The organism is Paenibacillus radicis (ex Gao et al. 2016) (genome assembly GCF_014641555.1).
Taxonomy (GTDB): Bacteria; Bacillota; Bacilli; order Paenibacillales; family Paenibacillaceae; genus Pristimantibacillus; species Pristimantibacillus radicis.
On the sequence record NZ_BMHY01000001.1, the window covers coordinates 115,344 to 173,014 of the forward strand.

46 protein-coding genes and 1 pseudogene (2 of these 47 cut by a window edge) are annotated in these 57,671 nt (G+C 48.4%); 35 read left to right on the forward strand and 12 right to left on the reverse strand.

Translation table 11 applies throughout. From position 1 onward, the window contains the following. The 6 genes in view from IEX98_RS00505 to IEX98_RS00530 are tightly spaced (at most 53 nt apart) and all read left to right on the forward strand, a layout consistent with a single transcriptional unit that may run on beyond the window. Positions 1-199 carry the end of a carbohydrate ABC transporter permease gene (locus tag IEX98_RS00505; RefSeq protein ID WP_188886998.1) on the forward strand. 668 nt of this gene lie to the left of the window's left edge, so only the last 199 of its 867 coding nucleotides appear in the window; its start codon lies off the left edge, out of view; the stop codon is at positions 197-199. A gap of 31 nt (positions 200-230) precedes the next feature. Continuing rightward, the gene (locus IEX98_RS00510; protein WP_188886999.1) at positions 231-1,088 is read left to right on the forward strand and encodes a carbohydrate ABC transporter permease; all 858 of its coding nucleotides are present in this window, start codon (positions 231-233) and stop codon (positions 1,086-1,088) included. A 19-nt stretch (positions 1,089-1,107) separates the two neighbouring features. Further along, on the forward strand, positions 1,108-2,250 hold the full coding sequence (locus IEX98_RS00515; protein ID WP_188887000.1) for an efflux RND transporter periplasmic adaptor subunit: 1,143 nt from the start codon (positions 1,108-1,110) through the stop codon (positions 2,248-2,250). Between the two features lie 13 nt (positions 2,251-2,263). Continuing rightward, positions 2,264-3,631 carry an ABC transporter substrate-binding protein gene (locus IEX98_RS00520; protein WP_188887001.1) on the forward strand — a complete coding sequence of 456 codons (1,368 nt, stop codon included), beginning with the start codon at positions 2,264-2,266 and terminating at the stop codon, positions 3,629-3,631. After that, on the forward strand, positions 3,624-4,157 hold the full coding sequence (locus tag IEX98_RS00525; RefSeq protein ID WP_188887002.1) for an RNA polymerase sigma factor: 534 nt from the start codon (positions 3,624-3,626) through the stop codon (positions 4,155-4,157). The genes IEX98_RS00520 and IEX98_RS00525 overlap by 8 nt, the downstream gene beginning before the upstream one ends. 53 nt (positions 4,158-4,210) lie before the next feature. Beyond that, entirely contained in the window at positions 4,211-6,811 is a 2,601-nt protein-coding gene (locus IEX98_RS00530; protein WP_188887003.1) for an Ig-like domain-containing protein, read from the forward strand. 627 nt (positions 6,812-7,438) lie between these two features. Here the strand turns inward: IEX98_RS00530 and IEX98_RS00535 are convergent. The 3 genes from IEX98_RS00535 to IEX98_RS00545 form a co-directional block, all read right to left on the reverse strand. Further along, positions 7,439-9,493, reverse strand: a complete 2,055-nt coding sequence (locus tag IEX98_RS00535; protein WP_188887004.1) for a M13-type metalloendopeptidase — start codon at positions 9,491-9,493, stop codon at positions 7,439-7,441. 46 nt (positions 9,494-9,539) lie between these two features. After that, positions 9,540-9,851, reverse strand: a complete 312-nt coding sequence (locus tag IEX98_RS00540; RefSeq protein WP_188887005.1) for a YbjQ family protein — start codon at positions 9,849-9,851, stop codon at positions 9,540-9,542. Positions 9,852-10,167: 316 nt separating this feature from the next. After that, positions 10,168-10,947, reverse strand: a complete 780-nt coding sequence (locus IEX98_RS00545; RefSeq protein WP_188887006.1) for a nuclear transport factor 2 family protein — start codon at positions 10,945-10,947, stop codon at positions 10,168-10,170. A gap of 194 nt (positions 10,948-11,141) precedes the next feature. On the opposite strand from IEX98_RS00545, the gene IEX98_RS00550 reads away from it, so the two are divergent. Further along, the gene (locus tag IEX98_RS00550) at positions 11,142-11,732 is read left to right on the forward strand and encodes a TetR/AcrR family transcriptional regulator (protein WP_188887007.1); all 591 of its coding nucleotides are present in this window, start codon (positions 11,142-11,144) and stop codon (positions 11,730-11,732) included. A gap of 111 nt (positions 11,733-11,843) precedes the next feature. Here IEX98_RS00550 and IEX98_RS00555 read toward each other — a convergent pair whose 3' ends face one another. Further along, on the reverse strand, positions 11,844-12,716 hold the full coding sequence (locus IEX98_RS00555) for a helix-turn-helix domain-containing protein (RefSeq protein ID WP_188887008.1): 873 nt from the start codon (positions 12,714-12,716) through the stop codon (positions 11,844-11,846). Between the two features lie 138 nt (positions 12,717-12,854). Between IEX98_RS00555 and IEX98_RS00560 the strand changes: the two genes are divergently transcribed. Next, a complete protein-coding gene (locus IEX98_RS00560; RefSeq protein ID WP_188887009.1) occupies positions 12,855-13,826 on the forward strand; it encodes an alpha-L-fucosidase in 972 nt (323 codons plus the stop codon). Between the two features lie 60 nt (positions 13,827-13,886). On the opposite strand, the gene IEX98_RS00565 is transcribed toward IEX98_RS00560, so the two are convergent. From IEX98_RS00565 to IEX98_RS00575, 3 genes are read right to left on the reverse strand one after another with little or no spacing between them, the layout of a single operon-like run. After that, positions 13,887-15,401 (reverse strand): extracellular solute-binding protein, encoded by a 1,515-nt coding sequence (locus IEX98_RS00565; RefSeq protein ID WP_188887010.1) that lies wholly within the window; start codon positions 15,399-15,401, stop codon positions 13,887-13,889. Positions 15,402-15,448: 47 nt separating this feature from the next. Next, the gene (locus tag IEX98_RS00570; RefSeq protein ID WP_188887011.1) at positions 15,449-16,312 is read right to left on the reverse strand and encodes a carbohydrate ABC transporter permease; all 864 of its coding nucleotides are present in this window, start codon (positions 16,310-16,312) and stop codon (positions 15,449-15,451) included. A 20-nt stretch (positions 16,313-16,332) separates the two neighbouring features. Then, the gene (locus IEX98_RS00575; RefSeq protein ID WP_188887012.1) at positions 16,333-17,259 is read right to left on the reverse strand and encodes an ABC transporter permease; all 927 of its coding nucleotides are present in this window, start codon (positions 17,257-17,259) and stop codon (positions 16,333-16,335) included. Between the two features lie 192 nt (positions 17,260-17,451). Between IEX98_RS00575 and IEX98_RS00580 the strand changes: the two genes are divergently transcribed. Together IEX98_RS00580 and IEX98_RS00585 are read left to right on the forward strand one after the other, a co-directional pair. Next, positions 17,452-19,272, forward strand: a complete 1,821-nt coding sequence (locus IEX98_RS00580; protein WP_188887013.1) for a cache domain-containing sensor histidine kinase — start codon at positions 17,452-17,454, stop codon at positions 19,270-19,272. Next, positions 19,250-20,458: a response regulator gene (locus IEX98_RS00585; RefSeq protein ID WP_188887014.1), complete on the forward strand. Its 1,209-nt coding sequence runs from the start codon at positions 19,250-19,252 to the stop codon at positions 20,456-20,458. Before IEX98_RS00580 ends, IEX98_RS00585 begins: the two co-directional genes overlap by 23 nt. A gap of 226 nt (positions 20,459-20,684) precedes the next feature. Here IEX98_RS00585 and IEX98_RS00590 read toward each other — a convergent pair whose 3' ends face one another. After that, on the reverse strand, positions 20,685-21,290 hold the full coding sequence (locus IEX98_RS00590) for an NAD(P)H oxidoreductase (protein ID WP_188887015.1): 606 nt from the start codon (positions 21,288-21,290) through the stop codon (positions 20,685-20,687). A gap of 214 nt (positions 21,291-21,504) precedes the next feature. Between IEX98_RS00590 and IEX98_RS00595 the strand changes: the two are divergent. Next, positions 21,505-21,862 (forward strand): annotated as a pseudogene (locus IEX98_RS00595) (winged helix-turn-helix transcriptional regulator). Positions 21,863-21,946: 84 nt separating this feature from the next. Here the strand turns inward: IEX98_RS00595 and IEX98_RS00600 are convergent. Beyond that, positions 21,947-23,347 (reverse strand): MFS transporter, encoded by a 1,401-nt coding sequence (locus IEX98_RS00600; protein ID WP_188887016.1) that lies wholly within the window; start codon positions 23,345-23,347, stop codon positions 21,947-21,949. Between the two features lie 114 nt (positions 23,348-23,461). On the opposite strand from IEX98_RS00600, the gene IEX98_RS00605 reads away from it, so the two are divergent. From IEX98_RS00605 to IEX98_RS00695, 19 genes are all read left to right on the forward strand, one after another. Then, complete coding sequence (locus IEX98_RS00605) at positions 23,462-24,349, forward strand: LysR family transcriptional regulator (RefSeq protein WP_188887017.1); 888 nt, start codon at positions 23,462-23,464, stop codon at positions 24,347-24,349. A 125-nt stretch (positions 24,350-24,474) separates the two neighbouring features. Continuing rightward, a complete protein-coding gene (locus IEX98_RS00610) occupies positions 24,475-26,085 on the forward strand; it encodes an SWIM zinc finger family protein (protein WP_188887018.1) in 1,611 nt (536 codons plus the stop codon). 71 nt (positions 26,086-26,156) lie between these two features. Next, the gene (locus IEX98_RS00615) at positions 26,157-28,994 is read left to right on the forward strand and encodes a DEAD/DEAH box helicase (RefSeq protein ID WP_445376011.1); all 2,838 of its coding nucleotides are present in this window, start codon (positions 26,157-26,159) and stop codon (positions 28,992-28,994) included. A gap of 7 nt (positions 28,995-29,001) precedes the next feature. Continuing rightward, complete coding sequence (locus IEX98_RS00620; protein ID WP_188887019.1) at positions 29,002-29,187, forward strand: hypothetical protein; 186 nt, start codon at positions 29,002-29,004, stop codon at positions 29,185-29,187. Positions 29,188-29,406: 219 nt separating this feature from the next. Beyond that, positions 29,407-30,774, forward strand: coding sequence for an extracellular solute-binding protein (locus IEX98_RS00625; RefSeq protein ID WP_188887020.1), 1,368 nt, complete (start codon positions 29,407-29,409; stop codon positions 30,772-30,774). A gap of 123 nt (positions 30,775-30,897) precedes the next feature. Further along, entirely contained in the window at positions 30,898-31,779 is an 882-nt protein-coding gene (locus IEX98_RS00630) for a carbohydrate ABC transporter permease (RefSeq protein ID WP_188887021.1), read from the forward strand. Next, positions 31,779-32,627 (forward strand): carbohydrate ABC transporter permease, encoded by an 849-nt coding sequence (locus IEX98_RS00635; RefSeq protein WP_188887022.1) that lies wholly within the window; start codon positions 31,779-31,781, stop codon positions 32,625-32,627. Before IEX98_RS00630 ends, IEX98_RS00635 begins: the two co-directional genes overlap by 1 nt. Positions 32,628-32,655: 28 nt before the next feature. Beyond that, on the forward strand, positions 32,656-34,467 hold the full coding sequence (locus IEX98_RS00640) for a cache domain-containing sensor histidine kinase (protein WP_188887023.1): 1,812 nt from the start codon (positions 32,656-32,658) through the stop codon (positions 34,465-34,467). Continuing rightward, positions 34,464-36,092 (forward strand): response regulator, encoded by a 1,629-nt coding sequence (locus IEX98_RS00645; protein WP_188887024.1) that lies wholly within the window; start codon positions 34,464-34,466, stop codon positions 36,090-36,092. Before IEX98_RS00640 ends, IEX98_RS00645 begins: the two co-directional genes overlap by 4 nt. Positions 36,093-36,133: 41 nt before the next feature. Beyond that, positions 36,134-37,750, forward strand: a complete 1,617-nt coding sequence (locus IEX98_RS00650) for a glycoside hydrolase family 3 protein (protein ID WP_188887025.1) — start codon at positions 36,134-36,136, stop codon at positions 37,748-37,750. A 328-nt stretch (positions 37,751-38,078) separates the two neighbouring features. Continuing rightward, positions 38,079-41,204: a hybrid sensor histidine kinase/response regulator gene (locus IEX98_RS00655; protein WP_188887026.1), complete on the forward strand. Its 3,126-nt coding sequence runs from the start codon at positions 38,079-38,081 to the stop codon at positions 41,202-41,204. Positions 41,205-41,206: 2 nt separating this feature from the next. Beyond that, positions 41,207-42,367, forward strand: a complete 1,161-nt coding sequence (locus IEX98_RS00660; RefSeq protein ID WP_188887027.1) for a response regulator — start codon at positions 41,207-41,209, stop codon at positions 42,365-42,367. Positions 42,368-42,532: 165 nt separating this feature from the next. Next, on the forward strand, positions 42,533-42,709 hold the full coding sequence (sda, locus tag IEX98_RS00665) for a sporulation histidine kinase inhibitor Sda (RefSeq protein WP_188887028.1): 177 nt from the start codon (positions 42,533-42,535) through the stop codon (positions 42,707-42,709). Between the two features lie 173 nt (positions 42,710-42,882). Next, entirely contained in the window at positions 42,883-43,305 is a 423-nt protein-coding gene (locus IEX98_RS00670; RefSeq protein ID WP_188887029.1) for a chemotaxis protein CheW, read from the forward strand. Between the two features lie 11 nt (positions 43,306-43,316). Next, complete coding sequence (locus IEX98_RS00675) at positions 43,317-43,913, forward strand: hypothetical protein (protein ID WP_188887030.1); 597 nt, start codon at positions 43,317-43,319, stop codon at positions 43,911-43,913. Positions 43,914-43,937: 24 nt separating this feature from the next. Continuing rightward, positions 43,938-45,530: a methyl-accepting chemotaxis protein gene (locus tag IEX98_RS00680; RefSeq protein WP_188887031.1), complete on the forward strand. Its 1,593-nt coding sequence runs from the start codon at positions 43,938-43,940 to the stop codon at positions 45,528-45,530. A gap of 202 nt (positions 45,531-45,732) precedes the next feature. Continuing rightward, the gene (locus IEX98_RS00685; protein WP_188887032.1) at positions 45,733-46,509 is read left to right on the forward strand and encodes an NUDIX hydrolase; all 777 of its coding nucleotides are present in this window, start codon (positions 45,733-45,735) and stop codon (positions 46,507-46,509) included. 119 nt (positions 46,510-46,628) lie between these two features. Continuing rightward, complete coding sequence (locus tag IEX98_RS00690) at positions 46,629-48,044, forward strand: nicotinamide phosphoribosyltransferase domain-containing protein (protein WP_229691917.1); 1,416 nt, start codon at positions 46,629-46,631, stop codon at positions 48,042-48,044. A gap of 30 nt (positions 48,045-48,074) precedes the next feature. Further along, complete coding sequence (locus IEX98_RS00695; protein ID WP_188887033.1) at positions 48,075-48,692, forward strand: adenylyltransferase/cytidyltransferase family protein; 618 nt, start codon at positions 48,075-48,077, stop codon at positions 48,690-48,692. A 768-nt stretch (positions 48,693-49,460) separates the two neighbouring features. Here IEX98_RS00695 and yfbR read toward each other — a convergent pair. After that, positions 49,461-50,105, reverse strand: a complete 645-nt coding sequence (yfbR, locus tag IEX98_RS00700) for a 5'-deoxynucleotidase (protein WP_188887034.1) — start codon at positions 50,103-50,105, stop codon at positions 49,461-49,463. A gap of 133 nt (positions 50,106-50,238) precedes the next feature. Here yfbR and IEX98_RS00705 point away from each other — a divergent pair, with 133 nt between their 5' ends. The 3 genes from IEX98_RS00705 to IEX98_RS00715 all read left to right on the forward strand — a co-directional run bounded on the left by IEX98_RS00705 (position 50,239) and on the right by IEX98_RS00715 (position 53,879). Beyond that, positions 50,239-51,201: a bile acid:sodium symporter family protein gene (locus IEX98_RS00705; RefSeq protein ID WP_308421727.1), complete on the forward strand. Its 963-nt coding sequence runs from the start codon at positions 50,239-50,241 to the stop codon at positions 51,199-51,201. Positions 51,202-51,258: 57 nt separating this feature from the next. Next, positions 51,259-53,034: a two-component system histidine kinase PnpS gene (pnpS, locus tag IEX98_RS00710; RefSeq protein ID WP_188887035.1), complete on the forward strand. Its 1,776-nt coding sequence runs from the start codon at positions 51,259-51,261 to the stop codon at positions 53,032-53,034. A 122-nt stretch (positions 53,035-53,156) separates the two neighbouring features. Continuing rightward, a complete protein-coding gene (locus IEX98_RS00715; RefSeq protein WP_188887036.1) occupies positions 53,157-53,879 on the forward strand; it encodes a response regulator transcription factor in 723 nt (240 codons plus the stop codon). 34 nt (positions 53,880-53,913) lie between these two features. Here IEX98_RS00715 and IEX98_RS00720 read toward each other — a convergent pair whose 3' ends face one another. Further along, positions 53,914-54,780, reverse strand: coding sequence for a helix-turn-helix domain-containing protein (locus tag IEX98_RS00720; protein ID WP_188887037.1), 867 nt, complete (start codon positions 54,778-54,780; stop codon positions 53,914-53,916). 149 nt (positions 54,781-54,929) lie between these two features. On the opposite strand from IEX98_RS00720, the gene IEX98_RS00725 reads away from it, so the two are divergent. Beyond that, the gene (locus IEX98_RS00725; RefSeq protein WP_188887038.1) at positions 54,930-55,901 is read left to right on the forward strand and encodes a 2-hydroxyacid dehydrogenase; all 972 of its coding nucleotides are present in this window, start codon (positions 54,930-54,932) and stop codon (positions 55,899-55,901) included. 31 nt (positions 55,902-55,932) lie between these two features. Here the strand turns inward: IEX98_RS00725 and IEX98_RS00730 are convergent, their stop codons facing one another. Next, positions 55,933-56,760: an AraC family transcriptional regulator gene (locus IEX98_RS00730; RefSeq protein ID WP_188887039.1), complete on the reverse strand. Its 828-nt coding sequence runs from the start codon at positions 56,758-56,760 to the stop codon at positions 55,933-55,935. A gap of 142 nt (positions 56,761-56,902) precedes the next feature. Between IEX98_RS00730 and IEX98_RS00735 the strand changes: the two genes are divergently transcribed. Beyond that, positions 56,903-57,671: the 5' portion of a beta-galactosidase gene (locus IEX98_RS00735; protein WP_188887040.1), read on the forward strand. It continues 1,298 nt past the right edge of the window; 769 of the gene's 2,067 nt are visible here — the first part of the coding sequence; the start codon lies at positions 56,903-56,905; its stop codon lies off the right edge, out of view.

Consider the following 57,671-nt stretch of genomic DNA (forward strand, 5'->3'; position numbering starts at 1 on the left):
TTTTCGTGAGACGTATCTCGTCGCAGGTGCTTATCCGCATGACCGGATCTATATGCTGCAGCATTATATGAACAATATGTTCCTGTCTCTCGACATTCAGAAAGTTTCGTCCGCGGCAGTGCTGATGGCGCTTTGTATGACGGGGCTTATGTTCGTGCTGTTCCGTACGGAGCGGATATTCCGCTCTTATATGGAGTAAGTGCAAGAAAGAGTGGAAAGAGGTGAATGACATGATGAAGCAATGGATACTGCCGCTCCTGCGCTCGCTGCTGCTGATCGCCATTGCCGTCCTGTTGCTCATGCCCGTCGTCTTGAGCGTCGTCAGCTCCTTCATGACGGAACGTGAAATCATGGCGAATTACAGTATGCTGGGCAAAACCGACACGAGCGTATTCGTCAATCTCAAGTGGATACCGGACTGGGTATCCTTCCAGCAGTACGACAAGGTATTGATCGCAACACCGAATTTTTTGTACTTGTTCTGGAATTCCGTCATGCTGGTGGCTCCTATTATCATTGGACAAGCAGCGGTGGCAACACTTGCCTCGTTCGCATTCGGAAAGCTGAATTTTCCGGGCAGGGACGGATTATTCTTCCTTTATTTGATGACGATGCTGATGCCGTTTCAGGTGACGCTCGTACCCAACTATTTGATGGCTGACCGGCTGGGTCTCCTGAATCATCCCAGCTCTATTATTTTGCCGGGTGTGTTCGGCGCCTTCGGCGTGTTTCTGCTGCGGCAGTTCATGCTCCATATCCATTCGGCCTATATCGAAGCGGCCAAAATGGACGGTGCGGGGTACTGGCGCATATTCATCTCAATTGCGCTGCCGATGGTGAAGCCGGGAATCGCTGCACTTATCGTGCTCCTGTTCGTCGATTATTGGAATATGGTCGAGCAGCCGCTTATTTTCCTGCAGGACGCTGCGATGCAGCCGCTGTCGGTGTTCTTATCCCGCATACAGGAAGATGCACTTGGCATCTCGTTTGCCGTCTCGGTTGTATACATGATGCCTATGGTGCTTCTGTTCTTGAGTGCCGAACGGTATTTTATTGAAGGAATCCAGCTTTCCGGCGTGAAAGGCTGAGTGAAGGGAGATTGGCAATATGGTATTGCGAAAACAACGGATTGCCGGCATTGCATTGGTGGCGTTCCTTCTCATATTGGCACTGCTGACGTTGTTCAGCCAAACGCTTCAAACCGCATTGCTGCCGAAAGTCGCGACGGAGAAGCCCACGCAGAAGACGCTCTCTCATCGCATTGAAGGAAGCGGCCTTATTACGCCGCGCAAGCAAAGCGAGATAAACAGCGATAACAGCTGGAAGATAGCGAAGGTGCATGTTAAGGATGAGGAAAAAGTCAAAAAAGGACAAATTCTGCTCACATACGACGGAACGGAGGTACAACAGCAGCTTCTCGATGCGGAGGACGAGATGAAGAAACGGAATTTAAACCGGGAGCTGCTCAAAGAACAATTCATGGCCGCTCAGCGATCAGAAGACGAGGACGCGATCCGTAAAGCGAAACGCGACTTGGAATTAGAGCAGCTGGACCGGGGCATTGCGGAGAGGAAAATCGAGGCGCTGCGCAAGGAGCTGGCACAAAACCGCGATTTGACTGCACCTGCGGACGGTAAAGTATTGAATCTTCAAGCGAAGGAAGGGATGAGCATTCCTCAAGGCCAGCCGGTGTTGACACTGTTGGAAACGGGTAAGGGATTCGAATTTACGTTCACAACAGATAAAGAATCGGCGGATTTGATGCAAAAGAACGAAAAAGTAACAGTCACCTTGGATGGAGATAAGCCGCGAAAAATTGAAGGAACGGTCGCTGAAATTAAGACGGCTTCTCCGGGAAACGGAGGCGGAGGAGCTAATCAGCCGGATGCTGAAAACGGCAGCTCGGGCGGAGGCGGCAAGAGTCAGAAAACAATCGTCGTTTACGTGCCGGGCGATGGTCTCCAAGGAGGTGAGTCGGCCAGTGTTAACTTGGAGAAGCCGTTTAAGGAGCAAGGGCTTGTCATCAGCCAAAAGTGGATCAAAAAAGACGGAACCGGAAGCTACGTATTTGTTATTCGCGAGAATCGAAGTTCACTCGGCAATACGTATACGGTCCAGAAGGCTTACGTGAAGACCGGCAAAGGGAACGGCGAGGAAATCGTCGTGCTCGGAGGCGTTTATATGGAAGAAGATATTGTGACGGAGTCGAGCCAGCCGCTGCAGGAAGGCAATCGAGTCCGATTAAATTGAGAGGATGATTCATTTGAAAAAAGTAGCGTTGTTAGTCATGCTGTCTGTCGTTCTGTTGTTGTCCGCTTGTTCAGGGAATGGAGGGGGAGGAGGCTCCAAGAATTTAGATACGGGGGGAGAAAAGCCGCCGCAGGACAAAGGCGGTCAAAAAACCGTCGTCATATCGGTCATGATGAAAGATCGTTTCTTGGAGGCTGCTGCGCGCAAATTTGAGGAGCAGCATAAGGATATCCATATTGAAATTAAGGAATATAGGGCGGCGCAGCCAGCCGGAGAAGGCAGTATGAGCATGGAGGCCATTTCGCTTGCAGACGTGGAAAAGTACGTGCAGTCGGTGACGACGCAAGTTATTTCCGGTAAAGGGTCTGATCTGATGCTGATGAGTGAATTGCCGCAAGACAAATTTGTCGCCAAAAAATTGCTGGTCAATTTGAATGATCTGATGGCAGGTGACAGCTCATTCGACCGGAATACGCTGTACAGCAACATTTTGAAGGCATCCCAAGATGGAGAGGGTCTTTACGCCATGCCGCTCTCGTTCTCACTCAGCCTGTTTCAAGGAAACACCGAACTGCTGAAGAAAGCGAATATTTCGGTTGGCGATAACGAGTCGTGGAACTGGAACCAGTTCAAGGAGATCGCCCAAAAGCTGAAGCAGCAAGGCGATTCCGATAAAGCGATTAACCTCGATCCAACGGGGCTGCTCTTTGATTTTGTTGAGGATAATTACGCTCAGCTCGCAGGTCAGGGACAGCCGAACTTTGACTCGGATTTATTCCGCAATTTAATAACAGAGATTAAATCAATGTTTGACGAAGGTCTGCTCAGTGAAGGATTCTCCTTCGACAGCAGTAAAGCAGCTTTTCAAATGGTCGACATCTACAGTCCTGAGCAAGCGCTGACGATGCCGCAGGGTATGGATTATTACGAGAAGCCAAGCGCGAGCGGACAAAAGGATGGCGCACCGTTCAAGCCTGCATACAGCTTAGGGATAAACAGCAAATCGGATGTTCAGCAGGAAGCATGGGCCTTTGTGAAGTTTTTGTTATCCGATGAAATGCAAGCTTCCCCGAATCTCATGGGATTGCCGATGAATAAAGGCGCCACTAGCAACAAATTGAAAGAGGTTTTGCAAAAAATCGAGACCGGAACGCTGGAAACGATGATACCTGCAAATATGCTGCCGGATGGTGAAACCGTGAAAAAACGGATTGAAGCGGTAGAGAAACAAATCTCGAAGGCCGATTATCGCAGAACTAGCGATATGAAGGTGCTTATGATTGCGATGGAGGAATTCAAAAGCTTTATGAGCGGGCAAAAATCCGCGGAAGAAGTCAGCAAATTGATCCAGAATCGGGTGAAAACATATTTGAATGAGTAGCAGCAAAGAACAGCAGGACAACTCGAATGTCGAAGCACTCCATCATTTATACGCCAGATATTTCAAGCAAGTCTATTATTATGCCTTCTCGATTGCCAAGGACCGTGAACTGGCACAGGATGCGGTTCAAGAAACGTTCTTGAAGGCTTATCGTCATATTGATCTGCTGGAGCAGCTTGATCAGAAGGAAGCATGGCTCAAGACGGTTTCCCGCAATGTCGTGATTGACATGTATCGCAAGCAGCGCCGGGAAATGTGTATCTATAGCGGGTCGCGGGATGTCTATATGGGCGATACCGACATTGAACGAACAATCGTCGATCAGCATTTTCTTCGTGAATTGCTCTCTTCGTTAAATCCGATTAATCGCCAGTCGCTGCTGCTCGTCTATGAATACGGATTGACGTATGAGCAGCTTGCGGAACGTCAGAAAACCTTGATCAGCGCCGTGAAGTCGAGAATCCATCGCGCCAAACAGAAGCTGCGCGGCGTGGCACTGCAAATGGAAAGCAATATGGGAATGTAAACAGACTAAAGCTGTTTTTCCAAAATTCACGTAATAAAAGGGGAAAATGAAGCATGTCGAGAAAATTTCACACGATTATTGCGGGATTGCTGGTGCTGCTGTTGCTTATTCAAGGCAGTACTGCAGCAGTGGCCGCGGAAGCAGAAATTTCACGGCTCGTCTTAAGCAAGAATGAAGCAGCGCTCGAAGTGGGCGGATCCGTCTCCCTGACTGCAACAGCCGTATCGGTTACAGGAAGTACCAGCGATGTGACGATCAAGACGGACTGGAGCAGCAGCAATTCCGAAATTGCCACCGTGTATGCCGGTACCATTACGGCGAAAAAGGAAGGGACGGCGGTCATTACCGCTACCTATCAGGGAAAGACAGTCATTGTCAATGTGTCGGTGAGCAAGAAGGTCAAGGCATTGACTATGGATATGAATGACTTCGATCTGCGCGTAGGGAAAGAACAGCAAATCGAGCTGACAGCTATTTATGAGGATGGATCAAGTGAGATTGTGACGAAAAAGGCAGCATGGTCCGTCGATAATTATAGTGTAGCGACTGTTGTGAATGGTCTCGTGACAGGCAAGAAATCTGGAACGGCTAAAGTCACTGCCAAGTACGGCAACCAAAGCCTCACAGTGAAAGCATCTGTGGAGCTGGCCAGACGAATCGATATGGAATATACGGATTTGAACCTATTAGTAAACGAAGAAAAGCAAATTGTCGTGACCGCTACTTATCCGGACGGCTCCATACAAAATGTATCCGATAAGGCAGAATGGGAAAGTGACAATGAGAAGGTAGCAGATGCCATTAAGGGTGTTATTAAGGCATACCGCGCAGGAACGGCGACGATTACTGCTACATACGGAACGAAAACAGCTTCTATAAATGTATACGTCGATGCTTCTCGCAAGCTGGAGGCGAGCAAGCAGGAGCTGTTCCTTCGTGTCGGCAAATCCGAGCAGCTTGAACTGAACTTGACTTATATGGATGGGAAAACAGCGCGTATTACAGATAAGGCAAAGTGGAGCTCCTCCGACGATTCCATTGCTTATGTGGTAAATGGCGAAGTGTTCGGCCAAAAGTCGGGATCAGCAGAAATCACAGCCGCTTACGGGGACAAAAGTGTGACCATTCATGTGGACGTAGAGGTGCCAAAGCGTCTGGATTTCGATATGGATTCCTTAGACCTGGACTTGAATAAGTCCCGTGACTTAAAGCTTTATGCTACATTTGCGGATGGAACGCAGGAATTGATTACAGACAAAGCGCAGTGGTCTTCCGATCATCCAAATGTGGCAGATGTGATTAAGGGCAAGGTGACAGGCTACAAGTCAGGGACAGCCATCATTAAAGCGTCCTATGGCGGTAAACAGGTTACTGCGACCGTTAGAGTAGACATTCCAAATCAGATTGTTCTGAGCAAAACAACGGTGGACATGCAAATTGGCGAGTCAGTGACCTTGGTTGCCAATGGCTATTACAGCGATAGCCGTGTGGTCGATGTTTCCGCTCTTTCACAGTGGAGCTCCTCGCATCCTGATGTTGTCGAGATTAATAAAGGAACGATAACTGCTTTGAAAAATGGAACGTCGACGATTACCGTGACCTATGGCGCACGGACCGCGACTGTAATTGTATCTGTTGGTGTCATCGAGAAGCTGACACCGAGCCAAAAGAAGCTGTCTCTTCGTAAGAATGGAACATCTGCGGTCACCCTAACGGCTGCCTATAAAGATGGCACGGTGAAGGATGTTACGACGATGGCGGAGTGGAGCTCGTCCAACCCGGATATTGCGTCAGTCTACAAGGGTCAAATTACGGCCAACAACTCGGGTACAGCAGTCATTAAGGCTGAATTCGGCGGAGAATCCGTAACGATTTCTGTGGATGTGGATGTAGCGGATAAGCTGACGGCAGATACCTATGCGATCACATTGGAAGTGAATGAAAATAAGCAGGTAAAGCTAACTTCGACGGATAGTCTTGGCAATAAGATCGATGTAACAGAAGCTGCAGAATGGTCTTCTTCTTCGAAGACGATTGTAGAAGTCAATGGCGGACTCATTCATGCGCTTGCAGCGGGCAAGACAAGCGTGACCGCCAAATATGGCGGCAAAACGGTGACCATTACGGTCGATATCGGTACGGTCCAGAAGCTGGAAGCGAGTACGGATGTGTTGACGATGCAGTCTGGTGGGACACATTCGATCAAATTGACTGCGACATTGCCGGATGGACGAACGAAAGATGTCACTGCACAGGCAGAATGGTCATCAGGCAATTCAAAGATCGCCTCTGTCTCCCAGGGTAAAATCACTGCAATTGGAGCCGGAAAAACGAAAGTAACTGCCAAATATAACGGCAAGACGGTTAGTATCAATGTGGATGTCGATCAACTGAAGTATTTGGATATCTATAGAAACGGCAAACCGGTAACACAGCTGACATTAAAAGGTGACCAAACGATTCAGCTAGAAGCGATCGCAACGTACCTAGACAACTCCGAACGGACGATTACGACCGATGGCATTTGGAGTTCTTCCAAAGTAACGGTTGCTCATGTGAAGCATGGTGTCGTTACCGCGCAAGGAAAAGGGAACGCAACCTTAACCGTAAAGTTTGGCAACAAATCGGCAAAGATTCGGATTGTAGTGGAATAGTGTGCATTTGAGCTAGCTTCGTACAGCTAGGCAATTCTGAGGTAAGGGTGCTCCTAAAGAGCATCCTTATTTCATTTTCTAAAAGAGAGAGCACTTTGGTTTTCATGGATATGAGAGTCTGCCCGTGATCATAGTGAACAAAATAGGAAACAAAATAGGAAACAAAATGCAAAAGTGCAGGCTGATCATCTTCAAATGGCTGTAATTGGCTTTCAAAATGCAAAAGTGCATTTGAAATCTCTGAAATCCCCTCTTTGGAGGCATATTGCACCGATCGAAATGCACATTTGCATTTTGATGCTGTAAATCGTCAAAAAAGCGGCCTGCAGCCTGCACTTTTACATTTTGATCCGCCGATATGGACTTGAAAGGCCCAACTGACGGACTGGTTTTGCGCCAATGGTAGACTGTGATTTGCTTATCGCTCCCCACTCCTTTCTAGCGACAGTATAGGTCATGACGTTACGTCAGGAGCAAGCATTCTTTTGACCTCATTAGCATAAAAAAGAGCCATAACCAAAATGCTGTAATCGAATGACTGCCTGAGCAGCATTCAACAGAGATTTTGGTATGGCTGCTTACATTAACGCAGATCAACGCCATGCTTCGAATGGGTTCGTTTCTATTTTACCAAAGCGTCAGTCTCTCCTCTGGGGCAATGTACATCGCGTCGCCTTTTTTAACATTAAATGTGGAGTAGAAATCATCGGTATTAGCTGATACGGCATTCACTCTAATTTTATTCGGCGCATGAGCATCGATGGTTAACAGTATTTGTTCAACTTCAGGACGAACCTTTTGTCTCCAAATGGTTGCATAGGATTTGTAGAACTCATTCAGATTGGCATCCGGCAATTGTTTTGCTGCCTCAAGTGCGGCCATCAATCCGCCAATATCAGCGATATTTTCGGATACAGTCATTTCGCCGTTGAGTTTTTGTCCCAGATAATCCATGTTGTTGTATTGATCAATAACAGCCTTTGCTTTTTCCTCGAATTTCTTGTAGTCCGCTTCTGTCCACCAGTTGGCCATATTGCCGATCTCATCATATTTTGCTCCGTTGGTATCAAAGGCGTGAGAGATTTCATGCGCAATAATGGTGCCGATGCCGCCGTAATTTTGGCTAGCGCTTTGGTTTTTATCATAAAATGGCGCCTGAAGAGCGGCAGCGGGAATCGTAATCGTGTTGGTCAGCGGTTGATAGGAGGCGTTTGCCGTATTGGCAGACATTCTCCATTCATCGCGATCCACGGGTTTATCCAATTTTGCAAAGTTGTTTTTCGTAATGATCGTTTGGATCGCGCGATTGTTCTCGAATAACGTTTTATTCCCATCAACCTTGAGCGATGCATATACATCTTCCAGATTGTCTGGATAGCCAATATGTGTTTTCAGATTATCGAGCTTTTTAATCGCTTCTTGCTTCGTTTCCTCCGACATCCAGTCATTGTTAAGCAGCTTATCTCTGTAAATGCCAATCATGTTTTCAACCATAGCGGTAACATCTTTCCGGCCTGCTGCTCCAAGATGTGTCTCCCCATAATAGTTGCCGACCACATACTTGAATGCTGAATTTACGATGTTATGAACCGTATCTTCCGTTGCCGTCATTTCTTGCTGACCGGACAGCGCTCTGCCCAATTGTGTTGACGTATTTACAAAATCATCAGACAGCATCGACGAAGATTTTAATACAAAGTTTGCGTACGTCCAGCTTTTAATTTTGTCCCAGTTTTTCTCGTTGAGGAACTTATCCAGATTTTCGAAATACTTAACGGACATGACCGAAATATGATCCGGTACTTTGCCCACAACATCAATCAAGAATTTCTCTAAATCAACGCTTTTGCTGTATGCCTTTAACTCACCAATGGTTTTGGGGTTGTAGAACGATTCGAAGTTGCTGGCTTCCGCTGCGCTTAGTGTATATTGAATGTACTCTTGTTCAAAATCGACGGCTTCACCCGCAATTCTCGCCGCTTCCGTGTCCGATTCGCCAACCATTACTAGCAGATCGGTCAGCATTTTTTTGTACAGCCCTAGGAACACTTCGCTTTGCGGATTTTCGGTTGCGTAGTAGCTCTTATCCGGCATTACAGGCGCAGGAGCCTCGATATACAGCGCGTTTTTCGTAGCGTCTTTCATATCAGACAGAAGATTCAGGCTGAATGGCAGAGCAAGTCCTTTGAAGTAAAGGTCCTTTTGGTTTTTTGCAAGTTCGGCTAAGCTTTTGGTCGATTTAATGATTTGGATATCCGCCTTGATGGCATCATAGCCTTGTTTGTTCAGTTTTTCCCGGTCAGCAGCCAGTTTATAAAATTTAACCATGTTGCCGATTTCATCATCGGATTTGTCACGGCCTTCAGCTGCCATTTTTGCTAAATCCCCGGATACCACCTTTTTTACATCCGTATCGAGGTCTGCCAAGCCGCCTATAATGACTTTATTCGCCGGCAATTCTGTAGATTGCAGCCATTTCGCATTTACAGCTTCATAAAAGTCGTCTTGCAGTCTGTTTTGTGCGACTTCATTGTTTGCAGGGGATGGGGCTGCTTTTTCGTTCACAGCCTTTGTGCTGTTATTGTTTTGTATATCGCCTGCGTTGTTAGCGGTACAAGCCGAAGCAGAGATCATTACAGCCGCGCCTAAAGTGATGAGGCCAAGCGTTTTTATTTTTTTCATAATGAGTTAACTCCTCCTGGTGAAATATCGATCCATTCCATTCTAATTAAATGATGACGGCCGTTCCGCTGACGGCAACCATCAGCATATCTTGACGGACAACTTCGTAATTAATTGCGACACCGATTACAGCAGTGGCTCCCATCTGCGAGGCTTGCTGTGTCATTTCTTTAAAGGCTTCACCTCTTGCTTCCCTTAGCTTGGTTTCATAGGCTTTCGAACGCCCGCCTACAAGATCTCTAAAGGAAGCAAGGATGTCGCGTCCGATATTAGCGCCCATAATGACTTCGCCGGTTGCAACGCCGATATATTGTCTGACTGGAGCTCCTTCAACGATAGCGGTTGTCGTAATAATCATGTTTTTCCCTCCTAGCCACAAATAGATTTGCTGTCTGTATTCTGATTAAAGGGAGTATGCTGCGGCAGCTTCCTTAGTTCCTATCCTACCAACCCATTTGAAACGGAGCCGAAACGATTTGATGAACCTCAGCTAAAGTTTGTTCCGGTTGTTTAGTTTCTGTTTAAAGTGACAAAATGTAAAGGTACATTTGATGGCCTGATATTTCATTAAATTAAAAAAGACTGCCGAAACTTTCTCGACAGTCTGAGCGGTGCTCTAGCAACGCTTATTTTATATCCAGTTAGAAAGTAAATTACGATACAGTTACACAACCTCAAAATCTACTGTTTGAATTTTTCCGCCTATCTAAAGGCAGTATAGGTTCGATTACGTCCCAATGCTCGGCGATCTTTCCATTCTCCACACGGAACAAATCGTAGAAGGCGTTAGGCTCTCCATTGATGAGCCCTTCACTTACCGTAAGCACAAAATCGCCCTGACCAATAACTTGATGAACATATGTGTATTGCATTTCAATATGTTGCTCTTCCATTACCTTAACTGCAGCAGCAAGACCGGAAAGACCATCTGCAATATGAGGATCATGCTGAATATAATTATCCCCATTGAAGTAAGTGGTAAGCAGGCTGCGATTCTTACCAATCATGATATCCTCAACAAAGTTTTTTACATATGCTTTATTCGCATCTGTCTTGCCAATATCCTTGATCATTACCGGTCCGTCAATCATCGAATGTTGACTTGGAGTTTTCTCCACCATCTCTTGCAAGTTGTCCCAATGCTCGACGATTAGTCCATTCTCAAAACGGAAAATATCAAACCCGATTTTTGGTCCGTGGAAATCATATATAGAATGAAGAACCACAAAATCTCCATCGACAAAAGTGCGTTTAATGCTAACCTTTGTACCGACTTCTTTTAGATGTTTAAGTGCACCAAGCATCGCCGCGCGGCCGTCGGGCAAAGCCTGATTGTGTTGAATATATTTATCTGGATGAATGTAATTCATAATCGCTTCGGGCTGGCCATTTGCTAAGCTTTCCAGCACTGCAATTGATTTAAATACAAGCTCATTCTGATTTTTTAGTGTCATAAGATTAACTCCTTTTGGTTTTATGGTCATAAGACAAATAATGAACAACATGTTGTTTATTTATCTTTCGCTCATTATAATAAGGAATCATACAACACTCAATATTCAATATTTTTGATTTTGAAGGATAAGATACAATTCAAATAAATTTGTCACATATCAATCAATATTTTTTCAAGGAGAGACAAAAAACATTGAAAAAGAAGGTCGATTTAAGAATTATTCGGACAAAGCAATCGATTCGAACAGCTTTTTTTGAGCTTATTCAAGAAAAAGGATACGAAGCGATTACGATTCAAGCTATTGCTGATCGGGCTATGATTAATCGGAATACTTTTTATCTTCACTACGAAAATAAGCCTGACTTATTAAATACATGTATGGATGAGTTGTTGAGTGAAGTGAAGCATGTAATTGTCCAATGTCCATTCACGATGAATCCCTTCAGTATTTCTAAACTTGAGACAGTCATGCAAGCTCTATTGGAACATATTTCACGAAACACATCATTTTACTCTGCAATGCTAATTGAAGAGAATAGAATTTCTCAGTTTCGAGAGAAGATGGAGAATATCCTAAAAGAGAAACTAAATGAGGGGATTATCCCTGAGGCAGAAAAGAAGCCTTTAGCACTATCTAAGGAATTGTTACTCATCTACCTTGTAGCATCATGTATGGGAGTTATCATGTGGTGGATTAAAAACAATCAGCCTCTTGCTGCGGAGGAAGTTTCATCGCAGTTTAGTAGACTGGTTGCCTACGGGCATCCTGTTTTGCATCAGTGACTCAGGGAACTATCGGGCAAAGTTATCTTCGGTTATAGTCGCCACAAGAAAATCAACAAAAATAAAAAGCAGCCGAGCGTGGCTGCTTTTTATTTGTTTCATTAATAAACCTTAAAGATATGCCTGATACCGTCTCCGGTACTCTCCGGGCGTGAACGACGTCTGGCGTTTGAACAGACGGATGAAATAGTTGTAGTCATTGAAGCCGCATTGTTCTCCGATTTTCACCAAAGGCAGCTCTGAATGGGTCAGCAGCCGTTTGGCGCGTTCAATCTGCAGTTGATGTCTGTACTGCAGAGGGCTCATCCCGGAATATTGCTTCAAGCATCTGGAAAGATAATCAAAATGGTAATGCAGCTCAAGCTCCATCTGTTCGGAATCGAAAGGAGATTCCAAACGGCTCGCCAGGTAAGAAGCGACCTTCTCGCCGATGAGATGGGAGCGGGCTTGCGAGCTGCCGGTTATCATTCCGTTTTGCAGCTGGACAAGAAGCTGACCGAATAAAATATGCAGGTCAAAAGAGCGGCTAGGTGTCAAAACGCTGTGTACTTTAAGCATCTCTGTCAGCATGGGAACGATAATTCGCAGATCGATAGCAGCAAATTTAGGAATGCTGATCATGGCGGGATGAGGCACCGTGTCCTGATTGGTCGTTTCAAGCAAAGGCTGCTGCCAGCTCTGCTTCTCGATCAATTTCGGCTGTGAGGACGACGGGTATTGAAAATGTATCCAGTAGACCTCGGTTTCGTTCTCGGTGGGACGATAGCCGGAATGTGTTTTTCCCGGTTCAAGAATGAGCATCATTCCCTGTTCAATCTTGTATTCAATATCGTTCTCGGCCATATATAAAGTGCCTTTGGTACAAATGATCAAATCAAAAACATCAAATTGCCGCTCAGCATGCGTGACGCCTGACGGCCATAATACATAGCCGACGGTAGTCAGCAGAGGAAAGGGAGGGACTTGTAATTCAATAGCAAGCATCGCATCACCTTTGAATAAATTTATGTAGAAATTGTACTATAGATAGTCGAGATTGTCAGCTGCAACAAGGACCGGGATTCTATACAGTAGTAGATATCATATGATTCTATTACATTGGATAACGGGGAGGCAATTTTTATGAGTAATCAAGAGCTTGTGCGGCAGCAGCAATGGTTCGTCAATCAAAGGTTGGGTATGTTCATTCATTTCAATAGTGCTACCTTTCAGTTTGCAGAAACGGAAATGGAGGACTGGGAGTATGGCCATGAAAATAACGATGAGCCCCGCAGATTCATATTTGATCCGAAGGAATGGAATCCGGCTCAGTTGGACTGCTCCCAGTGGGCGAAAGCCGCTAAATCGGCAGGGATGAAATTTGCTGCTATGACAGCTAAGCATCATGAGGGCTTCAGCTTGTGGCCGTCTGCCTACACCGATCATTCGGTCAAAAACGCCACACTCCAGACCGACGTAGTGAAGGAATATCTGGATGCATTCCGAAAAGAAGGAATCGAAGCAGGTCTTTATTTCTCTGCACTAGACTTGCATCACCAGATCGGCCGGAAGAAATGTACGCCTGAAGACAAGCAATTTATTAAAAATCAGATTGAGGAGCTGCTGACAGGCTACGGAGAAATTCCGTTCCTGATCATTGACGGCTGGAATGCCCCTTGGGGCGGCCCAAGCTATGAGAATCTGCCTTTCGAGGAAATCAATGCATGGGTCAAAGGGTTTCAGCCGCAATGTTTGTTGATGAATATTGGCTGTGAGTCGGGCGTACAGCAGACGGACATCGCCTTTTTCGAAAATGCTGCAGGGCAAGAAGTCGATAACTCGTTCAACGGTCCGGGAGCGAGCTGCAATATTTTAACGAAAACCTGGTTCTGGCGGGCAACAGATACAGCAATGGAACTTAGAACGGCGGACTGGGCGCTGGATAAAGTGAATGAATGCAATGCGCAAAATGTCTCGTTCCTGCTTAACGGCGCGCCGAATCAGCAAGGCTTACTGGATGAGAACATCCTGCAGCGCTTTAAGGAAATCGGCGAACGATACCGCCAGCCAGCGGATCTCGTCACGATTCCGGACAACTGGTGCTATAGAAAATAAAAAAAGGGGCTATCTCATAAGTCATTTCGATGACGAATGGGATAGCCCCTATTCTTTTAATCAGCTTTTGTTTTGTGCGGCGAGGAAGGCATCCAGCTGTTTCTGGTACTCTGCAAGCACTTTATTGATGCCAGCGGCATCCAGCCGGCTTAGAAATTGATCTTTCACGGTGGAGAAATCGACTTGTCCATTCATGAGCGGACCGTTTGCAGAGTACTCAGCAACAATTGCTGACAGCTTAGCGAGCTCTGCTTTCACAGGCTCATTGTCGGGAGCAAAGCCGATCAGCGGAGTTTGTATCGCGCCATTATCAAAGTTTTTAATGACATCCATTTGATCCGGCGTCATAAATTTACTGAATTTGTGATAGCGCATATCCGTCCAAGCCCAACTGATCGGAAAGTATTGCTTGTCGGCAGGGATACCGTCATAGGAAGCGCTATTCCCATCGACTTTATAGTTCACATCTTTAACGCCAAGCGTGAACAAGTCATAATTTTCTTGACTGCTGTGAAGCCAGTTGACGAAGGATACGGCCTCTTTAGGATGCTTGCTCGTAGCGAGAACTACTAACAAGTTGTCTGCACTGCTAAAAATGTATTTTGGATCATTTGGAGCGAACTGTACGAATTCAAGTTCAGCTTCAGGAAAATTTGTTTTCAAAGCATCGATAACCTCGGTAGGACGTAAAATGTTGGAAGGCATTGCCGCCATTTTACCTTGTGTGAAGCTTCCGTTGACGTCCTTAAATAAATTAGGATCCTTCGGCAGATAACCTTTCTTGTACCAGTCCCGGGTAATATTCACAAAGTCCTCGTAGAACTTAGAATTAAACATATTTTTGACCTTCAGCGGTTTTTCATTGACATCAATATAGAACAAGCTGTTCATATATTCGCCATTCATAAAGTTGCTAGGTCCGAGTTCTCTGATCATGCCGCTCGCTCCGCCTACAAGAGGGACCATTTGCGGATCATTCTGTTTGACGGCTTCCAGATACTTCTCGAAATCAGCGGAATTTTTAATTTCCGGCAAACCGTACTTTTTGCGAAGATCGCCTCGGATTTGGAAGCTGTCGCTTTGTGCAGAAGGGACGACTCTCGGTATCGCATACGTTTTACCGTTAACTTGGACGGCTTTCCATACAAAGTCCGATATATCTTTATTTAGTTCTGCGCCGTTCGTTTGCAAAATTTCATCCAGAGGCATCAATACGTTTTTGCTTACACTCTGGGACAGCTTGGACACATGGGACCAGGCCAGGTCATAGCTTTCGCCAGCGGCGACAACCAGACTCTGCTTATTAAAGTAAGAATCCCAAGGTACAAAGGTATAACTCAGCTTGATATTGAGTCCATCGGCCTTAAGCTTCTCGGAAATCGCAGCATTCACAGCATCCAAGTTGCGAGGGGGATCTCCAGGGAATAAAATTTTCAATGTAACGCTGTTGGACGCAGCTTCATTACCGGCTTTTCCGGGAGATGTTGAAACGGCAGAGCCGCAACCTGCGAGCATGGTAAAGGCTAAAATGACGGCAATTAGGATACTGCTCTTAAGCGGCTTCGTTTTTTTCATTGTAATCGCTCCTTGTTCATGTTTATGGTAACCTTGTTTGATTTGGATTAACCTTTCACAGAGCCAATCATAATTCCCTTAACGAAATATTTTTGGACATAGGGATATACAAGAATAATGGGGCCAATCGTAATGAGAAACATCGCGAATACGATAGTTTCGGATGGCAGCAGAACCGCTGACATATTGGCGTGCTGACTCATATAAGCAATCATAGAATTGATCCGGTACAGCAAGAACTGTACGGTGAACAGCTTACGGTCATCAATCAGCCATAGAGATGTCGTGAAATCATTCCAATAGCCGAGTGAAGCGAACAGACCTACGGTTGCAAGAATCGGTTTCGATAGTGGAATCATAATTTTATAAAACGTATACCACGGTCCAGCTCCATCAATTTCAGCCGACTCTGCGAGTGCAGGAGAGATCGACTTATAATAATTTCGCAGCAGGAACACATTGAAAGGGCTAATGGCCAGAGGCAGAATTAACGCCCAAACGGTATTTTTTAAATGAAGCACGTTGGATACGACGATGTACCAGGGTACAAGTCCCGCGGAAAAGACAATCGGAATAAAGATGAGAAAAGCGATAATATTGCGGTATTTTACTTTCTGAACAGACATCATGTAGCCAAGCAGCGATGAGAACAATAAGGAGACGAAGGTGCCGGCAACCGTTACGAAGATCGTCACTTTGTACGCATTAAATACCATGCTGTCCTGGAATATCATTTTATAGGCATCTAACGAGAACTGCTCGGGTATGAACTTATAGCCATGCATCGCAACCGAGCTTTCAGCTGAGAAAGAGACCATGATCGCCAGCGTAAAAGGCACCAGCGTCACGAGAGCAAAAACGATGAAGACGAGATAGATCAGCAGATCCAGCCAGCCAAATTTGATTTTCAATTTCGTTCACCTCGATGCTTTTAGAATAACGAATAGTCTTTATCGTACCGTTTGACCAGCCAGTTGCTGCCTAGAACAACAATGAATCCGAGAATAGATTGATACAAGCCAATGGCCGTAATCATGCCGTACTCTTGTCCTCCATTGATTAGGGCACGATAGATATAGGTTTCGATAACGTCGGTGGTCGGATAGAGCAGACCATTGTTCTCGACGATGGCATAGATGAGGGCAAAGTCGCCAAAAAATATTTTGCCAATCGCGAGCAGCGTCAATGTAATAATGGTAGGAATCAAGTTAGGAAGCATGATGTAACGTATCTTCTGAATGCGTGAAGCTCCGTCCAGCGATGCGGCCTCCATCATTTCATCATTAATGGACGTGATGGCGGCGAGATAGATAATGACGGAATAACCGACGTTTTTCCATACCCCTGCGGAGACAATGATCTTCACCCAATACTCCGGTACGGCGTACCACTCTTTAGGCATGCCATGGAAAATCTGGATCAGTCCGTTGGCAAGTCCATTCTCATTCGCGAATATAAGGAGAATCAATTTCCCTACAATGACGAAGGAGAAAAAGTAAGGCAGAAATAAAATGCTCTGAAACCACTTTTTCACCGCATTGTTCTTAATTTCATTCAATAAAATCGCGAACACAACAGCAAGAATCGTCCCCCATAAAATCTGGTTGGCATTAATCCAGAATGTATTAAAGGTAATTCGCAAAATATCGTCATTGCTGAATAAAAACTTGAAGTTGTCAAAGCCGCTCCACGGACTTCCGAAAATGCCTTGAATCGGATTGAAGTTTTTGAAAGCGATAAGCATCCCCGGATAGGGTAAATAGGCAAAGGCAATGAGAAGAAGAAGGCCCGGAAGTGCCATTAAATAATAAGCCCGGTTTGTCCATAATTCTTTTGCTATACTGGTTGTTAACTTCATGTCTGCACCTCCTGCTGCATTGTTTTGTAACCGCTTACCAAATCATACGGGAGGTCCGTCTATTTCTAAATAGTCAAATGTTTAGACAATGTTCTAATATTCAGCGGAGCATTTTGGGGAAGCTATAGGCTGTTGTTTTTCCTGAAAGCTGCTACTATACTGATACTTAAAAAAAGTCAGGGTGAGATGTGGTTGAAGCTAAAATCCTTTAAAACAAGTATCATCCTCTACTTCTCGCTGCTCATATGCGCGTCGCTTACCTTGCTCGGTACGATTAGCTATCAGACCTTCTCCAGCTTTACAGAGAAGGAGATGGTGAAGAACACGACCTCTATTACGGATCAAGTGAATCAGAGTCTGGATCTATACTTGAACGAAATTAAAGATTCCTTGCATTTCTTGGCCATTGACCAGAATCTGATCACGATGCTTCAGGATTCTGTCTCGGAGGAGGCGGGATTCGAATCCACACAGGATCGCACCCGGATATCGGTTCTGTTAAACAATATTTTCTCGGAGAAATCAGATATCCGCGGCTATTTTATTTATAATCAAGACTATTCCAAGCAGTATATTAACAGCGCGCGTTCCATTGACTTTCAATCTCCTTTTTTGAAGCAGGTATGGCAGGATTTCAAGGAAACTCCCTATGCCTTGCAGACTAAATTCTATGGTGCGCATAAGCCGGATTATTATGATAACTATGATAAGAAAGCGGATTCAAACAATGTGATTACGATAGCAGCCAACATCAAAGATGCCTATGACCCCTCTAATCCCAATCTGTATGGGGTGGCTGTATTTGATTACAACATTAACAAGCTGAATCATATTTTCGAATCCACTCAGACACAGCTTGGTATCGAATCCTTTATTCTAGACAAGGAGAAGCAGTTTGTATATCAGACTGATTCAGATCTTCGCCTTGATGAGGTGGAGCTGGATCAGCTATTCCATAATTCGGCGGGCTATTGGACACAGATGATAGAGGGGCAGAAGATGCTTGTCGTCTATTCAACCTCCGCGGTTACAGGCTGGAAAACCGTTAATTTATTGCCTTTTACCCATCTGGATAAAAATCTTTCAGTTATCCGCAATACGACGCTGCTTCTGCTCGCTATTATGATTGCTGTAACGATTGTGTTAGCTTCGGTCATTACCATTCGAGCCTCTCAGCCTATCCTGAAGCTGGTCAATTTCATGAAGAAGGTCGGAACAGGCAATCTGAACATTCGAGTAGAGCGGCAAACGGAATATGAGGAGATTATGGTATTGAACCGGGGGGTTAACGATATGCTTGATAAAATAAAAGAGCTTATCGACGACTCCATTAACCGTCAGCTGCTGCAAAAGGAAGCGGAATACAACGCCTTGCAGGCCAAGATGAATCCGCATTTTCTATACAATACTTTGCAATCGATTTCTTCCTTATCCATTCTGGGCCGAAATGAAGATATTGAATTAGTTACCCACTCATTGAGGGAACTGCTGCAGTACTCCCTGTATCATATGAATGAAATGGTGCAAATAAAGGACGAGCTTCATGCCGTCGAAAACTATTTGCATATTCAAAATATCCGTTACAACGGACGAATCCAATACGATATTCAGGCTGATGAGCATGTGCTTTCGTTCCCGGTCAATAAGTTTGTGCTTCAGCCGATTATAGAGAATTCTATCTATCATGGTTTGGAAAGCAAGGAAGGCGCATGGCTAATCAGCCTTGTAATCAAGGAGGAAGCGGATGACATCCACATTATGATTAGGGATAACGGGATCGGCATTAAGCCGGATAAGCTAGGTTCCATTCGTCAAGAACTGGCTTTAATGGGTGTCCGCAGCGGCCGGATCGGCTTATCAAGCATTGCAGACCGTTTGGCGCTCCGATTTACATCCAAAGCTCGGCTGACGGTTGAGAGCGAGCCGGGCAACGGGACAACGGTCCGTTTGATCATTCCTAAACCACAGCCAAAGGAGGGAATACAGGAGAATGCTATCGATCTTGCTGATTGACGATGAGCCTCTGACCACGTTGGCGCTTCGCAAAATTTTTGAGACTCATTTTCCAGCCTTGGAAATTTTGGGAGAAGCAACGAACGGGCAGCAGGCGTGGGAGCTTATACAAGTGAGAGTGCCGGACATGATTATCTCTGACATCCGTATGCCGCACTTGGATGGATTGGAGCTCTTGAATAAAGTACGCGAGGCTAATTTGCCGAGTAAAGTCGTATTGCTTACCGCTTACGGGGAGTTTGAATATGCACGGAAGGCGTTGAAGCTCCAGGCCTCGGGCTATTTGCTCAAGCCCTATATTCAAAGCGAAGTTATTAAGGAAATTTTCCGTGTGATCAAAGAAATCGAAGCGGAAAAAGGAGTAAAAGAGAGTTTCACCAAAGTCATTCCTTTGTTTGAAGAAAACGCCTTCAAAAAGCTGCTGGCAGGCAAACTGGATTCTAACGGACTGCATGATTTTCTGAAAATAACCAAAGATCGTTGGGAGAGCTGCATCATAAGCGTATTCCAACTGGGAGGAACAGCTTCCAAAGCCGTTGAAATCGAAGAAGTCATTAAAATTAGTCTCACTGAGGAAGTGAACGACTACTTCTCTCATTCGGAGCGTCATGGCATCAGTTTCTTTCACCGTTATAATGAACTGGTGGTTATTCATTCTGCTTCTTCTGCCTCTTCTTCTAATCCTGTGCCGGTACAAGACTGTATCCGGATATTGATGAATTATAGTGAACAGCCGTTGCTGGTCGGCACTTGCTCCAAGCCCTATCCATTACTGCAGTTGGCGGATGCTTATGGAGAGGCTTTAGTGCAAAGCAGTAAAGTGCAGGAAACCGGCCCCAATAGAGGAGCTTCTATCCGGCAAGGTGCTCTCATTGAAAGGGCGGTTGAGTACTGCAAGCAAAACTATATGACTGATATTAATTTGCAAAAAATTGCAGACTACTTGGATGTAAATAAAAATCATTTTTGCAATATATTTAAGGAGCAGCTTCAAGTCACCTTCTGGGACTATGTCACCGGTCTGCGTATCGCGCATGCGAAACAATTGCTGCAATCAAGCGATGAGCTCGTTGCCAACATTGCGGTTCAGAGCGGTTATATTAACACCAGCCATTTTGGCCGCGTGTTTAAGGAAATTGCAGGCGTTACGCCTGCTGAATACCGGAGAAAATCGAGAATTTCTTGATCAAAATGTAAAAGTGCAGGCTGTAAGCTGCTTTTTCGGCGATTTATATTATTAAAATGCAAATGTGCAGTTTGATTGGCCTAAAAAGCCCCTGTAAGGTGAGATGGGACGATTTCAAATGCACTTTTGCATGTTGAACGCCATTTTGGACCTTTTGAGTCTCATCAGCCTGCACATTTGCATTTTGTTTTGACTTTAGCGCGTGAAGGAAATGATTTGGCAGCTATTAGAATTGCAGCCCCAGACGATAAGCTTCTGCTAGCAGGGCGTCGTAATGATCTTTCTCTTTCTCGGGATCATCAGGGAATTTAGCAATGGTATCGTATAGGTAATGAACATCCGAATCTTTAACACCAACGTAGCCGGCCAAGTAATTCAAGTGCCGGGTTATCGTAACATCATGCTCGTGTTTCTCGAAATGCGGCTGTGTTCCTCCAACCAGCGAAACCCAACTTATTTTTTGTACAGGCAGCTTGAACCTTTCATCGGTAACTTCGTCTTTCCCATAGGCGAATCCATTATTCCATGTCCGGTCGATATAGCCTTTCAGCATGGCCGGTAAACCAAACCACCACAACGGGAATACAAAAATAATCGCATCATGGTTCCGGATCCGTTCCATTTCGCGCAAAGCTTCAGCTGTATACACTTTATTCGGATTGTCCCAATCCGGCTCATCCGGAGGGTATACCAGAGGATTAAAGCCTTCCGCATATAAATCAGCCACCTCATATTCATGTCCGGCTTCGGACAATCCTTGTGTCAATTGCTTCGTGATGCTCCCGGTTAATGAATCTTGTCTGGGATGTGTAACGACTACAAGTATTTTCATCGTATATTTCCTCCTTTTATAAATGAGTTGAGCTTGAAGGCTTTGGCTAATAACCGGCAGCCTTTGATTTTTTGCTTGAATGCTAGTATGTCGTATTGATGCTAAAATAGGAAGTAGGCACAATATTGTGCTATAGGAACATAGAAGTGCTGTATAGACGAAAAAGATCTCATACTTATTTAATAAATTTGAATCAAATGAGGAGGATGCTGCAATGAATATACAAAAGAAATATAAGATTGGCGTGGAGGTTACTTTGGATGTTATTGGCGGGAAATGGAAAAGTGTAATCCTCTATCATCTAACCTCCGGCAAGAAACGGACGAATGAATTACGAAGTCTCATGCCTGAAATTACGCAAAGAATGTTAACCAAGCAATTACGGGAATTGGAGCGGGATAAGGTCAATTAATCGTTATATGTACAATGAAATTCCTCTGCGGGTAGAATATGAGCTTACTGAATATGGCTGGAGCTTGAAGACGATTTTAGACAACATCTGTGATTGGGGTGAAAATCATCTGGAGCACATTCATGGCAATAAAGATCTGCTTGAGCCATTGGAAGCTTAATGCTTGAAAATAGAACAATCGCCCTCTACCTGACCGCTAAGGTCAAGAAGAGGGCGATCGTTATTTTCCAGCCATATTCGTCCCTTATTTGTCTACAGCAGGCGGCGGCTCCAATTGCCGAGACTCCTTACGACGCCAATTCAACAATACCAAAGACAGAGCAATCACTGTGAGGACCGCTCCAAGCCGTTGAAATCCCAAGGCGCTGAGCTTGTTTCCCATGATGAGGCCGAGCAGTAAGGAAGACAGAATCGTTCCGAGGTATCTCGATGTCATAAATACTCCGGAAGCTACACCGATCATTTCTTTAGGAGAGCTGTTGAACATGGCAGCTTGCATACCAACGCTGTTCAATCCGTTGCTAATGCCAAATGCAGCTAAAGCGAGAACGACGCTGATCACCGGAGACGATTGATCTAAAGTCATGATCCATATGGACCCCAGCGTCATCAGAATGCCGGCTGCGAGCAGCGCTGGCCGAGGGCCTGCTTTATCGATCCATCGTCCAGCTATAGGCGATGCGATAAGCGAGCATAAACCGAGACTAAGCATGAGCATCCCGGTATGAAACCCGCTGACCTGACGAACGGTCTGCAAGTAAGACGGCAGCCCGAAAAAGAGCGAGTAGTAAAGGATATTAACGAGAATGAATTCGATATTGACCCCAGTCATCGCAGGGTATTTGGCGAATGTATGCAGCGGGATGAACGGAGATTTCACTTTCAGCTCATGTCTTGCGAACGCCGCCAGAGATACGAGACCTAATAAACCAAGGGCAGCAAGCCCGGCTGAGACATGACCGGATGATTTGGCAGACAGCACGGCAATGAGTAAAGCAATCAGTCCTACAGTGAAGAGCAGTATACCAAACACATCAATTAATTGAAGCCAGCTGCGAATGGACATGTTGCGTGCTACAGATGCTGCAGGTTCGTCTTTAGGGATATTCCGCCATGCGAATAGAAAGCCTGCCGCCGTGAACGGTATATTGATGAGAAAGATCGCAGGCCAATCCCACCAGTGGAGCAGAACCCCGCCAATAAAAGGTCCAATGGCTGCTGCTCCGGATAGAAATATGGACAATATGGACAGCGCGGACGCTTGTTTCTCCGTCACGTGAATCCGCACAATAGCCATTCCTACGGCAACCATCATGCTCGTTCCGATAGACTGGACAATACGAAATACGATAAGCCATCCAAAGCTTGGCGACAGTGGGGCCAACATGGATGCGATGAAGGCGACGATCAGTCCCGCAAGGAATATGTTCCTGCGGCCGAATAGATCACTGGCTTTTCCCATGACCGGCTGGGCGATAGCGCTCGCAATATAGAACGAGAAAATAATCCAGGAAACAGCAGTAAAGTCTAGTTGATACACGGCCTGCAGTCTTGCTATGGCAACAGCAATCATCGAAGAATTTAAAGGGTTCAATAGAATTCCGAGTCCAACGGAAATGATCAGCCATCTGCTGCGAACACTCATTTGCGGTTCCTCCCATAACGTAGTAAAGTCATCTTAACTTGAAACCGATTATTCGTTCCAACGCATTTTGTGCTATGATTTCATTGATTTGAAGGAATGAGCGGAGGGTGCGGAATGGAGCTTCTTCAATTGCAATATTTTCTCACAGTTGCCAGGCTGGAACATGTGACGGAAGCAGCACGGAGTCTGCATGTTACGCAATCGTCATTAAGCAAAACGATTCAACGTCTGGAGGAGGATCTTGGGGTCCCGCTATTCGATCGAATTGGGAGAAAGCTGCGATTAAATGCGTACGGAAGCAGCTTTCTCCGCCGTACCGAGAGGGCTCTTTTTGAATTGGAGCAGGGGAAGCAAGAGCTTAACGACTTATCGAGCCCGGAGCATGGCACACTTGAATTGGCGGTTACCGCCGCAAGCACGCTGCCTCATATTCTTCGCGAGTTTCGGAAAAAACGGCCTTATATTCAATTTCATGTGCAAATGCTGACCACACAGGAAATGGTTACACTTCTTCATAGAGGAGAGGTTGATTTCTGCTTGTCCTCACCGGCTGTTCAAGGGGAAGATATTGAATGTCAAATTGTGTTCAACGATCCGATCATGGTCGCGGTTCCGATAGGTCATCCGCTGGCAGAACGAAACCGCGTATCTTTGACAGAACTTAAAGATGAATCGTTTGTTGGTGTGAAGAAAGGTTATGGTACACGTGACTTAGTGGATGCTGTATGCGAATCGGCTGGATTTACTCCGCACTATGTGTATGAGGGAGATGAGCCGGCAAGGCTCAGTACGCTTGTGGAAGCAGAAATCGGCATCGCCTTCATTCCTGGCACGGCGAGGAATCCACGCGAGCAAATTAAATATCTTCAAGTGGAAGATCATGAGCTGATCCGGGAGATCGCGTTATTGTCGCATAGGAGCCGGTACATTTCACGGGCTGCACTGGAATTCCGCGAGGTCGTTGTGGAATACTTCGCGGCGTTATCCAAATCGGCGACTTAGGAAATGTTTTTTTATTATGAAAACGCAATCAGTTAGACGGATGCGCCGACAGTCGCGACAAAGACGTTTCTGCATGTGATATAATAGAAAGAATGCAAGGTGTACGGAAGAAAGCAGGTGAACGTATGTCGAATTTCGGTCAAAAGCAGCAAGAAGCGATGGAGCAACACTTCAGCGAGCATTTGTCGGATACCATCATTACGCGAGGTTGGGATTATTACCGCAGCGGGCAAGTGAAAAATGTAAAGTTCGCTTCTGACGATACGCTATACGGCACCGTAATCGGATCCGACGTCTATGCGGTCGTTATCGATGCTGGAAAGTTTAGATACAGTACATGCACTTGTCCTTACGGCGATTATTGCAAACATATGGCGGCGGTTTTTTTCGCCTATTTAAATGAAGAAGATACAACCGGCTTTGCAGCCAAAGCGGCTTACCGCCGCTTGATGGGGCTGGACCCGCAAGCGGAGCTGACAACAGCCGCTGCCTTATTGAACAAGCCAAAGCCAGAGGCCGGACATAACAGCCAGCCGAACGAAGAAGCGAGCCCGGCGGCGTGGCAAAACTGGATGGAGTCGGAATACGGCGAGGTATGGCGCAATTGCCGTCACTCCCTGCATGCGCTCCAGCCGGTGTTGTCCGCTTTGAAGGGAACTTCAAAGCACTGGGATAAGCCGCAGCAAAGGCTGCATTGGATGAACGTCATTTTGTTCGTTCTGGAGCAAGGAGAGCGCGCGATCAAATCGGTTGACACGTTCAGCCGCTATTATCATGAAATGTCCTTTGCCCGCATGGCGGAGCCATGGATCGAGCATTACGGCCAGCTTGCGCTGGAGCTCCATCCCTCCGAGATGGGAGAGCAGGAGCGGAAGTGGGCCGACCATGTCGTTCGCTTCACTTACAATCGAGCGTTGAAGCTGGAGCAGCAGTTGTTCGACTGGTCCTTTCTCTATTTAACGATTTGCGAGAAGCTCTCGGAGAATCAGCTATGGAGAGAAGAGGAGTTATCCGCGCTGAACGCTTTCGCAAAGGACAGTAATGACGATTCTAACGAGCCGATTAACCGCTCGTTTATTCATACTGCCTCTGCGATGCTGCATTTTTTCAGCGGCAATGACGAAAGTGCGTTAGGCCATTTTGAACAAACTGATTTTCAGCGGTCGCAAAAGATGATCTATCCATGCGCAGCGCAGCGGCTGGGGGAGCAGCGCTGGGAGCTGTTCGACCGGTGGATGAACTTTTTACATGAGCGAATTTACCCGAACCGAAGCGGCAGAACGATTGGCCCGTTTGTCGCTTTGTGCAGGCGCGCTGACGAGGATCAGCCGGAGAACGAGAAATGGACGGCCTATATGACGGAGCTTCTCCCTTATTCCTACAGTGAACTGTCGGAACATTGGCTAGCAGTCCATAAGTATGAGGAGTGGGCGGATTTGCAGCTGCTGCTCGGAATGAAGCCCGACGAGTTGGGCATTCAGGATGTGAAGGAAGTGGCGAAGGCTGCGCCTGCCGTTATGCTTCCGCTCTATCATCAATCGATCGAGGATTGGATTAATACCCGCAACCGGCAAGGGTATCGGATGGCTGTGAAGCAGTTGAAGAAGCTGGAACGGCTATACAAAGCGGATAAAGACGCGGATACGTGGAATTTCTATATCACTGGAATTGCGAAAAAGCATCAACGGCTTAGAGCCTTTCAGGAGGAGCTGTGGAAAGGAAAGCTGGTGAAATGAAAGCATTCGTTGGAGGTATAATTGTTGACGGTTTTTGGTCGCAGCAAGAGGACGAATTAAAAGGCTCCATCATGCTGGCAACTGCTGAGCGGCAGGAAGTCGCGCTGCGGCTCCGCTCCGTACTATTCGCTTGGCATAAAGCTTCCTGGTACGGAACTGAAGTGGAAGAAATCGAGCATAACGGCCGGAAAATGCTTAAATTGTCGCCGTTAACCGCCGTTGACTATTTGTCTGCCCCACAGCATGCAAGATTGCTGCGGGTAGAGTGGAGCGATCGTCTTCAGGAACTGATGGCGATTGCGTCGCTAATTCGGGAAGCGCTGCTTGGCGGATGGTTTGAACCCGATTGGAGCCGGTGGTCGGAACAAAGCCGAGCTTGGCGGATCGCATGGCCGGAAACGGAAGCGGAACGGGAGTCGCAATGGGTGGAGCTCCTTGCATCGGCGGCCGGTTCAGGTGATAGCGGCATTGAGCAATGGCTCAGCGATGCGATCGAGCAAATGCTTGCGCAGGGCGGAGAAGTCAGCGAGGCATGGCGCCAAGTTGGGCTGGCGGCTGGCGGAGAGACCATTCTGGAGCGGAAGTCGGGCGATGAAGAGGATTGGTTGATTGCCATTGGTCTTCGGAAGGATTCGCTGCCGTTCAAGACCGCGCTGCAGCTTGTCGAGCCTGGAGAAACGTCATTCTGGCAGCTTCGTCCTGCGCTGCAGGATCGCAACGGCGGCCCGTGGATTCCCATTATCCGGCGCGGCGAGCAATGGCTGGCCGCGCCGGATGCGAATGCTGGTTATGAACCGCAGCCTTTACCGGAAGAATGGCAGCTGCTGCTTTCCCCGAAGCTGGAGAAAGAGCAAGCCAAATGGCTGGCTGCGCTGCCGGATTGGGCCGATGAAGAGAAGCCAGGCGATATCAAGCGGCTGCTCAATGACAACGAGGCTTGGGCGTTCATGGAAAAGGCGAGCATCACCTTGCTCGAAGCCGGTTGTCCCGTTCTGCTGCCAAGCTGGTGGGAAGCGGTTCGATCCCGCAAGCTAAGGCTGCGGGCGAAGATGAAATCATCCGTTGGATCGGAAGCGCAGCCGATGTTCGGGCTCGATCAGATCGTTCAATTCGATTGGCGAATGGCGCTTGGCAATGTGGATCTGTCCGAATCCGAATTCATGCGGCTGGCAGAGGAAAATCGCAGGCTGATGAACATCGGCGGTGAATGGGTGCATCTGGATCCGCATGATGTCGCGCAAATCCGCGATTGGATGAAGCGTGTTGGCAAACGCAAAGGACTCTCGTTCCGTGATGTGATGGAGATGCATCTGCTCGGAGGATCGCCGCTTGGCGATGATGAGTTGGATGACTCGGAAAGCATACGAGCTGAGGTCGAGCTGAATGAGCATTTGGGCAAATGGCTGGAGCAGCTTCAGCATACGACGGAAATTCCGCTCGTCGAGAAGCCAGACAGTTTCCTTGGCGAATTGCGGCCGTATCAGCAGCAAGGCGTGTCCTGGATGCTGTTCCTCCGCAGGTTTGGCCTTGGTGGCTGTCTAGCCGATGACATGGGTCTGGGAAAAACGATTCAATTTATGGCTTATTTAACATATATTAAAGAACAAAAAACGGGCAATGGCCATCCGTCGCTGCTCATTTGTCCCACTTCGGTTATCGGCAACTGGCAGAAGGAGCTGGAGAAATTCGCCCCTTCTCTTCGTGTCTATCTCCATTATGGGCCAAAGCGGGATAAAGGAGAGGCGTTCGAGTCTGCTGTTCATGAAGCCGATATCGTAATTACCTCTTATTCGCTGGCCCAGCTGGACGAAGAGGATTTGCGGCTGGTCGAATGGGATGCATTATGTCTGGACGAGGCGCAGAACATTAAAAACGTCTACACGAAGCAATCGACAGCTATCCGTAGTTTGCCGGCGTACCATCGTATTGCTTTGACCGGTACGCCGATGGAAAACCGGCTGACGGAGCTGTGGTCAATTTATGATTTCATTAACCCTGGGTACTTAGGCGGCATGGGCGAGTTTCGTAAAGCCGTCGTCGCGCCGATCGAACGCACGCGGGACGAGGCTGTCATTTCAGGCTTGCAGCGCTGGGTGAAGCCGTTTATGCTGCGCCGCGTGAAGAAGGACCCGGCGATTCAGCTGTCGCTGCCGGAGAAAAACGAGGCGAAAACCTATATTGCTTTAACGGCCGAACAGGGCGCCATTTACGAAAATATCGTATCAGATTTGCTTGAGAAGCTGGATACGCTCGATGCGATGCAGAGGCGCGGCTTAATTCTGGCTTCGCTGACTCGGCTCAAGCAGCTTTGCAACCATCCCTCGCTCTTGCAGGATGAAAGCTCGAAAAACTGGGATGAGGACCGTTCGAACAAGGTGACCCGGCTGCTCGAAATGGCGGAGGAGATCGCTTCGGAAGGCGAGCGCTGCCTGATTTTCACCCAGTTCGTCGAGATGGGCCATCAATTGAGCCGTCTGCTGGAAGAGCGGATCGGCATTCCGGTTCCTTACTTGCACGGCGGCGTGCCAAAGGCGAAGCGGGATGAAATGATCGATCGCTTCCAGAATCAAGACGTTCCCGGCTGCGCCTTCGTCTTGTCGCTGAAGGCGGGCGGGACCGGCCTGAATCTGACGGCAGCCAACCATGTCTTTCATTTCGACCGGTGGTGGAATCCGGCTGTCGAGAACCAAGCGACGGACCGCGCCTTCCGGATCGGCCAGACCCGGCAAGTTCAGGTTCATAAATTCATTACGCTCGGTACGCTGGAAGAGCGGATCGACGAAATGATTGAGCGGAAGCAAAACTTGAATGACCAGGTTGTCGGCCAGTCCGAGCAATGGGTGACAGAGCTGTCCACCGATGAGCTGAGAGAGCTGTTCGCGCTTCGGAAAAACTGGTTGAAGGGATGAAGCTGGCATGACGGAACCAAGCTTGAGGGATAAGTTGTCCAAGGTGATGGCGGAGCGCTCCGCGAATGCAGAGCCGCAGCCCGAACAATTGCCGGAGACGGAGAAGCCCCTCACCAAGCAAGAGGAAGCGAATGCGGAATGGAAAGCCTTTTACGCCGCAGTTCGAGCTCAAATGTTGAAAATGCGCGAATAATCGCCTATAAAGGAGACTATCGGAGGATATGCTCCATTCCAATGCAGCCTGCCCGGTAATTATTGCCCGGCAGGCTGTATGTTTTTATCCCCCTTTACAAAAATAATAGAATTGTATCCCTCACTTGTTTTTTTTTCGACCTCCTAGCCGCGAATCGGCAATTCTATAATAAAGGTGCAAGGCAAACAAGCAACATCATTATCGAGGAGGTCTTTACAAATGAAAAAGAGTTTTACAGCAATCGCCATGCTGCTCGTATCGCTCGTGCTTGTCATCTCCGCTTGTGGTTCGAACAACGGCGGGAACAATGCTCCGGCAGCGACCAACGAAAGCACGAAAGCACCGGAAGCAACGGCTGAGCCAACTCCGGCAGCGAAAGATGTAACGCTGTCCCTCCGCCATACACAAATTAAAGAAACAAGCAAAACGCGTCTGGGCATCCTGGAAGACGTTGTAAAGAAAACGCAAGATGAGAACCCGGGCCTGACCTTCAAGCTTGAAGGCATTGACGAAATCGTCAACCGCGATCAAAAGCTGAAAGCGGAAATGACTGCCGGCAATCCTCCTGATATCTTCGAAGTATTCGGCGGTTCTGACCTGAACCTCTATGTAAAAGCAGGCCGCATGCTCGACCTGACACCTATCCTTGATGAACTTGGCATTAAAGACAAATTCGCAAGCCTTGACGAATTTACAGTTGACGGCAAAGTATACGGCCTTCCTTTCGGCGGATACAGCGAAGCGATCTTCTACAACAAAAAAATCTTCTCCGATCTTGGCCTTCAAACGCCAACAACTTGGGAAGAATTGATTGCTGTAGCTGACAAAGTAAAAGCTGCAGGCATTACGCCATTCGCACTTGCTGCGAAAGACGGCTGGGTTAACGGCATGATGTGGAATACGGTTATGGAACGCAACGTAGGTATCGACGCGATCAACAAGCTCGTTACTGGCGAAGCGAAATGGACGGATGAGAACTTCGTTAAAGGTTTTGCATCTTATGCAGAACTGGTAAACAAAGACTACTTCACTAAAGGTGCACTGGGTCTTGCTTACGCGGATCAAGGCGCGCAATTCCTGTCCGGCAAAGCTGCAATGGTATTCACAGGCACTTGGGATGCTAACCGCTTCTCCGGTGAAGAAGCAGGCGACCTGAAAGGCCAAATCGGCTACTTCGGCTTCCCGTCCATCGCTGGCGGCGCAGGCGACCAAACTTCGATCAACGCATCGTACTCGAACGGCTTTGGTTTCTCCGCTAACCTTGACGCTGACAAAGTAGCGGCAGTTAAGAAATTTATTGCTAACTTCTACACAGAAGAAGTACAAAAACGTACGCTGGTTGAAGACAAATTGCTGCCTTCGATGAAATTGTCCGACCTGTCCGGCGTTGACCCGCTTACGACTGAAATCTTGACGGTAATGGCTAATGCATCTTCCTCTTGGAAAGCTTATGATGCAATCGTACAACCGGCTGTAGGCGCTGAAGTAAACGTAGGTATTCAAGAGCTGATCGGCAAAGTAACGACGCCAGAGAAAGTGGCGGCAAAAATTCAAGCGGCTCAAGAGAAAGCTAACGCTGCGCAATAATAAGCAATCATTGATAGCTTGGCATTGCAATCGATCCTGATGGACGAGAGGGTGTCCCACGGGGACACCCTCTTTTTCTTTCAAATCCCATTGCCTGCAGCAAGCAAGTATGAGGAGGAAATCATGAACAAGGCGCTCAGAAACCCTATTACTTATATAGCGTTCATATTGCCGACGCTCGCGCTTTATGCCCTGTTTTTCGTATACCCGGTTATCGTATCATTCATTTACGGCCTGTACCAATGGGATGGCATTACGGACAAAGTGTTCATTGGTCTGGACAACTTTATCCGCCTATGGACAGATAAGGTGTTTCTGAAATCGCTATTAAACAACTTCTATTTCCTGGTCTTTTCCTTAGTGGTGAATATTCCGCTCGTCTTCCTTATTTCAATTGTAATTAGTAAGGTAAGCCGTATGCGTGATTTCTACAAGTCGGCCGTGTTTGTTCCCGTCGTTATTTCTACAGCTACGGTCGCTATTTTGTTCGGCGTATTGTACAACTACGATTCCGGCTTGATCAACCAGTTTATTCGTCTGATCTTCCCGGAAAGCTGGGCTAGAGAATGGCTCTCGGATCCGAAACTTGCCATTCTGTCTATTCTGATTGCTAATGCATGGCAAAATGTCGGCTTCTTCATCGTACTTTGCTTAGCCGCAATTCTGAATATTCCGAAAGAAATTGTGGAAGCTGCCAAAATCGATGGCGTTAACGCTTGGAACGAGACGTGGACGATTACGCTTCCGCTTGTACGCCCGATCTTGTTCGTTATGCTTCTCTTGTCCGTGTCGGGGACGATGAAGGTGCTTGATATCGTTCAAATTATGACCAACGGCGGTCCTTTCCAGTCGACGGAGGTTATGTCCACCTACATGCTGAAAGTCGGCTTCCGCTCCATGGAGCTTGGCTACGGCAGTGCAATTGGTGTGGCAATGTTCTTGATCATTCTCGTGCTTACCTTCATCCTGAATCGAGTCACTAAGCATGAGGAGGTGCAATACTAATGTTGAAATTCCGCAAAGGGCAAGTTGCCAGCCATACCTTCCTATGGGCATATGTATTGTTCACCCTGTTCCCGCTCGTATGGCTCTTGATGACTTCCTTCAAGACGAACCGTGAAATTACAGTCAATACATGGGCGTTTCCGACGTCCTTCAATTTCGATAATTATAGAGCAGCATGGGAAACGGCCAAAATCGGATTTTATGCCTGGAACAGTCTTAAAGTAACAGTCATTGCATGTCTAGTTACCGTCCTGTTCGCAGCGATGACTTCCTTCGCGCTGTCGCGCATGAAGTTCGGCCGGGCCAATAAGCTGGTCTACAACTTCATTATGTTCGGCTTGCTCGTACCGTCTGGCGCTTTGTTCATTCCGCTCTATCGCTTGATTCAAACGCTGACGACGGAATACGGCATCAAACTTTATGATTCGCATCTTGGTCTGATTTTGGTATACTCCACTTATGCATTGCCGATTACCGTCTTTATTATTTATGCGTTTATGCTATCCATTCCGAACGAGCTGGAGGAAGCCGGCATTATGGACGGGCTAAGTGCTACGGGCATATTTGTCAGAGTCGTTCTCCCGATTTCGATGCCGGCGCTTGTTACGGTAACGATTCTAAGCTTCATCGGCAACTGGAACGAATATATATTATCTCAGCTATTCATCACGTCCGAGACGCTTCGTACGCTGCCAACGGGCATGGCCAGCTTTAACGACGGCTACCGCACGAACTTCGCTTCGTTGTCCGCGGCCGTCATTATAAGCATCATTCCGGTTCTGATCGTGTACTTCTTCTTGCAGCGCCAGATTATTGAAGGCATGACGGCAGGAAGCGTCAAGGGCTAACCGCAATTTCGGAAGGGGCCCCATCCAGATGAACTTGAGACCGAAGCTGATGCTTGCTTTTATCCTTCTCATTCTAGTTCCCATGATTGGTCTCGGCATCGTCTCCTTTCTCAACTCGGAGACACTGCTGGAGAAGAAATACAGCGAGCAGACGGAAATTTCGCTCAAGGCAGTAGGCGGGAACATCAAGTACTTCTTCAAGGAGCTCGAGCAGTTGTCGGACGGCAATCTGACGAGCTCCGAAGTACAGGATACGCTGCAGTACAGTACCCTTCCCCGTGACGATGCCAGTACGCAGATCGCCATCAACCAGGCGCAAAAGGAAATGAACCGCATCCTGTTCCAGCATCCAGCGGTCAGTTATGTGGTTCTCTATTCGAACGACGGCACGATGTTCCGTTCATACCGCAACGATCCGACGACTTTTCGACCTATTACATTCGAACAGCTGAAACAGCAGCCGCTTTATGTGGAGACGAAAAAGCTCGGCGGCCGCTCCAAATGGATCGGTCCTTATGAGGAGCGGCAATTGACGGGCGTTGAACCGCCATTATTTACGCAAATGAGGCTGGTGAAGGATTACCAGACGTTCTCCGACATCGGATTAATGATTACGCAGTACAAGACAGAAGAAGTTTATTCGATGCTCAACACCTTTCTTAATCCGCATGCGGAAGGCCGTGATTCGCGGTATGTGATCGTGAATCAGGAGGGCCTTATTTTGCTAGATAGCAACAAACAGCTGGAAGGCGAGCAGCTAGCCGATTTCACAGAAGGCGATTTGCAGCGTACGAACAGTTATTCCAGCTCCAGAATCAAGTTCAATGAGATCGATAGTCTCGTATCCGCTTATAATCTGGACCAGAGCGGATGGGTTCTCGTATCCGTCAAATCATGGAATAGGCTGACGAATGAGAATGTAAGGTTCGTGCAATGGATCGGAATGATTACCGTTCTGTGCGTCATATCCGCTATTTTGTTCAACGTATTCTTCGTTAATCGGGTTGCGAAGTCGATCATCAAGGTCGTTCGTAAAATGCGGCTAGTCGAGCAAGGCTTGCTCGACATCCGGGTGAAGGCGCAGGGCAAGGACGAGACGGTTCTGCTGGCGAACAGCTTCAACAGCATGGTCGAGCGAATCGGTGAGCTGCTGACGGAGGTACGAACAGAGCAGGAACGGAAGCAGCATGCGGAAATGATGCTGATGCAAGCGCAGATCAAGCCTCACTTTCTGTTCAACACGCTGGAATCGATCAATGCGCTGGCTGCTCAGAATGAAGGCCGTAAAATTATGATGATGGTGCGCCAGTTGAGCAATTTGCTGCGCACAACGCTGCATGATTCGGAAGAAATCGTCATCAGTCAGGAAGTCGCTCATGTTCGCAGCTACTTGGAAATTCAGAAATACCGGTTTGAGGATTTGTTTACTTATGAATTGAATGTAGATGAAGAAGTGTATGAATATACGATCTTAAAGCTGACGCTTCAACCGCTTGTCGAGAACAGCATTCAGCATGGCTTTGAAGGTTTGGAGGACGGTAAGGGCGTCATTACGATCGACGTCCGGGTAGAGGCGCATCAGATCGTATTCTTGGTCAGCGATAACGGGGTTGGAATGAGTGAAGCCAACCTGATCAAGTTTGGCGAGCGCAGCAATAAGTCCGATAAGCGCCGAAATGCCGCCGAATTAGGAGAAAGGCGCGGCCTTGGTCTTCGCAACGTCGCGGATCGGCTCCGGATTCATTATGGCCCGGCCTACGGGATGATGATCTGCAGCGCGGAAGGCTATGGCACCGTCATTCGCTGTACAATTCCGAAAAGCAGGGGTGAACGGTTATGACAGGCAAAGTGCTATTGGTAGACGATGAGCCGCATATTACGCGAAATCTGGAAAAAGTCATTCCCTGGGAGATGCTCGGTCTAACTGTTGGAGGTACGGCTAAAAACGGGATGGAGGCGCTTGAGCTGCTAGAAGCGCAGCCCTTTGACCTCGTTCTTTGCGATATTCGCATGCCGATCATGGATGGCCTGGAGCTCGTGAAGCATATTCGGGAGAAGGGCGCCGAATGCGACATTATTATGCTTTCTGGTTACCAGGATTTTGCTTACACACGAGCTGCCATTCAATATGGCGTACAGGACTATGTACTGAAACCAATTCCTTATGACGAGCTTACCGGCGTTATTGCCCGGGTAATGTCCAGTCAGCGGATGAAGCAGAAACAGCTTACCGAGGAGCGTCAGAAGCTTGGCCGAATGATCGATTTGGCTAGCGAGAAAATATTGTACGATATTCTAATGGACTATACAGAGCTGACGGACAGCAACTGGATGATCGCCGGCGACGAGCAGGCGATCCGGGAACAGCAATATGCGTTAATTGTGCTTGATCTCGACGTCAGCTCCGAGCGGACGAAGGATTGGCGGGAATGGTCGGATAAGGAACGCAAGCTGTGGAACTTTGCCGTGTGCAACGTGCTGCGTGAGAAGCTGCAGCAAAATGGCTTTCACCATGCCGTCATTCAAATTCGTGACGGAGAATGGTGCGTTCTAATTGAAGCTGATAAATCGCAGCCCTTCGACCTAGCGCAAATTAATGGCTGGGCTGAAATGCTGTTGACCGCTGTGAAAAACCACGTCAAATTGTCGCTTTATGCCGGCATTTACCGGGATTATGCCCCTGTAGACTCGCTATCTCAGGCGTATAAGCTCGTCCAGCAAGGGATGCAGCTGGCACCGCATCAAGAGACGATCGCAGTCTATCCGGACTGCGAAGCCGGTTCTTCGCAGGAGGATCAAGCATTCTGGGATACGTCCGAGAAGCTGATCGGGGCGGTCAAACGCGGGGACACCTCCGTTGTGGATGCTGAACTGCGGCGAATGACGCAGCAGCTGCAGGGGATGAATGAGTCCCTGATCGGCCGTTTCAAGCCGATGCTTCACTTCTTCGTATTGAATTTGATGCGGGAAATGAAGGAGATGGGCATCTTCTCTCGTGATCAGGAGGATCTGCTTTGGAGGAAGCTTGACCGGCGCTTCGGAATTAAGGATTTGCTCTCGGTTATTTTACAAGTAACGCGGGCAGTGGCGGATAAGTCTACGGATAAGAAGAAGCAGTCGGAGAGATCGATGGCGGAAGCCAAGCAGTTTCTGGATCGCAACCTGTACCGCGATTTGAGCGTGGAGGAAGCGGCTACCCATGTCGGACTGAGTACATCCTACTTCAGCTTGTTGTTCAAACAGACCTTTAATGAAACGTTCATTGAATATGTGACGCGGCAGCGGATGGAACGGGCGAAGACGATGCTGGCGGACTCTCATAAAAGTGTAGCGCAAATCGCGAAGGAAGTCGGGTATGCGGAACGGCGTTATTTTACGAAAGTGTTCATGAAATATACCGGGGATAACCCGACCGATTATAGAGGCAAGCATCAGCAGCCCGATGGCGGAATGATGGATCGATAGACTACAGGGCGATTCGGGAGAGAAGAGCGGAGGTCATAGTAATGGGGAAGCAAGATGATTGGAAAAACTGGACGCTAAGAGAGAAGGTCGGTCAGCTGTTCGTCTTCGGATTTCACGGGCATGAGCCTAGTGATGGAATCCGTCATCTTATCGAAACCTACGGCATCGGAGGGACGATTTATTTTTCCCGCAACGTTGAGACAGCCAAGCAAGTACACGGATTGTCTCATTCGCTAATGCAGCTTGCTCAGCAAGCCGGCAAGCCGAATTTGCTCGTTGCAATAGACCAGGAGGGTGGCATGGTGGCCCGTCTTGTAGACGGTGTTACGCTAATGCCTGGCAACATGGCGTTAGGGGCGGCTGGCTCTGCGGAAGGAGCCGGTGAGACCGCACGCGTATGCGGAGAGGAGCTTCGGCTTCTAGGGGTGAACATGAATTATGCACCTTGTCTGGACGTCAATAACAATCCGGACAATCCTGTTATAAATGTCCGGTCCTACAGCGACCGGTCAGATGTTGTAGCCGAGCTCGGCACTGCGGCTATGCTAGGGTATCAGGCTGCTCGCGTAGCCGCGACGGTCAAGCATTTTCCAGGGCATGGCGATACGGCTGTCGATTCCCATCACGCGCTGCCGGTCATAACTCATGGCCGGGACCGGCTGGACGCCATTGAACTCAGGCCTTTCCGCGCAGCCATTGCGGCGGGCACAGCTGCCATTATGACAGCACATGTCGTGCTGCCGGCATTGGAGCCGTCCGGCAAACCGTCTACGCTTTCGCACAGCGTATTGACCGGTTTACTGCGGGAAGAGCTTGGCTATGATGGCATTATCGTGACGGACTGTCTGGAGATGGACGCCATCGACCGGTTTTACGGTCCTGAGAAGGGTGCGGTTGAAGCGATTTCTGCGGGTGCAGATATGGTGCTCGTCAGCCATACGTTCGAGAAGCAAGTAGCAGCGCTGGAGGCAGTGGTTGCCGCTGTAGAGAACGGAACGCTGTCTGAGGAGCGGATTGAGCAATCGCTCGCCCGCGTGATGAAGCTCAAGCAGGAGCTCGTTGTAGACGAGCCGTTGGCCGCTTGGGAGCAAGCGGCAGCAGGCTTGGCGACAGAAGCCAATCGGGCGGTAGCGGTAAAATGGAGCGAGGCCTCGGTGACGCTTGTCAAAAACGAAGGCGGCTTGCTTCCATTGAAACGCGGCGCAAGCACACTTGTGCTTTGGCCGGACATTAAGCCGGTATCGGTAGCTGATGAAATCTTGTCCAGCGACGGCACCTTAGGCACCCACCTGCAGGGCCGGCTGGACAACTTGACGGAGCGGAGCATGAGCGGCAGCGATCCGCTTGCCGATCTGGAGTCGTTCGAGCAAATCGTCGTCGTGACGTATGATGCGACTAAGCATGAACTGGAAGCACGGAGCGCGCAGGAAGTCGTTGCCCGTGCAGGCGGCCGGACGGTGGCGGTATCGGTACGCAATCCGCTTGACCTGAACGTCTATCCCCAAGTTGCAGCGTATGTAGCTGTCTATGAATGCCGTCCTTTGGCGTTGGCATCGGCAGCGAAGGTACTGACCGGCGAATTGAAGCCGATAGGGAAACTGCCCTTGGAACTGTCGGCGGCCTATCCATTTGGCTGGAGCGCAGTTAGTGACGAGTAACTAGGCAATGAACAGCTGGAAATGACAAGCTCACCCCTAAAGTATACCTCTTCGAGCAGCATGAAGGGCATCCTTTAGGGGTATTTTGCATGGAATTTTATTGTTATTATATTATCTATATTTTGTAAATTAAGATGTAATAAGTAATAATTTATACGAATTATGCCTTATTATTGGTGGAATTTGATCGTTCTTGCCCTTCTGGGAGGGTACAAGCTCGATTGCCAAATAGCCATAATTATATTACATTTACGATTGCTTCCAACCGTTGGCAACTATTATAGTTAGATAAAAAATATAGCAAGCTGGGAGAGAGAGAGTCTACCTTATGATGCTGCATCACCTCCGGGCGCAGGATAAAGCATCGCTTAGCGTGATCGTGCTGTTAAGTATCTTCCTGTTTTTTGTCGGTATCGTTAGCGATTCATCGAAGATAAAGGATACCCCTTCGCCGGTCAAAGGTTTTTTGGACTTGAAAGAATGGGATTTAGAGCAGGACGGAAGGGTACCGCTCTCCGGAGAGTGGACTTTTTATTTCAGCTCGTCAAAGCCTCATGAGGTTTTTTTGAGTCCAACACCTGCTTGCGGTGAACACCTTTGTGTGCCGGAATTATGGAATCGTTACAGCTTTGAAGTTAATCCGTTCCGATATGTGACTTACGAACTCAAGGTGCAAATGGACGCTGTTCCTTCACCCCTGATCGGCTTGAGAATTCCTGCAATGCCGGTCCCCTATCAAGTTATGGCGGATGGTATGACTTTGGTCGATAACGGGGAAGAATTCGATCATAAAGAGCGGGCTATTGCGGCTTATTCATCACGAACCGTATACTTTAAACCAGCCTCCGAACAGTTCGATATTATTATGCAAGTATCTAACGGCTTGTTAGTGGGAGGGAAAGCGGGCTCCCCTATTGAGCTTGGAGGCAAGGTAGAGATGGCTTCACTGCGGGATAGGGAATTGGCGGGCATCATGTTTTTCATGGGGATTGCCATGATGCTTGGCTTATACAGCATAACCGTATATTTCTATAGGCGGGTCCAGCGGGCACATTTATATTTCGGTATCATCTGCCTGCTCGTCGCCATTCGGCTGCTTGTAGCCGATCAACTATTCGTTCAGCAGCTATTTCCTCAGGTTACGAATCAGATTATCATGCTGCTGGAGTACATAACCTATTATGCCGGCATCACTTTTGCGGTTCTGTTCATGAAGCATCTGTTTCCTGGGGAGTTCAATGCTCTAGCAGTAAGAGCTTTGACCATCACCGGCTCCTGCTTTTCGTTATCTTTGCTGGTGCTCCCGGCAGCTGTCTATACGAAGGGACTTCCGCTGTTTCAAGGCATTACATTAATCATCTGCGTATATTTCGCTTATGGTCTTATTCTGGCCGTTTGCAGGCGCAAAGACGGGGCATGTCTGCAATTATATGGCATCATTCTTATTCTAGTCGGTTTCCTTCATGACTATTTGCTCCAGAAGGTGGACGTGCCCATCGACAGGCCGATACTAACGATTGTGACACTTATACTCTTGTTGATTCAAGCTGCTGAGCTTGCCAGACGCCATTCCGAAGCCTATAAGACCTTAGATCGGGAGGATGAACAGCAACATTCTTCCAATTGCCAGAAGGATGATTATCTGATGCATGCCTCGCAAGAACTCCAATTGCCTCTTCAAGGAATTATTAATATCTCGCAGTCCATTCTGGATGGGCAATCCAGTCGAATGACAGATGAGCAGCTCCGCGGCATTCAGCTTATTTTGTCGATTTCCGGCAGACTGTCCACACAGATTAACGATCTGCTTGATTTCATAAACTTGAAGAACGAAACTTTGAATTTGCAAATCATCTCGCTTGATGTTAAAGCAGTAATTGAGTCTCATCTGCCTATTTTTTTGCGGCTTGTCGGTCACAAGCCTATTATATTAAAGACAGATTTCCCTGAAGCGCTGCCGCGGGTTGCTGCAGATGAAGCTCGTCTGCTGCAGATTGTGTACAATCTCGTAACCAACGCCATCCAATTTACGGAGCAAGGCCAGATATTGATCTTGGCCCGCGAGGAAGAAGGGTTTGTCCGAATTGTAATCCGGGATACAGGGATTCCATTGGAGGAGAGCGATCTTTCGGGCGCGAGTCTGGAGCCTTGCTGCCAACCGGAACAAATGGATGAGGGAGGCGGATTAGGGTTCACGGTTATGAAATTGCTCGTTGAGCTGCATGGCGGTGAACTATCAATCCGCTCTATCGTTGGGGAAGGCTCTGAAAGTTCCTTCACGCTCCCGATCAGCGCCGAGCAGGACGAAGCGGCGTACCTGTTCACTGATCTGCATGAAGATAACAGCCAATTGCTTGCCGTTGAGCGCGTGAACGCTGTTCAGCCTGTCATCGAAGACAGATGGAATGGCAATGCGCCTGTTATTCTGACTGTCGACGACGATTTGCTCAGTCAGCAGACAGTCAGGCAAATCCTGCAAAACGAGCGCTACCGGCTCGTATTTGCTTTCAACGCGCATGAAGCGCTTCGATATTTGAATGAATCGAACTTTATCGATCTCGTACTGCTGGATGTTACGATATCAGGCATGTCGGCCTATGAGCTTATCCGGCATATACGAGATAAATATTCGACCAGAGAGCTGCCTATCGTACTCGTTACGGCCAAGAAAGAGCAGGAGGACCTGCTCGCGGGCTATGCTTCAGGAGCCAATGATTTTTTGATTAAGCCTTACTTTGCTAATGAATTGCGGGCGCGAGTCAAAACGCTCTTGGATTTAAAGCGGTCAAATGATGCGGCCGCCGCGTCGGAGACAGCTTTTTTGCAAGCGCAGATCAAGCCTCATTTTTTATACAATACGTTAAACACGATTTTGGCCCTTTCGCTCGATGAACCGCAGCAGGCACATGATGTATTGACCCGATTAAGCCAATATTTGCAAAGAAGTTTTGCATTTAACGATAAAAGCAGGTATGTAAGCTTAAGTGACGAAATGGAGTTGGTCAAATCCTATTTGTACATAGAGCGGGTCAGATACGGTGAGCGGCTCAGCATCACTTACCAGATTGACGAAGCCTTGAACCTGCCAATCCCTCCATTCATCATTCAGCCGCTGGTTGAAAATGCGGTTCGCCACGGCGTTATGAAACGGAAAGAGGGAGGGAATGTGACGATATCGATTCGAGCCATGGGGGAGGAGATTATGATCATGGTTAGAGATGATGGAGTCGGCATTGATCCTTCCCGCATGGCTACGCTGCTCGATGAAAGTCCAGGCGGGCAGCGGGGGTTGGCTCTAGTTAATATTCATCGACGTTTGCTGCAAGAGTATGGCAGGGGGATTGAATTGAAAAGCGAGCCGGGTGCCGGGACGCAGATCATCATATGGCTGCCGGAATCGAAGGGAAATGCCGAAGGAGTGGAAATCAAGGGTGATTTAAGAAGGTGGATGTGAAGATGTATAGCAATCATATGATCAGAATAGGGGTTGTAGATGACGAACCTCCAGCGTTAAAGCGTATTAGCCGGCTGTTGGGTGAATTTCCGAATGTTGTAATCGCAGGCATGTACACGGATCCCGAGGAGCTTTTGGAGCACACGATTGCGGGGCAGTTTGATCTTGTGCTTCTGGATATGGAAATGCCGGAATTGCACGGTCTTGAACTGGCAAAGGAAATATATCGTCTTTATCCGACGGTCTATATAGCATTCATAACCGCTTACGAGCAATTTGCTCAGCCTGCCTACGACGTAGAAGCGATTGATTACATCATGAAACCGGTGCTGGAGGAAAATTTAACCCGTACGATTCGGAGATATATGCAGCGTAAGAGACAGAGTCAGGCTCAGACTCAAGATCATAGTCAGGAAAAGCCTGCGGTTTTGCCGGCTTCTTTTCGCTGCTTCGGCTGGTTCACTGTAACGACGGAACAACAGGAAATGATCCGGTTCCGAAATTCAAAATCGCGAGAGCTGCTCGCTTTTCTCCATTCGCATGGCGGTGATCCTGTTAGCAAAAGCAAAATCATCGAGGCGTTATGGCCGGGACGGGATAATGAAAAAGCGCTTGTGACCTTGCATACGACCGTGTATCAGCTTCGGAAAGACATGGAAGTGTATGGCTTGAAAGAAGTCATCGCACAGGAAAAAGGAGAAGGAGGAAGCTATCGGCTTCGCTTGCCGCCTATGTACGATGAGCTAAGCCAATTCCGGCAGTTAAGCGAAAGCTTTTGGAGGAATGGCCGTGTGGAGGATGCCCATCAAGGCATTAAACTTTACCAGGAAGGCTTGTGGAAAGAGCATGATTGGGAATGGGCGGTCAAGCTAAAATGGGAGACGGAAACAAGCTATCACAGTCTGTTGGAAGGCGCAATTGAGTATGAACTGGCGCAAGAAAGGTACCGCGAGGCGATTCCCTATCTGATGCTGAAAGCAGGGACCAATCCTTACCATGAGGAACTGCAGGGAAAGATCATCGCTTCGTTCCTGCTGGCTGAGGACAACGAGGGAGCTCTGAACCATTTCATTCGAACCTTGCAGTTGTTCAAAAGTGATTTAGGGATAGGCCTAATGTTTTCGTTTGATCAGATAACAAGAGATCCGAAGGCCTATTTATAACGGTTTTTTTAACAGCCTGGCGCAAGCATCAGGCTGTTTTTTGTGTTTTTTCAGTTATCTTTCAGTCCCGATTCGTATAATGAAGAACAAGTGTTGTCGATTAGTGGCGAATTGAATTATTGAATTATTGAATTATTGAATTAATCCATAGGAGTCGATTTGCAGGTGGGGAAATTTCAGCCGAATCAGAGCAATTGGAGCGGCATGTCGGATGAGAATTTAATTTCTTGTTACAACGAGGCGTTGGCGGCAAAGTGCGATGCGGATTTTATTGAGATCCTGCTCTGCGTAATGCGGGGCCGTGGATTGAAAGTTGATTATCCGTCGGAAGAAGTAAAGTAAACCCTATTGTCCTGAATAGAGACGAAAATTCGCTCATGCGCCGTTGCAAATGGCGTTTGGCCAGCACTCATAAATAGCAAGTCATCATGAGATAAACCGAAAATAGAGAAGACGAACGTAACGAACTTAGTCGAGCTGCGACACGCAGGCATCCAGAATGAGGAGGAGATTTAGTGTCAGCCCCTATGCGGTATGTGCAATTCGGAATCGGCGGAGAGAGCTACGCCATTCCGATCCAAGAAGTGAGCGAAATTATTCGTGTTCAGGCGATAACGGCTATTCCGGCCGGCCGCGAGGACATGATCGGCGTTATCGAGCTCAGAGAAAAGGTTGTTCCGATCATCAGCTTGCGAAAAGCCTTTGGTCTGCCGGATGTGCCGCCGATGAAGCAAGCGAGAATTGTTGTGGTTCGTAGAGGGATGGAACATATAGGCATAGTCGTAGATTGCGTATACAAAATTGCAAACGTAAGCGGCATAACGGCATCACCAGAACGTTTTGGAAGACGAAACGGACATTACTTAAGCGGGATGTGCCTGACCGATATGGGGATGGTTGCTTTATTGGACATGGACAGGCTGCTGCTGCATGGTTAGGAGGCCCGCAGGTGATTAGTCGAAACGAGTTGAAAGAGGAGCACATGAGCCGCGAGAGCCATACAGCCATTGTAAGCGGCGAGAGACTAAAGCGGCATGTGAAGCTGTTGGGCGAAATGATGATGGATCAAGCGAGATTGCATCAGGCAGCCAGAATGGTGAACAGCAGGAAAAGTCAGCTCGAAACGATCGGGCACGCTGAAGGCATGGATTATTTAACCGAAGTGACGGCTGACTTTCACCAGCAAGCGAGAAAGCTGAGAATGATGACGCCGGACCAGTTAATGCACAGTTATCCGCGGATCGTCGATGATTTATCTCATGCTTTTGGCGGGGGGGCTGGTATAGAAGAGGAGGAGCTATCGGCCTTGGATCGTTCTCTCATCGAGGATATCGGGGCATCGATTAACCAGTTGATCCGTATGGGAGCCAATTTCAACAGGGAAACACAAACGTTTCAATACGTTGGAGCAAGTCCGGAAGCTGGCGCAGCTTCGAAAAGGTATGACGGCATCGTGGCGGTACCGTCCCCTATGGCTTCATCAATAGATAAACGCACATATTTGACATACGAGCCGAGACTGCATGAAAAACAACATGCGGAGTAAGGGGAAACGGGGAGGAATACGAAGGTGAGCTGGTTTATCAACCGTCGGATCGGCACAAAATTGTTAGTCGTTTTTACACTGTTCGGGATTATACTGACAGCTATCGGGGGATTTGGGCTTTTCAACTTATATCGATTGAATGACAGCCAGATGAACATGTACACCAACAATCTTATCGCTGTAGATGAGGCCCATAAGGCCCAAAGCGATTACGCCCATCTAAGAATATATATCCGGAATATGTATATGTCGACGGATGAAGCGGAGCGGGAGCAGGTGCTGCAGGAAATTCATATGACCAAGGCGGAGCTGTTAAAAGATATCGAGAGCTACAGGTCGGTTAATCTCAGCAAAGCAGCGCTAGAGGCGATTGCGCCATTCGAGGATGCTTGGTCAACCTATTCGACCTTGTTTGATACGGCTGTCAATTACAATCTCGCAGGCGACAATGAACGGATGAAAAAGCTTATTGACGGCGAGTTGAAGTCTAAGGGCGAAGTGCTGCGCGAAATTTTACAGGAAAATGTGGAATTAAACGTAGCGGCGGCTGAGGAATCGTATAAAAAAGGACAAGCGCTATTCTCCTCTGCATTCGTCATTACTGTTACCGTCATCGTACTGGGCATTGCAATCTGCATAGCGCTTGGCATTATTATTACGAGATTAATTGCGAAGCCGCTCTCCCGCATCGTCAATCTTGCCAATAAAGTGGCGGAGGGAGATTTACGGGAGAAAGCTGAGCTTCAGTCCAAGGATGAAGTGGGCGTGTTGGCGAAGGCGTTCAATGAAATGATCGAGCGGCTGAACCAGACGGTGGGAAGCATTATTAATTCCTCTCATAACGTCGCATCAGCTGCGGAGCAAATCTCGGCAAGCACACAGGAGATGGCGGGAAGCAATACGAACCAGGCCCACGCCGCCCAAACGATACATGCATTATTCGGTGAGCTGACCAATGCGATTCAGGCGGTTGCCCGCAGCACGGAAAGCGCCTCTGAACTATCGGACTCTGCTATTGGCGTTGCCCGGGAAGGCAGATTGATCATCGATTCGTCAGTCAGAAGCATGAGCGGCGTTCGTGAGCAAATGTCGCAGCTGGAGCAGGATTCGCATCAGATCGGCGATATTATTGAGGTCATTGAGGAAATTGCAGACCAGACCAACTTGCTTGCGCTTAACGCTGCTATTGAAGCGGCTCGTGCGGGAGAGCAAGGGAGAGGCTTCACTGTTGTAGCTGACGAGGTGCGCAAGCTGGCGGAGCGCAGCGGAACGGCAACGAAGCAAATTACAGCTATTATTAAAGGCATGCAGGAAAATACAAAACGAAGCGTAGTTGCCGTTGAGGAGAGCGCTACCCTGTCCAATCAAACGGGAGATGCTTTTGAGCAAATTGTGCGGATGGTGAACGAAACGGGACAGCGAATTACGGAAATTGCCGCAGCCAGCGAAGAGCAGGCGGCGCAAGCCGAGAACGTGCTGGTGACCGTGGAGGAGATTTCGGCGGCTACGGAAGAAGCGGCTGCCGGCAGTCAGGAGACTGCGGCTACCGCACAATCGCTGGCGCAATTGGCTGACGATCTGCAGCATTCGGTATCGGCCTTCAAAACGGCGAGTTAATGGATTGAATACCTTTTATAGAAGAGCAACGGACCTGTGGTGTGTGGGTTCGTTGTTTTTTTTGTTGAAGAAGACCTGAAGAATAAAGAAAGATAGGGATACTGATAATGAAGACAGTTCGAATGAAATAAATTTAAATAGTCATATTGACAATAATGAAAGTTTGGCATATACTGTTGATATCAGGAGGTGAGCGAAACCAATGGAGAACGAGAAGAAGAAATATCGGACGCCGGACGGACTGCCGGTCGACATTGCGATTTTTACCATATTATCATCTGCCAAATCCGGCAGCTACCGTATGGTGGCGCAGCGTGAGCTGCATGTACTGTTGGTGAAGCGGAGCCGCGAATCGGAAGCTTATCCTGGCTGCTGGGCGCTGCCGGGCGGATTTTCCGGAGAGGAAGAGACGCTGCAGGAAGCCGCATACCGGGAGCTGAAGGAAGAGACGAATGTCGACCGGAACGTGATGATTGAGCAAGTGAAGACAGTCTACTATCCCGGCCGCGACCCGCGGGGATGGATGCCCTCAGTCGTCTACTGCGCGTTAGTGCAGGAGAGCCACTTGCGAAATTTGGCTGCCGATACGGATGCCGAAGAAGCAAAGCTTTTCCCAATTGGAGAAGCTCTCGGACTGGAGCTGGCCTTCGACCATAATGAGCTGTTGAACGATGCTCTGGAGCATATTAGAAGGAAGATGATGACAACGACGATCGCTTCAGAATTTCTGCCGGAGCACTTTACAATTCGTGAGCTGTATCAAGTCATTCAAGCGGTGGTGCCTGCTTTCGAAGAAGATATCGCGAATTTCAAAAGGAACCTGCTAGCTACGAAAACAAGAAAAGGACTAATCAGCGAGTCTCTGGATGCCAATGGCGCGCCACGAACAAGTGACCGGAACTCGAATCGTCCTGCACAGCTGTACCGGTTTTCTGGTTATGAACCGAACATATCAATATATAATTCCAGTTTATTCTAAATAATAATAAACAGCCTTTCCTCACCGCTTGCGCCTCCCGGCGTGCGCGGTAGGGAGAGACAATTTTCGTCGGATTTTATATAGTCAATACGACAATAAAAATGAGCTTGGGGGAATTAATGATGTTAAACACGCTTCGCAATAATCCTTTACTTTTAACGGATAGCTATAATTTGTCGCATTACCGTTTGAAATGCAACATGGATTGGGAAATCAGCCATATGTATAACCGGAAGGAAGGTATGGTGCTTTATGGTCTTCGCGAAACGGTAACAGAGCTGCTCGCGATTCGGATTACGGAGGAGCATATTGCCGAAGCGGAGCAATGTGCGGCCAGACAAGGGCTTACTTTTCCTTCGGAGCTGTTCCACCGTGTTGTGCGGGAATGCGGCGGTTATGCGCCAATAGCGGTAGAATCGCTTCCCGAAGGCACTTGGTGCCCAGCCGGTACGCCATTTGCCCAGATCTGGAATACAGTAGAAGGCTTTGGCGAGCTGGTAACCTGGTGGGAAGGCGTATTCATGCATGCTTATTTTCCAAGCGCTTGTGCGACCGAAGCGTTCCGTATGCGGCAATATTTGGAGGAGAAGCGGGAAGAACAAGGGGAAGGCGAAGGGTTTATGTGGAGATTGCATAGCTTTGGATTTCGCGGCCACCGGAGCTTGGAGGATGCATACTGGGCGGGTACGGCATGGAATCTGTCGCTGCAAGGGACGGATGATTTTCACACCACGGCTCATACGCCGGGGGCAGTTATCGGCAGTATTGCGGCATTAGCTCACAAAGTGACGCAGCAGTTTGATGATGAACTGGAATGCTTCCGTCATGCTATTGATGCAACGGCGGATGCGGGTGAAGGAGTTGTAGCTCTAGTTATTGATACGTATGATGCTAACCGTGTCATTCGCGAATATTTGCCGCTGCTTGCTTTGCAGGCAAGGGAAAGAGGAGTCCGCATCGTATTGCGGCCGGATAGCGGCGATGTACTACAGCAGGCCGTTGAGATCTATAAAATCGCGGAAGCTGAAGGGTTTTTGGGGGAGACCGCCGTTATTATTGGCGAGGGGATGGGCTTCCGGCAAGTTAAGGCGTACGATGCGGAATTGGAGCGCCAGGGTGTACCGCTCGCTTTCGTATCGTACGGAGTTGGCGGCGGATTTTATCATAATCTGAATCGGGATACGCTGGGCTGGGCGATGAAAACCGCGTTCAGCAACGGCAAAGCACGAATGAAGTTTTCGATGGAACGTATGAAGCGCAGTATTCCGGGTGAAGTGAAAGTCGTCCGCCAGGCGGGACGTTTGATTGCAATGACAGCTGCTGAGGCTGGGGCAGAATGCTTATATGAAATGATTTACCGTCATGTTGGCGGAGACAGCGGTCCTCAATTGCTGGCTGCCGGACCGGAACATTGGAATGAAGTTCGCGATCGGATGCATACAGAATTAACAGCGGAGCATCAAGCTCAGACCGCAATCGAATTGTCGGATGGCATACAGGTGCTCGTGCAGCAATTGGCCGAACAATATTTATAAGGCAGTGAATGTAGACGGGGGTAGGTGCAGATGGAGAAGGAGCAAGGACAGGGACAGGGGCAAAAGCCATTACCGATGGAAGGGAAGGCGTTTCGTTACGGTTTTGTGTTAGGAAGATTCCAGCATGTTCATGCCGGGCATGAGCTTATGATCGATACAGCGCTTAACGTATGTGACAAAGTGCTTGTGCTAGTCGGTTCGGCTCAGTTGGAAGGCACGCTGCGCAATCCTTATTCTGCTGGAGTGAGAATAGATTTATTGCGGCGATTATACGGCAGCCGAATTGAGTTGGCCATGCTGCCCGATTACAGTCATGAGAATGACCATAGCCACGCTTGGGGCAAGTATTTATTGAAGGCAGCTCGGGACTATGGACGGGAGCGGGGATATCATGAGCTTGACCTGATGGTATATGGCAGTGACGAGGAGCGGGCTGCTTGGTTTTCCAAGGAGGAGTTGAACGGTGTCGCACAGCTCGCACTGCCCAGAAACAGACAGCCAATCAGTGCTACTCGGCTTAGAGAGGCACTCGTCCAGGACGATCGAAAGTTCTGGCAGCAGCATATGAATGAAGCGCTGCATAGTGAGTATGATAGACTCCGAGCATTGCTGCTGCAAACCCCGGAATATCAGGTACAGGTTAAGTAAAAAGGAAGACGAGCAAGCGCCGCGTTGAGGAAGAATCTCTCTGAAATACGTTAAAAGTAAATTATTTCTTCTATTGAAGTATGTATGACAAACAGGACTATAGTGCTCACGTGTTACTATCCTAGAGGTTGTTGAAAGTAACTATAATCGAAAGTAATAAGAAAAGCCGACTGCTGATAGATGCTCAAGAGTGTGCTTCAATCCCGGTGCAGAGTAAAGAAGGGGTTAAAGATACATCTCGCACGGACAGTTGGAAAGCAGCTATAGAGCAGGTCCAGTCGCCAGTAGTTAGAGCAGCTATGAAATTTAATAGTAGTTGAGTTAATGTTCTGACTGCTGCTATAGCGAGTGTGACGAGGTTGGACCGCCGATGTGCGACCGAGCACCGCGTGCCGCGATGGCACCACGCGCCGGAGGCGCGCGCGGTGCGGAAAAGGTGTATTTTGCTGCTACCTGCTGCGAACAAACAGCGATTAGCGAAGCAGATTCGCTATATAATGAAGCAAACTTCGCTGTGGAGAGTCACTGACGGGAGTCAAATAGTAAATAGCGAACCTTATTTCGCTCTTCATGAACTTACGTTCTCGAAAAGCGAAATAAGGTTCGCTGTAGGTTGGGGTGCACTAGTATCGGCTGCTATAGCGAAATTAGCTTCGTAATATTGCGAAGCTGCTTCGCTAATTGGTCTGGAGCTGCCTATTTATCCAGGCGCCGCTCCTCATTCCGGAACTACTGGACCATCCCATCCACGACCCTGACGCTGCCTAACTATAGTGGCTCGGACAGCTCGTCGAGCGTTTTTCCGAGGCTGGGCGCCAGGTGGAGCAGGAACCACTGCACCTCGGGCATGCCGAGGCGCTCCAGCGCCAGCTCCGTCTGCCCTTTGGCGACAAGAAACTCGCGGTTGCCCGCCGATAGCTCGCTCAAGCATTTCAAGTAGGCGTCGAGCAAATCCGCCGCCTTCACTAGCGCATAGAGCTTCTGCTCCTCGGCCGACAATCTGTCATCCTCCGGCTTTATAAGCAACGGCGAGTACGCAGCTTGAAGCGGCTCCGGCACCATACCGAGCAGCCGTTCGGCGGCCATCGCTTCGATCTCGCGGAAGCTGGAGAGCATCTTCGGATTGTGATGCTTCACTGGCGTCGGAATATCGCCTGTAAACACTTCCGTCGCGTCATGGAAGAGCGCGATTGTCACCGCCCGATCGGCGTTATATGACGCATCAAATACGTTGTTCCCAATCTCGCAAAGCATATGGGCGAGCAGCGCCACATGAAACGTATGCTCCGCAACATTTTCTTTCGTCGTATTGCGCATGAGACTCCAGCGCTCTATATATTTCAATCGATACATGTAGGCGAAAAAAGGACTGTTAAGCTCTCCGGCTACCGGATTGTTATTGCTTTCATCCATTGGTTTAGCTCCTTCCGGACTGTTGTTTCTGCTCCAAGCATATGACGATTTATCGCACTATGCTATTATAAGGCTAAAGAAGCGCCGCAACCAGATCATAGAAAAAGAGGGATGGCTTACGCGTCAGTTTGGCTTGGAATTTAACCGTTATTTCGAGAAATGGATGTTTCTCATTATCCCGGGATCACTTATCCTGGGTTTTATTTTTGCCAATGTTCTTCAACCGATGGTTCATGCGGTACCGTATTTATTCGCTTATGTAACGCTGGCGATGGCGATTGGCTGCGGTCTCGGCCAGCTTAGAGACGTACTGAAAAAGCCGGGCATCATCATATGGACGTTACTGCTGGCACATCTTATATCGCCTTTATTAGCCTATGGCCTCGGAACCGCACTATTTGGCGCGGACTCGCCCTATGTTGCAGGACTCGTCCTTTTCACAATTATTCCGCTAGGTGTCTCAACCGTGCTATGGGTGGGAATGTCCGGCGGCAGCGTGCCGCTCGTACTCGCGATGGTCGTGCTGGACTCGGCGTTAAGTCCGCTGGTCGTACCTGCCGGGCTGCATTTGTTCTTCAACGCATCTGTTGATATTAAGCTGACACCGCTTATTGTCGACTTGCTTATTATTATCGTTCTGCCGACCGTTGTTGGCGTGTTTCTACATCAAGTTACAAACGGCCGTATTCAGGAGCAGACCAAGCCGATTGCCGCACCGATCTCGAAGCTTTGTTTTGTAGCGGTTGTCGGGCTGAACGCATCTGCCATTGCCCCTTATGTAGGACAGCTCAAACAGGACATGCTAAAGCTGGTGCCGCTCGTGATCATTCTTGTGGCCTTATGTTATGCTGTGGGTTTCCTCGGTACGTTAAAATCACGGGACAGCAGCGTTCAAGTGACCGTATCGTATGCAACCGGCATGCGCAACATTTCGCTTGGTATCGTACTCGCGCTTGGCTATTTCAGTCCGCTGACGGCAGTGCCCGTCGTGCTCTCCATATTGGTGCAGCAGCCGCTGGCAACCGTTCATCATTACGTTTTACAAAAACTTAACAAACGAAAAGCAGACAGATTACCTGCCTCCCATGTACGATAGTACGAGGTATGCCCTTATCTTTGTTTCTACACAACTAACGACGATGGAGTGAATGGAATGAACAGCTTCCGCAATCGGCTCACCTTTATCATGATTGCCATGATTGCCTTGTCGGTTACGGCAGCAGGGTTTATTATGGCGAAGACATTCAAGGAAACGCATATCAATACGCTGGAAGACAGCATGGTTCGCGAGATGCAAATTATTTTGGCGAAAATGGATTGGAAGGAAGGCGATCCGGCTTCGCTGATCCCGTATTTCTCCAGCGAAGCCGCTATGCTGAAGAAATATACAGGAGAACGAGTCACTTTTATCGCGGGAGACGGTACCGTACTTGGTGACTCTGATCATGCGGCGGCGACGATGGACAACCATATGAACCGTTCGGAGGTGCTTGAAGCCCATGCCAGCGGTATTGGCCGGGAAATCCGGCACAGCGATACGCTGAATCAAAACTTGCTATACGTAGCGATTGCTACCGATCCGTCTAATCCGCAGTCTAGCGTGATCAGGTTGGCTGTAAGTCTTGCGGATGTGGAAGGGAGCATTTATCAGCTCTGGACTGTGCTCATCATAGGCTTGCTTATTTTATTTCTGGTGGCGGCCTTTATCAGCTATCGGATCGCGCTTAGCCTGACTCGTCCATTGGAACAGATTACCCGGGTCGCGAAGCAGATTAAAAATATGGATTACGATGCGCGAGTAACCGTCAGAAAGCAAGGCGAAATCGGCGAGCTCGGCAACGCGATCAACGCAATGGCCGAAAGCCTGGACGTGCAAATGACGCGTATTCGCGAGAATGAAAGCCAGTTGGAGAGCGTTCTGGACAACATGATCAACGGCGTTGTCATGATTGACGAGACCGGAAAAATCGTGCTGATCAGCCGCCGCGCTGAAGAAATTCTCGGCTTCTCGTCGAAGGAGCTCGTCGGCCGCAATTATGCGGAAGCCAAGCAGCAATATGAGCTGTCGCAGATGATACAAGAGGGACTCGCCGTTCGGGAGCATATCCGCGAGGAGATTAATTTCTATTTCCCTGAAGAACGTTTGCTGGAGCTTAACCTAGTGCCGATCTACCATGAAGGCCATGAATTTGGCGGCGTGCTGCTCGTGCTGCAGGACGTAACCGCTATTCGCAGGCTGGAGCGGATTCGCAGTGAATTTGTGGCGAACGTCTCGCATGAGCTGAAGACGCCAATCGCAGCAGTGAAGGGCTTTGCCGAGACGCTGCTTGGCGGCGCGGTGAAGGACGAGGAGACGACCCGATCATTCCTGCAAATTATTTTTGACGAAAGCGACCGGTTAAACCGGCTGATCGGCGATATTTTGGAGCTGTCGAAGATCGAATCCAGGCGGGTACCGCTTTATTTTTCCCCGGTGGAAGTGGATTCGTTCGTCCAGAAGACGGTTACGCTTATGGAAACGGAAGCCGCCAAAAAATCGATCCGGCTCGACGTTCAAGCCGAAGGCGGGCTTTACGTAGAGGCTGACGAGGACCGGTTGCGGCAAATTATGATGAATTTGCTGGCGAACGGCATAAATTATACACCTGAGGGCGGTAAAGTTTCGCTCACAGTGGAAGGCATCGACGAGGATCATATCCGTATTAAAATAACGGATACTGGCATCGGCATTCCAAAGAAAGATCTGCCGCGTATTTTCGAGCGGTTTTACCGGGTGGACAAGGCGCGTTCGCGCAGTTCAGGCGGTACTGGCCTGGGACTTTCCATCGTTAAGCACTTAGTCGAGCTTCATAAGGGCACGATATCGGTAACGAGTACAGTAGGTGTTGGTTCGACATTTGTCATCGAGCTTCCCGTGCTCCAACAGTAGCCTTCGCGCCTGAAGCTGCACAAGCTTCAGGCGGGTGGTCCCGATTTCCGTTACCCTTTTATTAAGATTTCATGTTAATATTAAGTTGTCTTTACATTCTCCAAGTTGGAGGTTTCCGTAATATGTCGTATAAAGTACTCGTAATCGAAGACGAACCGACATTGGCGAGGCTGCTTTCTTACAATTTAACGCAAGAAGGTTATGCCACGACCGTCATCGATCATGGAGCGGAAGGGCTGCAGACCGCCCTGCAACGAAGCTTTGATCTAATTATTCTGGACATTATGCTTCCTGGCTTAAACGGTTTTGAGATTCTGAACCGGCTTCGCCAGAATGGCGTCAAAACACCGGTCATTATCTTAACAGCGCGCAACGCAGAGGAAGAAGTCGTGCAAGGGCTCAAGCACGGCGCGGACGACTACATTACAAAGCCGTTTGGCGTAGCTGAGCTGCTGGCCCGCGTATCTGCCGTCCTTCGCCGTACTCAGCAAGAGGACAACCTGCCGATCGAATCGACGGACAAAGTCATCAGCGCAGGCGATCTGTCGATTTATCCGGAGAAATATGAGGTTATTCTTAATGGGGATACCGTGCCGCTTCGTCCGAAGGAATTCGAGGTGCTTCTCTATCTGGTGCAGCGCCCGGGCATGGTAATTACACGGGATGATCTGATGAACGTCGTCTGGGGCTTTGACTATATCGGCGGACAGCGTACGGTAGACGTCCACGTCAGCTCGCTGCGCAAGAAGCTGGAGCTCGGCCAGCAATCGGTACAAATTGAATCGATCCGAGGCGTTGGTTACAAGCTCGTTATGCCAAAAAAACTCGTCACACCCAAAGTTTAAGGGGAGACGAGTTTTTTGTTTGTTCTAGGTGATTTTACTGCCGGTTCCACTCCAGCATTTTACGCTGAAATTGTTTGGGTGAGCAATCATTATGCTTTTTGAACATTTTGTAAAAATGGGCCATGTTCGGCATCCCAATCCGTTCGCCGACATCGGAAATGCTCAGATCCTTCGTCAACAGCAAACGCTCTGCCCATTTGATCTTGCGGTAGTTGACATATTCGGTGAACGACATGCCGATCGTTTTTTTGAAAAACTTAACGAAGTAGTAGTAGCTCATATTGGCGATCTTGCACACTTCCTCGACCTGAATCCGGTCATGCAGCCGTTCTTCCACATAGTCCAGGACAGGCTTGAGCCGGGCACGGTCGAACGCATCCTGCTCGGCGAGCACCTTCCGGTTGTCGTTGCGGAGAAGGAGCAGCAGAATTTGGCGGATCAGCATGCTGACGGCCAGCTCGTAGCCGATATCTTTACGTGAAGCTTCATCGAGCAGTTGCCGGATGCAATCCCCGACTTCTTGCTTAACCGCTGGATTTTCTTGAAAAATATAATTCGCTTCGCTGAGCGGATTTTCCGTCTCGGAGAAGAAGCGCATATACGGGATCGTGCTATGGTCGAAAAAAGGCTCCAAATCGAATTGCAGCACGATATAGTCGAGCTGGGTCAAGGTCCGGTCGCGATGCAGCTGAGAGGCGCCCACGATGACGACGTCGCCGGACTGCAGATGAAATATATTCTCCTCGACGTAGAAATCGAGTTTCCCTTTTGCAATGTAAAGCAGCTCTAGCTGTTTGTGGTAATGCCAGTTCGTCGAGAGATGCTGATTGCGGTTCGTCTGGAAAATCCTTAAAGAGAGCAAGGGATTCTCGTAGACGACTTTTTCGTTGAAAGCTTGCATGAAAAGAATCCTCCCGTTCTTTATATGTACGCGATTTTCCGCAGCAAAGCGCTTCTCTCATTGTAGAGGGCTTTCACGCAACACGCAACAGGTTCGCGGTGGACGACATATGCTTGTATAATATAGGAAACCATAAGGAGGCGTTGAACATGAAACCGAAAGTGTACATAGCCAGTAAAGTGCCTAACGAGGTAAAAGCGTATTTGGAGGAGCATTGCGATTGCGAGATGTGGCAGGGGGAAGAAGCGATTACCGGCGCCCAGCTGGCCGAACGGCTGACGGAAGCAGAGGGCTTGCTCGTGTCCGGGAATGCGATCAGCAACAGGCTGCTCGATTCCGCGCCAAAGCTGCGAGTTGTCAGCAACGTATCGGTAGGCTACAACAATAACGATCTGGATGCGATGAGAAGCCGCGGCATTATCGGTACACATACGCCTTATGTATTGGATGATACGGTTGCCGACCTGACGCTTGCTCTTATGCTTGCCTCGGCAAGAAGGGTGACAGAGCTGCACAATCTGGTAAGGTCGGGCGGCTGGCAGCGGGGAATGGGCGAAGGTTTGTTTGGCGTCGATGTCCATCACGCGAAGCTGGGCATTATCGGAATGGGCCGTATTGGAGAAGCGATCGTCAAGCGGGCGAAATTCGGCTTCGATATGGACGTTGCTTATTATAACCGCAATCGCAAGCCGGATGCGGAGGAACGATTTGGGTTACGCTATTTGCAAATGGACGAGCTGCTCGCCCAGTCGGACTTTGTCGTGCTGATGACACCGCTCACACCGGAGACGAAACGGATGATCGGTGCGGAGCAATTCCGCTTAATGAAGCCGGGCGCCATCTTTATTAATGTATCCCGTGGAGACACTGTGGACGAGGCGGCGTTGATCGAAGCGCTCCAGAACGGAACGATTCGTGCGGCCGGCTTGGATGTGTACGAGATGGAGCCCGTCAGCCCGGAGAATCCTTTATTGAAGCTGGACAATGTCGTGACGCTGCCGCATATCGGTTCGGCGACGGCTCAGACCCGTTCGAATATGGCGATGGTGGCTGCCCGCAATTTGGTGGACGCCCTGTACGGCCGTGAACCGCAATATGTGATTCCTGAATTAAAGGCATAGCTGATTATTTGAATATTGAATGATTACAGTACTATCTAATCCCGTATAATTTGCGGAATTGCTCCGGGCTTAGTCCCTCGATTTTGCGGAAAACAGAGCTGAAATAGCTGGCGCTGTCGAAGCCTACTGTGGCCGCGATATCGCCGGTCTTCATGCCGCTTTCGCGAAACATAATTTCCTTGCTGCGGTTGATTCGTTGACGGTTGACGTATTCCATTGGCCGCATATGCATCGTTTTTTTGAACAGCAGGCATAAGTATTGCGGTGTTACGTCGATACACTTCGCCATATCGGCGATTGTAATGACACCGGCAATATGGCTTTCAATATAGTGCATCACCGGGCTTAGCTTGGCGAGGCTTCTCTCTGAGGAGTGGGAGCCGGTGAGCACCACTTTCATTAAATCGAGCAGTAAAGCATATACAAGCTTGGAGCATTCCAGTCCAAGCGAAGCTTGTCCTGACTGTGTCAGGTTATAGATACTGCCGATCTGTGATACGACTGATTCCTGCTCATCCGTGGAGAAGACACCGGATTGCATAATGCCGGCTTGCCGGAGCAGGGGTTCAGCGAGACTGCCGTTGAAGCTGAGGTAGTGAACGTCCCACGGCTCGCGAATGGCATAATATTTATTCGGAACATGGGGGAAGAGGCAGAAGGCCTGTCCAGCTTTGACGGTATAGCGCTCGCTGCCGATAAACAGCTCGCCTTCGCCTGATGTCACTTGCAGCCATTGATAGTCTGGAAAGCCTTCCGGGCGGTCAATACGCTCCTGATTGTCCCAATGTCCGACGGTCGTCGTATAGACCGGGAGAAACCGGTCGGCTTCCGTTAGGGTAGGGAAGGAAATAGTGTCCATGCTCATTCACCTCATATTCATATTTTGATAATGATGCGAAAATAATAGGATTTAGTTAGGGCCTTATCCATAATATAATCTTAATATCGTTATAATAAAAGCATTTTCACAATAACAATATATTATTGGAGGCTACTACAAGATGAGCAAAAAATTTCCCCCAATTAGTCCGAAAATCCCGCAAATGCTCCATGGCGCGGACTATAACCCCGATCAATGGCTGAACCATCCAGAAGTGCTGGAAGAAGATATCCGTCTGATGAAGCTGTCCAAGAGCAACGTAATGTCCATCGGTATCTTCGCATGGTCCGCTCTGGAGCCGGAAGAAGGCGTATTTACGTTCGAGTGGATGGATCAATTGCTGGAGCGCTTCAAAGCGAACGGCATTTATGCCATGATGGCAACGCCAAGCGGCGCACGCCCAGCTTGGTTGTCCCAGAAGTATCCGGAAGTGCTGCGCGTCGGACAAGACGGTATCCGCAATCTGCATGGCGGACGCCATAACCACTGCTTCACTTCGCCGGCTTACCGCGAAAGAATTACGATTATGAACCGCAAGCTGGCAGAGCGTTATGCTGATCACCCGAATGTCATCGGCTGGCATATTTCTAATGAAGTGAACGGCGAGTGCTTCTGCGATTTGTGTACGGAAGCATTCCGCGGCTGGCTGAAGGAGAAATACGGCAGTCTTGAAGCGCTCAACGCGGCTTGGTGGACAACGTTCTGGAGCCACACGTATACGGACTGGAATCAAATTGATGCGCCAACAACTCGCGGGGAAAATGCAGTTCATGCGATGAACCTCGACTGGAAACGTTTCAGCACGCATCAAGCAACGGATTATTGCCGTGCGGAGATTGCGCCGCTTCGTGCTGTAAATCCGGATTTGCCAGTTACGACGAACTTAATGT

Coding starts and splice junctions, on each gene's coding strand:
- IEX98_RS00510 (WP_188886999.1), top strand. CDS start 231: ATGATGAAGCAATGGATACTGCCGCTCCTGCGCTCGCTGCTGCTGATC.
- IEX98_RS00515 (WP_188887000.1), top strand. CDS start 1,108: ATGGTATTGCGAAAACAACGGATTGCCGGCATTGCATTGGTGGCGTTC.
- IEX98_RS00525 (WP_188887002.1), top strand. CDS start 3,624: ATGAGTAGCAGCAAAGAACAGCAGGACAACTCGAATGTCGAAGCACTC.
- IEX98_RS00530 (WP_188887003.1), top strand. CDS start 4,211: ATGTCGAGAAAATTTCACACGATTATTGCGGGATTGCTGGTGCTGCTG.
- IEX98_RS00535 (WP_188887004.1), bottom strand. CDS start 9,493: ATGAAAAAAATAAAAACGCTTGGCCTCATCACTTTAGGCGCGGCTGTA.
- IEX98_RS00540 (WP_188887005.1), bottom strand. CDS start 9,851: ATGATTATTACGACAACCGCTATCGTTGAAGGAGCTCCAGTCAGACAA.
- IEX98_RS00545 (WP_188887006.1), bottom strand. CDS start 10,947: ATGACACTAAAAAATCAGAATGAGCTTGTATTTAAATCAATTGCAGTG.
- IEX98_RS00555 (WP_188887008.1), bottom strand. CDS start 12,716: ATGCTTGCTATTGAATTACAAGTCCCTCCCTTTCCTCTGCTGACTACC.
- IEX98_RS00560 (WP_188887009.1), top strand. CDS start 12,855: ATGAGTAATCAAGAGCTTGTGCGGCAGCAGCAATGGTTCGTCAATCAA.
- IEX98_RS00565 (WP_188887010.1), bottom strand. CDS start 15,401: ATGAAAAAAACGAAGCCGCTTAAGAGCAGTATCCTAATTGCCGTCATT.
- IEX98_RS00575 (WP_188887012.1), bottom strand. CDS start 17,259: ATGAAGTTAACAACCAGTATAGCAAAAGAATTATGGACAAACCGGGCT.
- IEX98_RS00585 (WP_188887014.1), top strand. CDS start 19,250: ATGCTATCGATCTTGCTGATTGACGATGAGCCTCTGACCACGTTGGCG.
- IEX98_RS00590 (WP_188887015.1), bottom strand. CDS start 21,290: ATGAAAATACTTGTAGTCGTTACACATCCCAGACAAGATTCATTAACC.
- IEX98_RS00600 (WP_188887016.1), bottom strand. CDS start 23,347: ATGAGTGTTCGCAGCAGATGGCTGATCATTTCCGTTGGACTCGGAATT.
- IEX98_RS00605 (WP_188887017.1), top strand. CDS start 23,462: ATGGAGCTTCTTCAATTGCAATATTTTCTCACAGTTGCCAGGCTGGAA.
- IEX98_RS00610 (WP_188887018.1), top strand. CDS start 24,475: ATGTCGAATTTCGGTCAAAAGCAGCAAGAAGCGATGGAGCAACACTTC.
- IEX98_RS00615 (WP_445376011.1), top strand. CDS start 26,157: ATGCTGGCAACTGCTGAGCGGCAGGAAGTCGCGCTGCGGCTCCGCTCC.
- IEX98_RS00620 (WP_188887019.1), top strand. CDS start 29,002: ATGACGGAACCAAGCTTGAGGGATAAGTTGTCCAAGGTGATGGCGGAG.
- IEX98_RS00625 (WP_188887020.1), top strand. CDS start 29,407: ATGAAAAAGAGTTTTACAGCAATCGCCATGCTGCTCGTATCGCTCGTG.
- IEX98_RS00630 (WP_188887021.1), top strand. CDS start 30,898: ATGAACAAGGCGCTCAGAAACCCTATTACTTATATAGCGTTCATATTG.
- IEX98_RS00635 (WP_188887022.1), top strand. CDS start 31,779: ATGTTGAAATTCCGCAAAGGGCAAGTTGCCAGCCATACCTTCCTATGG.
- IEX98_RS00640 (WP_188887023.1), top strand. CDS start 32,656: ATGAACTTGAGACCGAAGCTGATGCTTGCTTTTATCCTTCTCATTCTA.
- IEX98_RS00645 (WP_188887024.1), top strand. CDS start 34,464: ATGACAGGCAAAGTGCTATTGGTAGACGATGAGCCGCATATTACGCGA.
- IEX98_RS00650 (WP_188887025.1), top strand. CDS start 36,134: ATGGGGAAGCAAGATGATTGGAAAAACTGGACGCTAAGAGAGAAGGTC.
- IEX98_RS00655 (WP_188887026.1), top strand. CDS start 38,079: ATGATGCTGCATCACCTCCGGGCGCAGGATAAAGCATCGCTTAGCGTG.
- IEX98_RS00660 (WP_188887027.1), top strand. CDS start 41,207: ATGTATAGCAATCATATGATCAGAATAGGGGTTGTAGATGACGAACCT.
- IEX98_RS00685 (WP_188887032.1), top strand. CDS start 45,733: ATGGAGAACGAGAAGAAGAAATATCGGACGCCGGACGGACTGCCGGTC.
- IEX98_RS00690 (WP_229691917.1), top strand. CDS start 46,629: ATGATGTTAAACACGCTTCGCAATAATCCTTTACTTTTAACGGATAGC.
- IEX98_RS00695 (WP_188887033.1), top strand. CDS start 48,075: ATGGAGAAGGAGCAAGGACAGGGACAGGGGCAAAAGCCATTACCGATG.
- yfbR (WP_188887034.1), bottom strand. CDS start 50,105: ATGGATGAAAGCAATAACAATCCGGTAGCCGGAGAGCTTAACAGTCCT.
- pnpS (WP_188887035.1), top strand. CDS start 51,259: ATGAACAGCTTCCGCAATCGGCTCACCTTTATCATGATTGCCATGATT.
- IEX98_RS00715 (WP_188887036.1), top strand. CDS start 53,157: ATGTCGTATAAAGTACTCGTAATCGAAGACGAACCGACATTGGCGAGG.
- IEX98_RS00720 (WP_188887037.1), bottom strand. CDS start 54,780: ATGCAAGCTTTCAACGAAAAAGTCGTCTACGAGAATCCCTTGCTCTCT.
- IEX98_RS00725 (WP_188887038.1), top strand. CDS start 54,930: ATGAAACCGAAAGTGTACATAGCCAGTAAAGTGCCTAACGAGGTAAAA.
- IEX98_RS00730 (WP_188887039.1), bottom strand. CDS start 56,760: ATGGACACTATTTCCTTCCCTACCCTAACGGAAGCCGACCGGTTTCTC.